The following is a 57,671-nucleotide window of genomic DNA, read 5'->3' as shown; positions in this document are numbered from 1 at the left end:
AGCTCCCGGAACAACAAGTCGAAGGGCTCGAATTCCGCCTTCATGCCTTGCGGCGTCACGCCGACGATGACGACGATGCCGCCGGCCCTTGCCAGCCGCATCGACTGCTCGACGGTCTCACGCACACCGGCGCATTCGAACACCACGTCGGCGCCACCGGGCGCCAGGCCGGCCGGACCGGCGATCGCATCGATCACATCGGCGGCTGTGGGATCGACCGTCGCCGTCGCGCCGAGTTCCCTGGCAAGCGCGCGTCGCGAGGCTTGCCTTGTCGACAGGATGATGGTGGTGGCCCCGGCAAGCCGCGCCAGTTGAACGGTGAGCAGGCCGATGACGCCGCCGCCGAGCACGACCACCGAACTGCCTGGCTTGATCCCGGCAAGGTCGACGCCGTGCAGGCAGCAGCCGAGCGGCTCGCAGAAAGCGCCATGCGTCGGTTTCAGATCCGCGGGAAGGACAAAAGCCTGTTTCTGCGGCATCACCAGATAGTCGGCAAAGCCGCCGTCGCGGTGGATGCCGATGGCGGTGAGATTGCTGCACAGATTGACGCGGCCGGCATGGCAATGGCCGCAGCGTCCGCAGGCGATGTTGGGATCGCCAGTGACCCGGTCGCCGACAGCAAAGCTGGAGACGGCATCGCCGACCGCCTCGACGATGCCGGAGAATTCGTGCCCGGGCGTCACCGGCGGCCTGCAGGGGAACTCGCCGTGGAAAAGATGCCGGTCAGTGCCGCAGACACCGCAGGCCTCGATCCGCACCAGGAGGTCGTCCGGGCCGGGAACAGGCTTGGCAACCTCGCGCAGCGCGATGTTGCCCACTTTCTCCAGCCGGACGGCTTTCATGGCGTCTTCCCCTCCGACCTCAGTTGAAATTCGGCGGCTGCGACAGGTCCGGCGCCGGTGCCGCCGGTTTGGCCGGCGGCGCATCGCCGAAATTCGGCGGTTGCGACAGGTCGGGCATGCCGGGCGCCGCCGGCGCGCCACCGCCATTGGCAGGCGCGCCGCCGCCTTCCGGCGTGCCAAGCGGCGACAGGCTGGGCATTTCCGGCACCTTGTAGTCGATCGTGCCGGAATCGACCGCCGCGCCCTTGTAGCGCATCACCATTTGCGGGAAGGCGATGGTCAGGGCGATCATGATCACCTGGATGCAGACGAACGGCACCGCGCCCCAATAGATCTGGCCCGTCGTCACCGGCGCTATCTGCTTGCCGGTCAGGCGGTCGAGGTAGGGCACGCGCGAGGCGACCGAGCGCAGGTAGAACAGCGCGAAACCGAACGGCGGATGCATGAAGCTGGTCTGCATGTTGACGCCCAGAAGCACGCCGAACCAGATCAGGTCGATGCCGAGCTTGTCGGCGGCCGGCGCCAGCAGCGGCACGATGATGAAGGCCAGTTCGAAGAAATCGAGGAAAAAGGCGAGGAAGAAGACGAGCAAGTTGACGCCGATCAGGAAGCCAACTTCGCCGCCCGGCAGCGAGGTCAAGAGATGCTCGACCCAGATCTGGCCGTTGACCCCGTAGAAGGTCAGCGAGAACACCCGCGCGCCGATCAGGATGAACAGCACGAAGGACGACAGCCGCGTCGTCGAGGCCAGCGCCTGCTTGATCACGTCCATCGACAGCCGGCCCTTCATCGCCGCCATCGCCAGCGCGCCAACCGCGCCCATGGCGCCGCCCTCGGTTGGGGTGGCGATGCCGAGGAAGATAGTGCCGAGCACCAGGAAGATCAGCGCCAACGGCGGGATCAGCACGATCACGACCTGCTGCGCCAGCCGAGACATCATGTTGATCTTCAGGCCGCGGTCGAGAATCGCGACGACGTAGATGAAGATAACGCCGACGGCCGCGCCGAGAATGTCGGCATTGTCCCCATGAGCGGGCACCAGGTAACGGTAGGCAGCGTAGGCTATCGCCACGGCCGCTATCAACGCGATCAGCAAGGACACCACGCCATGGCCGAGCGTCCGCGCTTCGAGCGGCAGGGCCGGCATCGACTTTGGCCGGACGATCGACATGATCACGATGTAGAGCGTGTATAGGCCGGTCAGCACCAGGCCGGGGATCAGGGCGCCGGCATACATGTCGCCCACCGAGCGGCCGAGCTGGTCGGCGAGAACGATCAGCACCAGCGACGGCGGGATGATCTGGGCAAGCGTGCCCGACGCCGCGATGACGCCCGATGCCACCCGGCGGTCATAACCATAGCGCAGCATGATCGGCAGCGAGATCAGCCCCATGGCGATGACGGATGCCGCCACCACGCCGGTGGTGGCCGCCAGCAGCGCGCCGACGAAGATCACGGCATAGGCGAGGCCGCCGCGGATCGGTCCGAACAACTGGCCGATCGTGTCGAGCAGGTCTTCGGCCATGCCCGATCGCTCGAGCACGATGCCCATGAAGGTGAAGAATGGGATCGCCAGCAGCGTGTCGTTCGACATAACCCGGCTGCCGTAGAAATTGTCCGGCAGCGCATAGAGCAGCGGCCAGGCGAGATTGATCGCGCCGCCCGAATAGGGCGTCAAGAGCACGCCGATGAAGAAGAACATCAGGCCGTTGGCGGCGAGCGAAAAGGCGACGGGATAGCCGATCAGCATGAACAGGATTAGCGAGGCGAACATGATCGGCGCCATGTTCTGGGCGATGAACTCCATCACGAACGCACCTCTTCAGCGAGCGCCTTGGCTTCTTCAGCGAGCGCCTTGGCTTCGAGTTCAGCCTGTTCGTGCACGGAAATGAATGGGTTGGGATCCTCAATGACGCCGTGCATAATGGCGATCTTCTTGATGATCTCGGAAATGCCTTGCAGCGCGAGCAGGAAAAAGCCGACCAGCAAGATGGCCTTGGCCGGCCACACGATCAGGCCGCCGGCGTTGGTCGACATTTCACCGCTGTGGAAGGACAGCGACACATAGGGCACGAAATAGAACACCATCAGCGTCACGAACGGCATCAGGAAGAAGACGTGGCCGAAGAGGTCGATCCGGTGCTGCACGCGGCGTGAAAACAGGCCGTAGACGATGTCGATGCGGATATGCTCGTTCTGCTTCAGCGTGTAGGCGGCGGCCAGCATGAAGGCGCCGCCGAACAGGTACCATTGCAGCTCCAGCCACGCGTTGGACGACGTGTCGAACACCTTTCGGATGACCGCGTTGGCCGCGCTCACCAGGATCGCCAGCAGGATCAGCCAGGATACCGATTTGCCGATGAATTCGTTGGCGCGATCAATGGCCCTGGATAGAGCGAGAAGCCCTGCCATGCATTCCTCCCTGATGCGGTGACGCGCGATCCCCCTTTTTCGTCGCGCGGCCTGGCCCAACCGTATGCAATGCGTGGTCCGGTTGGTCAACACGGGGAGGGAGAATGCAGGCCATCGGCCCTTGCGGCACGGTGGAAAACCGCAGCCTGACGAAAGGTCATGCAACCAAAGTCTGATGGGGGTTCAGACGACCTTGCCGGTGTCGCGGCCGGCGCCGATCAGGATCAGCATGGCCACCAGGAACAGATACATCCACGCATCGCGCCATTCGACCGGGAAATAGCCGGCCCACAGTGATTCGGCCATGCCGAAAGCGGCCGCGCCCAGAGCGGCTCGTGATGGCGAGAGATAGCCGCCGACAGCCGTCACGAACAGGATCTTCAGGCCGTAAACAAGGCCGGAACCGAAGCTGACATTGCCGTAATAGAGGCTGGCCATGACCCCAGCCAGCGCGGCGCAGGAGCCGCCGAACAGCACGGCACGCCGGAACACGCCACGCACATCGACGCCGCACAGGGCGGCGGCCCTGGGGTCGTCGGAAACGGCGCGCCAGCACCGGCCGAAGTTTGAGCGGGCAAACACCCACGTAGCGAGTGCGACCGCCGCCACGACCACTGCGCAGTCGAGCACCTGGATCAGCGTCAGCGTCGCCTTGAAGCCGGAGCCTTCGGCGAAGACGATGGGCTCGGCCAGCATTGGCGGCAGCCACAGATCATGCGTATCGGCCGCGATGCGGCTTGCTTCCGACAGGACGAGCAGGATGCCGAGCGTCGTCACCACGATGGCATTGGGCGAGCGGTCGGCCAGCGGCTCGAAGACGCTGCGCGACAGGACATGGCTGATGAGCGCGGCATAGAGGAACGCCGCGACGACGCCGAACAGCACCGAAGCCAACAGCGTCAGCCACAGCACCTGATAGCCGAAGGCGACGCTCAGGATCATTGCCTGGCCGCAGAAGGCAAACAGCGCGCCATAGGCGAGGTTGGTGCGGTGCAGGATGCCGTTGGTCAGCACGTAGCCGAAGGCGAGCAGGGCATAGAGCGCGCCCGAATGCAGTCCGTTCAGCACCTGCTGGAAGAAGTAAAGCATGCTCGACAACACCAGAAGCATCCCGCCCAAGAGCGGATCGGACAAGAGCGGATCGGACAGGAGCGGATCGGACAAAGGCGACCATATCGTGCGCATCCGAGGTTTGCATCGCCGAATCTAACTTGTCAAATGCGATTTATCGGTTAGATTTTCGGAAATGACAGTTGCCTGGACCCCACACCGCTTCACCGGCGGCCTGCTCGCGCTCGACACGGCCAACACCGTCGTGCTGCGCGGCGATCCGGAGCGCGCGTTCGACCGCTTCGACGATCCGGCCGAGATAGCCCGCTTCGCCGACGCGGCCAGCGGCTTTCGCGCCGCCGAGCTTGGCGACAGGCGGCTGGCGGTGTCCTCGCCGGCCGCAATCGCGCCCGTCGTGCTCTCGATCCGCGAGACGACCGACCGGCTGTTCCGGGGCGCTGTGTCGAAGGGCGCGCTCGCCACCGCGGAGTTGCCCGAATTCCTGCGGGCCTGCGCCGACGGCCTGGCCGCCGGCCGGACCGAGATCGGGGCGCCGGGACGGCCGTTCGGCGATCCGGACACGCCGATCGCCTTCGAGGCTGCGCTGGCGGTTTCAGCCCTCTCACTGCTGCGCGACGACACGGTCGCGAGGCTCAGGATCTGTCCCAACTGCACCTGGCTGTTTGTCGACAGAAGCCGCAATTCGAGCCGCCTTTGGTGCGACATGGCGGTGTGCGGCAACCGGCAGAAGGCAAGCCGTCACTATCGCCGCCGCAGGGCGGCCAATGAGGTCAGGAATGCCTAGAACTCTCTTCCGCTCGATCGTTGTTGGCGCGGCGCTGGTTGCGACGATCGCGCTTGGCGCCTGTCGCGATACCGGCGGCGAAGGCAAGCTGTTCGAGGTCTCCGGCAAGATATTCGTCTTCAACTACCGTCTGGCCCGGGCGACCTATGTCGTAACGCTGCGGCCCTTGCGGCCGATGGGCGAGGGGCAAGTGGCGGTTGCCAGCTTCCAGAACCCCGCCGGTGGTGATCCATTCGTGGTCGAGCAGAAGATCTGGCCGAAGCTCGACAAGGTGAGCCTGGAAAGCCCGGCGCTGACCTGCGTCGTCAAGAACAAGCCCTATGCCATCGCCATCAGCATCAAGGGCGCCGACGGCGCGATCCTGCAGACCATCGACACCACCCTGATGTCGACGGAAGATCAGTCCATCCTGCCCGACCGGCCGCTGGTCATCGACCAGCTCTACACGGCCAATCCCGACCTCGCCGGCCATCCCGACGGCAAGCTGCCGGGCGAGCCGAAGCCGGACTGCTCGAAAGCCGGCTGACGGCATCGATTTCGACTGGAATTTTCGTACGCCGTCGCCCTGTTGGCGCACGCTTTCATGCGCGGTCCAGCGTTCGACGGACTGTTTGTTGCGCGTTGGCTGGTCCTTTCGATTTTGTTTGACCTGTCTTGCAAGGGAAGAAAGGATGCGTCATCCGATCCCGACGTTGGCTGCTGCTCGGCGCGGCCTTCGCAGAGGAAATGCCTGATGACGCTGCATGATGTCGCGCTCGACGACAAGTTCGATCTTGGGAAGGAGCGCATCTTCCTGTCCGGCGCACAGGCGGTAATCCGCATGCTCCTGATGCAGCGCGAGCGCGACCGCCGCGCTGGCCTGAACACGGCGGGCTTCGTCTCCGGCTATCGCGGCTCGCCGCTCGGCGGCCTGGATATGCAGCTGTGGAAGGCGAAGAAGCAGCTCGCTGGGGCCGATATCGTCTTCCAGCCCGGCCTCAACGAGGAGCTTGCCGCCACCGCCTGCTGGGGCTCGCAGCAGACGGAACTGCTGGGCGAGGGCACCCATGACGGTGTTTTTTCGGTGTGGTACGGCAAGGGGCCCGGCGTCGATCGTTCAGGCGATGTGTTCCGCCACGCCAATCTCGCCGGCTCGTCCAGACATGGCGGCGTCCTTGCGCTCATGGGCGACGACCACATGGCCGAATCCTCGACCAACGCGCACGCCACCGAATTCCTCTTCGTCGACACCATGGTGCCGATCCTCAACCCGGCCGGCGTCCAGGAGATCATCGACTACGGCCTGTATGGCTTTGCCATGTCGCGCTTCGCCGGCACCTGGGCAGCGATCAAATGCGTCAAGGACAACATCGAATCGACAGCCTCCGTCGATGCCTCGCTCGAACGGCTGAACATCGTCGTGCCGGATTTCGACATGCCGCCGGGCGGCCTCAACATCCGCCACGAGATCGACATGCTCGGCCAGGAAGAGCGGCTGCATGAGCACAAGCGTGCCGCGGCCTCCGCCTTCATCCATGCCAATGGGCTGAACAGGATCGTCTATTCGGGCGGCCGCAACCCGAAGCTCGGCATCATCACCCTGGGCAAGAGCTATCTCGACGTCCGCCAGGCGCTGGAGGATATCGGCATCGACGAGGCGGGAGCCAGCCGGATCGGCGTGCGGCTGTTCAAGGTCGGCTGCCCCTGGCCGCTCGACCTGCAGCACATCGCCGAGTTCGCGCGTGGTCTCGACACCATCGTCGTCGTCGAAGAGAAACGATCGCTGATCGAGGTGCAACTGCGCGAGAGCCTTTATGGCACCGCTTCGCAGCCGGTCATCGTCGGCAAGAAGGATGAGCGCGGCGACTGGCTGTTCCCGGCCAAGGGCGCGCTGGACCCCAACGAGATCGCCATTGCTCTCGGCGAGAGGATCGTGAAGACCATCGGCCCTTCCGAAGAGATTTCGGCAAGGGTGGCGAAGCTGCGGCAGTTCCAGGCGATGCTGGCGGACGCCACCGACATCGGTTCGCGCACGCCCTTCTTCTGCTCGGGTTGTCCGCACAATTCCTCGACCAAGGTGCCGGACGGCTCGATCGCCGCCGCAGGCATCGGCTGCCACTTCATGGCGCTGTGGATGGACCGCAACACGCTCGGCTTCACCGCCATGGGCGGCGAGGGCGCGCAATGGGTCGGCCAGGCGCCGTTCTCCAGGCGCGACCACATCTTCCAGAATCTCGGCGACGGCACCTACAACCATTCCGGCACGCTGGCGATCCGCTTCGCCCTGTCGAGCGAAGCCAACATCACCTACAAGATCCTCTACAACGACGCCGTCGCCATGACCGGCGGCCAGCCGCATGAGGGCGGGCTGACCGTGGACATGATCGCCAGGCAGGTGCGGGCGGAGGGCGTCGACCGCATCGCGATCGTCACCGACGAGCCTGACAAGTATGCAGGGAAGGCCGAGTTTCCGGCCGGCGCCACCATTCATCACCGCGACGACCTCGATCTCGTCCAGCGCGAGCTGCGCGACGTCAAGGGCGTGTCGATTCTGCTCTACGACCAGACCTGCGCCGCCGAAAAGCGCCGCCGCCGCAAGCGCGGCACCTTTCCCGATCCCGACAAGCGCGTCTTCATCAACGAACTGGTCTGCGAAGGCTGCGGCGATTGCGGCGTGCAGTCGAACTGCGTCTCGATCCAGCCGGTCGAAACCGAATTCGGCCGCAAGCGCAAGATCGACCAGTCGAGCTGCAACAAGGATTTCTCCTGCGTCAACGGCTTCTGCCCGTCCTTCGTCACGGTGCACGGTGCCAAGATCCGCAAGGCCGAAGGCCTGGCCGGCAAGACCGACCCGCTCGAAGGCGTACCGACACCAGCCGAATTCCCGCTCGGCGTCGAGGGCTGGGCGGCGATCATCGACGGTGTCGGCGGCACCGGCGTCGTCACCGTCGGCGCCGTGCTCGGTATGGCGGCGCATCTGGAGGACAAGGGCTGCGGCATGATCGACATGGCCGGCCTCGCCCAGAAGGGCGGTTCTGTGTTCACCCATGTCCGCATCGCCCGCACGCCGGACGATATCCATGCCATCCGTGTCTCAGCGGGGAAAGCCGACCTCGTGCTCGGCTGCGACCTCGTCGTCTCAGGCGCCAAGAAGGTGCTGACCGCGGTGCGCGAGGGTCATACGATCTTCCTCGCCAACACCGCCGAGATCATGCCGGGCGAATTTGCCCGATCGGCCGATTTCTCGCTGCCGGTCGAGCGCCTGAAGAAGGCGATCCGGTCCGCCGCCGGCGACGACAAGGCGCATTTCTTCGACGCCACCCGCACCGCCACCGCGCTGTTCGGCAATTCGCTCGGCGCCAACATGTTCATGCTCGGCTTTGCCTTCCAGCACGGTGGTCTGCCGCTCTCGGCCGAGGCGGTTGAAAAGGCTATCGAATTGAACGGCGAAGCGGTGGCGATGAACATTGCCGCTTTCCGCTGGGGCCGTCGCGCCGCCCACCAGCCGGATTTCGTGCGCGGTCTCGTCGCCCAGCCGGGGCCAACCTTCGCCGGCAAGGCCGGGCAGGCCGCGCCGGTCGCCGAGACCCTCGACGAGATCATCGCCCGCCGTGTCGCCTTCCTCGCCGCCTATCAGAACGCTGCTTACGGCAGACGCTACGCCGACAGGATTTCGACGCTGCGAGCGGCGGAAACGAAGGCCATGCCGGGTTCGACCGACGTGACCGGGGCCGCCGCCAAAAGCCTGTTCAAGCTGATGGCGATCAAGGACGAATACGAGGTGGCGCGGCTCTACACCGACGGCTCCTTCGCCGCCGAGCTTGGCAAGCAGTTCCAGAGCTACGAGAAACTCGAATTCCATCTCGCGCCGCCGATCATGGGGCGCCGCGGCAATGACGGCAAGCCGAGGAAATCGAGCTTCGGTCCTTGGATGATGAAAGGCTTTCGGCTGCTGGCGGCGATGAAAGGCCTGCGCGGCACGGCTTTCGACCTGTTCGGCTACACCGCCGAGCGGCGCATGGAGCGGCAATTGCTGGCGCAGTACGAAGCCGATCTACTGCTCGTGGCCAGCTCGCTGGCGCCGGGCAAGATCGAGGCCGCGGTAGCCCTAGTCTCGGTCCCGGCGCTGATCCGCGGCTATGGCCATGTCCGGCAGGCAAGCGCCGAAAAGGCGGCGGGCGAGCGCTCCAGACTGCTCCAGCGGCTGACCCAAACGATGCCGATACCGGTTCTCAGTGCCGCTGAGTGATTCCCCCACCAAAGCCTTTTTCGGGCTGTAAGGCCCTCTCGCCTTGGCAGGCGGACCGAAGCCGTTGCTTAACCCACTGTTCTAAGCCTTTCTTAAGGCGGTTGTGGCATGACAAGGCCTAGCGTTGGGCCGACCATATGGGCAAAACAAAGACCGAAAGCATCCCCGCGGATGTTTATATCCAATTTGTGCGGTCGTTGTTCGACAACGCGCACATGTTGGTGATTGGTGGCGCGTGCTACTGGATCCTCGGGTTCATGATTTATCTGCGCACGCAAAATCCGTTGTTTCTGGCCTTTTCATTTATTCTACTGCCGATCAGCCTTCTCCGCTATTTCGGTATCCGCAGCTTCCTGAAGACGGGCGGCGTGATTGCCGATGTCGAACACGCACACCGATTGGAGCGCAGCTACATCTTCAAGGGCTGCTTACAGGGCCTCGGTTTGGGTGCGCTGTGCTTCGTGTCGATCTATGTGTATCCCGACCCATTCGCCGAACTGGCGGCGATGTCGCTGACGTTGGCAACCCTGGTCACGGTTGTCGCCCGCAACTACGGTTCTCCGCGCATGGTGCGGATTTTTTCGGTAACCTTCATCGGTCCGATGGCACTTGCGCTCCTGCTGCGTCAGGATGCGCCGTCCGTCGTCCTCGGTCTGATGATCTTCCCGATGACGTTCATTACCATCAATAGCGCCGACCATGTTCGCAATGTGCTGTTTTCCGCGGTCATCGGCCACCAGCAGGCGAAAAGCATAACGCGCAGGTTCGACCGCGCGCTCAACACCATGTCGCACGGCCTAGTCATGCTCGGCCCTGACGGGCGCGTCGCGGTCGCCAACGCCGAGGCCGCTCACCTGATGTCGCTGAAATCGGCCGACGCGCTGCTCGGGCGCTCCATCCACGGCCTTCTGATGCGCGGCGTCGCCGGCGGCATGCTGGCGTCGAAGGACTGCCGCTACGTCGAGGCGCAGCTGACGCGCGCCCTGCGCGAGGGCAGGGACCGCAAGGTGCTTGTCTCGCTCGCCAACGGTCAACATTACGAATTCTCCGCGCGCGAAGGCAGCCTGGAACTCGGCGTGATCACCTTCGAGGATGTCACGGCGCGCGTCGAAGCGGAGGAAAAGATCCGGTTCATGGCGCGCTACGACAATCTCACCGGCCTTCCCAACCGCGCCTATTTTCACGAACTGGTGGGCGAGCTGATGGTCTCCGGCGACCGCGATCGCCTGTGCGGCCTCGCGGTGATCGACCTCGACGATTTCAAGAGCGTCAACGACACGCTCGGTCATCCTGTCGGCGACGGCCTGATCTACGCCGTGGCCGAGCGGCTGGCGGCCATCGCCGGGCAAGGCCTTACCGTCAGCCGCTTCGGCGGCGACGAGTTCATGCTGTTCTTCGATCGCATCGATGACGACAGCCACCTGGCGAGCCTGCTCGACGGGATTTTCGCCGAGCTGCAGGGAGAGGTCGACGTCGCGGGCCATGGGTTGCGGATCCAGGCCAGCGCCGGCGCGGTGCTGTCCAAGGTCGGCGAAAGCGATGTCGACGGCATGATCGTCAAGGCGGACCTGGCACTCTACAAGGCCAAGGAGCTCGGCAAGAACGGTTGGCGGCTGTTCGAGGCGGCGATGGACGCCGCGTTCCGCAACCGCCAGCTGATGAAGGCGGATCTGCGCAGCGCCGTGGAAAGCAAGGGCCTGCGGGTCGTCTACCAGCCGATCGTGGCGATGAACACCATGCGCATCGCCAGCTGCGAGGCGCTTTGCCGCTGGGACCATCCCGATATTGGGCCGATCTCGCCCGGCATCTTCATTCCGCTGGCCGAGGAGATGGGAATCATCTCCGAGATCAGCACCTTCGTGCTCCATGCGGCTTGCACCGAATGCGCCAAATGGCCTGACCAGACCAGCGTCTCGGTCAACCTTTCGGCCAGGGATTTCCGCAACCGCGACGTCATCCAGAAGGTCCGCGATGCGTTGGCGAACTCCGGCCTCGCCGCCGACCGCCTCGAGATCGAAGTCACCGAAACCGCGTTGCTCGACGACAAATCCTTGACGCGCCAATATATCGAGGAGCTGAAGCAGCTTGGCGTTCGCATCGCCCTCGACGATTTCGGCACCGGCTATTCAAGCCTGAGCTATCTCCACAAGCTGCCTCTCGACAAGATCAAGATCGACCGGTCGTTCGTGATCGACGTCACCCAGAATCCGCGTTCGCTCGAGCTGTTGAAGGGCGTCGTCGACCTGACCCGCATCCTTGGACTCACCGTCACCATCGAAGGCGTGGAGACGTTCGAGCAGCTCAAGATCCTCATGCAGTCGGTGAAGCCGGATCTTGTCCAAGGCTTCCTGTTCGGCGCAGCGCTCAGCGCGTCGGGTATCGAGACGATGTCGAACGTCACCTGGCCATTTGCCGCGGATCTGCGTCTCGTCACCAAGCGCACAGCCGGCTAGCTTTCGCCGCAAATTCCCGCCCATCGGAGTCAATAATGTGCGTTGCTTGGATCGTGCGCCGGGCTCGTACGAACCAGCATATTTGAGCACATTTGGTAGCGACTTGGAACAAATCCAAGCAAAGCGCTCAGTAGCTTTCACGCGGACTTGGATATGGACGCCAAAACTGCTCCTTTAGCTAGCACCACTCTGCCGCCAGAATCTCCGGTTGTTAAGGTTAACAAGTGGTAAATCGGCAGGGTCGAATTTTCGGCTTGTGTCTCATTTCAACTCGAATAGCCTGTTCAGAGGCGGATACGAGGACTTGAGAATGGATGCTGCGAGAAACGATGCGCGGGCTGGCGCCGGCGCAAATGCTGGGTCGGCGCTGAACCATTCGATCATGCAATTGCTGGAGCATGTCGACTATCGTCTCATCACTGGAGGCGAGGATCTGGAGGCGATCTACCGCCTTCGCTATCAATCCTACCTGCAATCGGGCATGTGCGGCCCGATCGCCAGCGGGATGTTCGAGGATCGCTGGGACAATCTGCCGAATTCCTATCGGTTCGGCGTCTACTTCGATGGACACCTGGTCAGCACACTACGGCTCCACTACCTTTCCCGAGAGCACCCTCATTCGCCGTCCGTCGACGCCTATCCGGAAATATTGGCCGAGCGGCTTGCCCGCGGAGAGACGTTCATCGACGGGACTCGCTTCGCAACCGATGCCGACAGTGCGCCCGCGCCCGGAGTCCTGCCTTTTCTGACGCTCAGACTAGGCATGGTGGCCGCAAGTTACTTTAACCTCACGGCAGTGCTTACGCCGATCAAGATCGAGCATTCCGCTTACTATGCTCGCATCTTCCATGCCATTCAGAGGACAGAGGGCAAGGTGTTCCCGGGTGTTCTTGCGCCGATCGCTCTGTTCGAAATCCCCTGCGGCGAAAACTTGCGCCAGACACTCGAACGGTTCCCGTTCTTTAAGTCGACGGCGGTGGAGCAGCGGATGATGTTCGCCAATCCGGCCATCAACCGGCTGACGCCGCTGTCCATCGTACCGACGGCGAAATACTATCGCGACGCTGCCTGAATGGGTGCCTTCCTGGCATCATGAACCTTTCCCACGGATTCGCCGTTATGAGTAGCGGCATCGCCATCGAGTATCGCCGCAATTCTGCCCAACGGGCGTGTCGCCCCGGGCTCATGTCGCATTGTTCGTGGGAAGGAATACGGTCATGACCATCCACTCGCTCGCGCTCACGCCGCTGATCTCGCTGATCGCCGGCGTGCTGATTCTGATCATGCCGCGGCTGTTGAACTACATCGTCGCGCTCTATCTGATTGTCGTTGGACTGCTGGGCTTGTTCCCGCATCTGGCCAGCTGAGACAGCCGGGCAAGCGTGCCGCAGAATCGCGGAATGCCCGGATCGGCCGCCAGTTTCAATTTTCGCTTGAGGCAGTTGTCGGCTGCGATGCGGCAATAGCGCCATTGCTCTCCGCCCGGCTTTTCGCTATGTGCCTGAAAGATGTCTTCGAAGGGGTATTCCTATGGCTGAGCACACGCCGAGCGGTCCTGTAGAACTGGGCGCGAAGATGGACTATGCCGAGCATGACCGCACCTATGCGGGCTTCCTGGCGCTGGCCAAATACGGTTCGCTCTTCTGCGGCGCGCTCCTGCTGGCGATGGCTTTCGGCTTCTTCGCGGGCGGCTTCTTCTCTGCGCTGATCCTGTTCGTCCTGATCATGGCCGTCGGCGCCTTCATTCTGCGATAGACCTTCCAAAACCCTCTTGCGGTTGACGTAGCCGGATATCCCGGTCGACACCTTCGCGCAGACAGGTTCCAGCCGAAAGGATCATGCGGTGGGACAGACGGTTTTCATCCCTCGTGAGCTCGACGCGAACGAGCCGCGTGTCGCGGCATCGCCCGATACGGTGAAGCGGCTGGTGGGCTTGGGCCTCGACGTGATCGTCGAAGCCGGTGCCGGCACCCGCTCACGTATCCCCGACGAGGAATTTGCCAAGGCAGGCGCTGCCATCGGCAAGGCCTCGGATGCCGGCAAGGCCGATGTCGTGCTGAAGGTCCGCCGGCCAACGGATGCCGAGCTGAAGGGCTACAAAGCCGGCGCTGCGGTGATCGCCATCATGGACCCCTACGGCAACGATGCTGAAGTCGCTGCCCTTGCCAAAGCCGGCGTCACCGCGTTCTCGATGGAGTTCATGCCGCGCATCACGCGCGCGCAATCGATGGACGTGCTGTCCAGCCAGGCCAATCTTGCCGGCTACCAGGCCGTGATCGACGGAGCCGCCGAATATGACCGGGCGCTGCCGATGATGATGACGGCCGCGGGCACGGTGCCGGCGGCGAAGGTCTTCATCATGGGTGTCGGCGTCGCCGGCCTGCAGGCGATCGCCACCGCGCGCCGCCTCGGCGCGGTGGTCACCGCCACCGACGTTCGCCCCGCCGCCAAGGAACAGGTCGCCTCGCTTGGCGCGAAGTTCCTCGCCGTCGAGGACGAGGAGTTCAAGGCCGCCGAGACCGCCGGCGGCTACGCCAAGGAAATGTCCAGGGAATACCAGGCCAAGCAGGCCGCGCTCACCGCCGAGCACATCGCCAAGCAGGATATCGTCATCACCACGGCGCTGATTCCCGGCCGGCCGGCGCCGAAGCTTGTCTCGGCGGCCATGGTTGCCTCGATGAAGCCGGGCTCTGTGATCGTCGATCTGGCCGTCGAGCGTGGCGGCAATGTCGAGGGCGCCGAGGTCGGCAAGATCGTCACCACCGCCAACAATGTGAAGATCGTCGGCCATCTCAACGTGCCAGGCCGCATCGCGGCATCCGCCTCGCTGCTCTATGCCAGGAACCTGTTCGCCTTCCTCGAGACGCTGGTCGACAAGACCACCAAGTCGCTCGCCATCAACCGTGATGACGACCTGGTCAAGGCGACGATGCTGACCGATGGCGGCAAGGTCGTTCATCCGGCCTTCGCCAAGGCCGACCAGCAGCCTCATATCGAGCCGCCCGCGATCCCGGCCACGACCATGGTCGCCGATGCTTCGGCTGCGCCCAAGAAGTCCGCGCCCCGGAAAACCGCCGCATCCAAGTCACCCTCGCCGAAGCCGAAAGGGACCGCGTGATGGATCAGACCTTGCAGAAAGCCCTTGATCAGCTCGATCAGGCGAGTGCCGCCGTCAGGCTCGCGGTGCAGAACCTGGCCAATGCCCCGGGCGGCACTGAGGCCGCCGGTAACGCCGCGCACGCGCTGTCGGGCGGCGCCATCGACCCCTTCGTCTTCCGTTTCGCCATCTTCATCCTGGCGATCTTTGTCGGCTACTACGTCGTCTGGTCGGTGACTCCCGCACTGCACACGCCGCTGATGGCGGTCACCAACGCCATCTCGTCCGTCATCGTCGTCGGTGCGCTGCTCGCCGTCGGCATCGCGGCATCCGGCATTGCCGCCGGCTTCGGCTTCGTCGCGCTGATGCTGGTCTCGGTCAACATCTTCGGCGGCTTCCTCGTCACCCAGCGCATGCTGGCCATGTACAAGAAGAAGGACAAGTAGAGCGCCATGAACGCCAACTTCGCGTCCTTCCTCTATCTGGTGTCCGGCGTCCTGTTCATCATGGCGCTGCGCGGCTTGTCGCACCCGACAACCAGCCGCCAGGGCAATCTCTACGGCATGATCGGCATGGGCATCGCCATTGCCACCACGCTGGCGCTGGCAACCCCGTCCGCCGGCCGCTTCGGCCTGATCGTGCTTGGTCTCGCCATCGGCGGCGGCGTCGGCGCCGTTACCGCGCGGCGCATCGCCATGACCTCGATGCCGCAGCTGGTCGCAGCTTTCCACTCGCTGGTCGGCCTCGCCGCCGTCATGGTGGCGGCCGCAGCCATCTATGCGCCGGAGAGCTTCGGCATCGGCACGGCTGGCGACATCCACGCCCAGGCCCTGATCGAGATGAGCCTGGGCGTCGCCATCGGCGCCATCACCTTCACCGGCTCGGTCATCGCCTTCCTGAAGCTCGATGGCCGCATGTCGGGCAAGCCGATCATGATCGGCGGCCGCCATTTTATCAACGCGGCGCTGGGTATCGCCCTGATCGTGCTGATCGTGCTTTTGGTCACCACCGAGGCCAAGCTGGTGTTCTGGCTGATCGTCGCCGCCTCGCTGGTGCTCGGCGTGCTCTTGATCATCCCGATCGGCGGCGCCGACATGCCGGTCGTCGTCTCGATGCTGAATTCTTACTCGGGCTGGGCAGCGGCCGCACTCGGCTTCACGCTCGGCAACCTGGCGCTGATCATCACCGGCGCGCTGGTCGGCTCGTCGGGCGCGATCCTGTCCTACATCATGTGCAAGGGCATGAACCGAAGCTTCATCTCGGTCATCCTCGGCGGCTTCGGCGGCGAAACGGCGGCAGCAGCCGATGATGGCATCGAGCGCACCGTCAAGCAGGGCTCGGCCGACGATGCAGCCTACCTGATGATGAACGCGCAGAAAGTCATCATCGTGCCGGGTTACGGCATGGCGGTCGCCCAGGCCCAGCACGCGCTGCGTGAAATGGCCGACAAGCTCAAGGCCAATGGCGTCGACGTCAAATACGCCATACACCCGGTCGCCGGCCGCATGCCCGGCCATATGAACGTGCTGCTCGCCGAAGCCAACGTGCCTTACGACGAAGTGTTCGAGCTCGAGGACATCAACTCGGAATTCGCGCAGGCCGACGTCGCCTACGTCATCGGCGCCAACGATGTCACCAACCCCTCGGCCCGCGACGACAAATCCTCACCTATCTACGGCATGCCGATCCTCGACGTCGACAAGGCGCGCACCTGCCTGTTCGTCAAGCGCTCGCTCGGTTCCGGCTATGCCGGCATCGACAACACGCTGTTCTACAAGGACGGCACCATGATGCTGCTCGGCGACGCCAAGAAGATGACCGAGGAGATCGTCAAGGCGATGGACCACTGACCCGACCGTCTTGATCGTCGAATAAAAGAGCCCGGTCGATGCCGGGCTCTACGGTTCTGGCGTGATGCTGCCTTCAACCGTTGGTCGCCGTCGCGCGGCCTGCCCGGAAAACCGTTCCGCACTTTCCTGGAATTGCCTCGGCGCGCCAATTATGGTGGTCGGTCAAATATCCAGATTGGCGACCGATAGCGCGTTGTCCTGGATGAATTCGCGCCGAGGTTCCACCTCGTCCCCCATCAGCCGCGAGAACAAGCTGTCGGCATCGGTCGCGTCATTGACCTTGACCTGCAGCAGCGAACGCACATTCGGGTCGAGCGTGGTCTCCCAGAGCTGCTCGGCATTCATCTCGCCGAGACCCTTGTAGCGTTGCATGGTCAGTCCCTTGCGCCCGGTCGCGAAGACCGCGTTGAGCAGCGCCAGCGGCCCCGAGACGGTTTCGGACACATCCTTGCGGCGCAGCACCGGCGGCGTCCCGTAGACCTCGCTGAGGCGCTGTGCGTACCGGTCGAGCTGGCGTGCGTCGGCGGAATTGATCAGCGCCATGTCGAGATGGGCGTATTCCTTGACGCTGCGCACGGTGCGTTCGAAGACATAGCCGCCGATACCCTCGTTCGAGGTCGACATGCGGCCGGTCCAGCCGCGCTCGGTGTCCTCGGCGATGATGTCGAGGCGTTGCGCGATCCGCTCGGCCATCGCGTTGGCGCGGCCAAGATCGGCGAAGACATCGGGATTGAGCCCGCCGGCGATCGCCGCCTGCTCGACGACGTCGCGGTTGTAGCGCGTGTGCAAGCCGTTGATGAGCTGGCGCACGGCAAGCGCATCGGCAACGGCGCCGTGCAGATCCTGTCCGGTCCGCACCTCCCCTGAGCCAAGCGTAAGCGACGCTTCCTCCAACCCTGAATCGATCAGGAATTCCTCGAAGGCGCTCTCATTCTTGATGTATTGCGAGCTCTTGCCGCGTGTCACCTTATAGAGCGGCGGCTGGGCGATGTAGAGATGGCCGCGCTCGATCAGCTCCGGCATCTGCCGGAAGAAGAAGGTGAGCAGCAAGGTCCTGATATGGGCACCGTCGACGTCGGCGTCGGTCATCAGGATGATCTTGTGGTAACGCAGCTTGTCGGCGTTGAATTCGTCCTTGCCGATCGAGGTGCCGAGCGCGGTGATCAGTGTGCCGATCATGTCGGAACTGAGCATGCGGTCGAAGCGGGCCCGCTCGACATTGAGGATCTTGCCGCGCAGCGGAAGGATCGCCTGGTTCTGGCGCGAACGGCCGCCCTTGGCGGAGCCACCGGCCGAGTCGCCCTCGACGATGAAGATTTCGGACTTCGCCGGGTCGCGTTCCTGGCAGTCGGCCAGCTTGCCGGGCAGCGAGGTGACGCCGAGCGAGGTCTTGCGGGTGATGTCGCGTGCCTTGCGCGCGGCCTCGCGCGCCGCAGCGGCCTGGATCACCTTGTCGACGACCACCTTGCCCTCGGTCGGATGCTCTTCGAGCCACGTGCCGAGCGCTTCGTTGACCAGCCCTTCGACCACGGGACGGACTTCCGACGAGACCAGCTTGTCCTTGGTCTGCGACGAGAATTTCGGGTCGGGAACCTTGACCGACAGCACCGCTGTCAGGCCCTCGCGGCAATCGTCGCCGATCAGCGAGACCTTTTCCTTCTTGGTCAGGCCCGAGGATTCGCCGTAGCCGGTGATCTGGCGGGTCAGCGCGCCGCGAAAACCAGCCAGATGGGTGCCGCCATCGCGCTGCGGGATGTTGTTGGTGAAGGCCAGCACATTCTCGTGGTAGCTGTCGTTCCACCACATCGCCACTTCGACGGTGATGCCGTCGCGTTCGGCCCTAATGGCGATCGGCTTGTCGATCAGCGGTTTCTTGACGCGGTCGAGATATTTGACGAACTCTTCCAGGCCCCCGTCATAATGCAGTTCATGCCTCACGACGTCGGCATGACGGGCATCTGTCAGCACGATGCGCACGCCGGAGTTCAAGAAGGCGAGTTCGCGCAGCCGGTGCTCCAGCGTGCCGAAGTCGAACTCCACCATGGTAAAGGTTTCGGCGGATGGAAAGAAGGTGATCTCGCTGCCGCTGCGACCCTCATTGGTGCCCGGGCGCTTGTCCTGCTCGTAGCTGCCGGTCGCCTTCAGCGGCGCGTCGGCATCGCCGTGGGTAAAGCTCATTTCGAAGATCTGGCCGTTGCGGCGGATCTTGAGCTTCAACCAGGCCGACAGCGCGTTGACCACCGAGACGCCGACGCCATGCAGACCGCCAGACACCTTGTAGGAGTTCTGGTCGAACTTTCCGCCTGCGTGCAGCTGCGTCATGATCACTTCGGCCGCCGATATGCCCTCGCTGGGGTGAATGTCGGTCGGAATGCCACGGCCATTGTCGATAACCGTCACCGAGCCATCGGGATTGAGCGTCACCGAAACCAGGTCGGCATGGCCCGCCAGCGCCTCATCGATGGCGTTGTCGACCACCTCGTAGACCATGTGATGCAGGCCCGAGCCGTCATCGGTGTCGCCGATATACATGCCCGGCCGCTTGCGGACAGCATCCAACCCCTTCAAAACCTTGATGGAATCGGCGCCGTATTCGGCTTCAGCGCCGTTGGCATTCTCGGTCTGGTCGCTCATGAAAACCTGTTGTCTAGATGCCGCTATTATAGCGCGAAAAATCGGCCCCGAATCGCGCTTCTGATATCGATTAGATATAGGCGCTAAAGGCGGTTTTTCCAAGGTTTGCAGGCATTTCCCGGGAGATTGAGCCGGCTGTCCACATAGGGCTCTCGCCGCGCTCTATTCGCCTTGGGCCACGCGGTCCCTGAGAGACTTGATCACCAACTTTAGCCGCAGCGACAGCCCGTCCGCTCCGGTCAAGTTCCAGCGTCATGTCGAGCGCCTGGGAAAGCACCGCCGGCGCGAGCAAGCCGGGTTGGGAGCGGCTCTTTCAGGCTGCGCGCATCGGTTTCAACGCCTCACTCCAGCGTAACAGTTCGTCCAGCATGGTCTTGGTCCCGCCCCGCACCTGCTCGCTGGCATCGAAGGCGCCATTCTCATCGAGCAGTTTCTGGTACAATGGCAGCGCGACGCCTTCCGGGATCGGCATGATCCCGACCGAGGTCAGCAGCGGCTTCAGCGCCTGCGCCGCGCGCAGGCCGCCGGAGACACCGCCATAGCTGAAGATGGCGGCGGGCTTGTATTTCCATTCGCGGGCGAGATAGTCGATCGCGTTGACGATTGCCGGTGCCGCGAAATAATTATATTCCGGCGCCACGAAGACAAAGGCGTCTGCGGCGTCGACCGCCTTCGACCAGGCCTTGGTGTGGTCGTTCTGATAGTTGCCGAACCTTGGATGGTGCGGCTCGTCCAGCACCGGCAGGCTGAACGCGGCGATGTCGGTCAGCACCGGCTCGAATTTTCCATGCTCGCGCACGAACGTCTCCAGCCACTCGGCAAAAACCGGGCCGGCGCGGCCGGGCCGTGTGCTGCCGATGATGATGTTCAACTGGTGCTTCAAGACAGGCTCCTTTGTCGGGCGGTATCCGTTGGTGACTGTCACTACGGCAGAGCGTTCCAGCGGACAAGGTCGGAGCCCTGACGGAACGGTCACGATCGGATGAACGGACTGCATGCCCTGGCGTTCCTTCCGCCATGGTCCGCTCTGCCGTTCGGTCACATGGACGCCCGGTGTGCCAGCCACTACATTGGTGGGAATAGCGGAGCACCTCATGGATACTCAGCCCGCCCCCTTCGTTCCTCCTGCCCCGAAGCCGCGCACATCGCCGCCTTCGACGCTGGAGATGATCCGCATCGTCTATCGCAATCCGCTCGAACTCTGGGGCGAGCCGACCTACAACGAACCCTGGATTTCGGCCAAGGGGGCCGGCGGACCGCTGGTCATCGCCAATGATCCCGGCCTGATTCGCCATGTGCTGGTCGACAACGCCAAGAACTACAAGATGGCGACGGTGCGCCAGAAGATCCTGCGGCCGATCCTGCGTGATGGCCTGCTGACCGCCGAGGGCGAGGTGTGGAAGCGGTCGCGCAAGGCGATGGCGCCGGTGTTCACGCCGCGCCACATTTTCGGCTTCGCACAGCCAATGCTGAAGCGGACGCTGGAGTTCGTGACCCGTTACGAGGCGGGCGGCACGTCCGATATCGCCCATGACATGACGCTGCTCACCTACGACATCCTGGCCGAGACGCTGTTTTCCGGCGAGATCGCAGGCGAGCCGGGCAGTTTCGAAAACGAGATCGACCGCCTGTTCGAGACCATGGGCCGCGTCGATCCGCTCGACCTGTTGCGCGCGCCCGACTGGCTGCCGCGGCTGACCCGCATCCGCGGCCGCAAGACGATGGCCTATTTCCGCAAGATCGTGACCGACACGGTCAAGATGCGCGAAGAGAAGTTCAGGCGCCACCCCGACGCCGTGCCCCAGGATTTCCTGACGCTGCTGCTCGAGGCCGAAGGCCCCGACGGACTGACGCGCCCGGAAGTCGAGGACAACATCATCACCTTCATCGGCGCCGGCCACGAGACCACGGCGCGCGCGCTCGGCTGGACGCTTTATTGCCTGGCCGAATCGCCCTGGGAGCGCGACCGCGTCGAACAGGAGATCGACCAGGTGCTGGCGCGCGAGCCCGATCCGACGAAGTGGCTCGACGCCATGCCGCTGACACGCGCCGCCTTCGACGAGGCGCTTCGGCTCTACCCGCCGGCGCCGTCGATCAATCGCGAGCCGATCGTGCCGGAAATGTGGAAGGATCTCTATATCCCCAAACACGCGGCCGTGCTGGTGATGCCGTGGGTCGTCCACCGCCACAGGAAGCTGTGGGATCGGCCCGACGCCTTCCTGCCCGAACGCTTCCACCCGGGAAACCGTGAAAAGATCGACCGTTTCCAGTATCTGCCCTTCGGCGCGGGCCCGCGTGTGTGCATCGGCGCCAGCTTCGCCATGCAGGAGGCGATCATCGCGCTCGCCATCCTTTTGTCACGCTTCCGCTTCGATGCGACCGCTGAAACAAAACCCTGGCCGGTACAGAAATTGACCACGCAGCCGCAAGGCGGTCTGCCAATGCGGATCACGCCTCGCTAGGCATGCCGATATTCAGGTGATGCCGGCCTGCGAACGACGACTTCCTGTGCTTCCCCGTTCTACTGCGTCGCAGTAGAACGGTGCTGGCGTACTTTAAGTACGCTCCGCTCCGGTTCTCGGAAGCCACTGTTCTCGACTCGGCCTGACCTGAATCTCAGCACGCCTTGCGGCTGTTGCGCCCGCTCACACCGCGGGCTTGCGCTGCTGGAACTGGCCGGCGGCGCGGAAGCGCCAGAGGTAGCTGGGCAGGATCGTCGCGATCGATTGCGGCTGAATGCCGAGCCCCGCCAGTGTCCGGTTGGCCTTGGCGGCTTCGTCCGAAACGATGTTGTGCTCACGCAGCAGCATCACCTGGTCCTTGGTCAGCATCGGGTTGGGCAGCAGGCCGAGGATCGAGGCCTGGATGTTTGCCAACCACCACGGCACCGGCAGCAGCAGGCGCTTGCGCTCGATCACGGTGAGCATCTCCTGCATGCACTCCTTGAAGGTGAGCACGGCGGGGCCGCCAAGCTCGTAGACCTGGCCGCCATCGACCTTGCCGTCGACCGAACGCGCAACAGCTTCAGCGACGTCGCCGACATAGACCGGCTGGAACTTGGTCTGGCCGCCGCCGATCAGCGGCAGCACCGGCGAATAACGCGCCATGTTGGCGAAGCGGTTGAAGAACGCGTCCTCCGGCCCGAAATTGATCGATGGCCGGAAAATGACGGCGTCCGCGATCGTCTCCAGAACGGCCTTCTCGCCCAGCGCCTTGGTGCGCGCATAATCCGATTTGGAGTCCAGATCGGCGCCGAGCGCCGAAATATGGGTGAGGCCGGCACCGACGGCGCGCGCGGCCTCGGCGATGGCGCGAGCACCGAATTCGTGCACGGCGGAGAATTTCTGACGGCCGCTCTCATGCAGCACGGCGACGAGATTGACGACGTGGTCGGCGCCCTGCACGGCGCGGTCGACCGACCAGCGCACGCGCACATTGGCCTGCACCGGCTGGATCTGACCGACATTGCCGAGCGGCTGCAAATGGCCGGCAAGATCGGGCCGCCGGCAGGCGACCCGGATGCGATAGCCGCGCTTGGCCAGCGCCCGCACGACATGACGGCCGACAAAGCCTGACCCGCCAAAGACGACGACGAGCTTTGGGGTCTGCAGGATTTCGGTCATGGCGGGCTCCGGCGCGCGTTGCAGATGGCTTGGCTGAGCCGTTTCATAGTCCGTTTTGCGCCAAAGGCAAAGGGTGACGCGTCGTCGCCTCATCCTTGTTTTTTGAGCAATTCCAGGAAAAGTGTGAAGCGGTTTTTTCGCGAGAAGCGCATGGCGCTTTCATCATTGTTTGGCGTCATGAATGACAAACGCAGAAAACCCCGCCGAAGCGGGGTTTCCCGGGTGAAGCTCGTGTCGAAACCAGGGTCCGACGAGGCGGCCTGACCTGAGACGGTATCAGCGTGGCGTGAAGCAAGTACGCCCGCCCCAGCCCTGAACGCATCCGACAGAAGACACCGACCGGGCAAACCCGACCCGGACAGCCATTGGTCGTCGGGACGCGCGGGAAGGTTCACCGACGCGCGGAAAATTTCGTCAATCTTCCAGCCCTTCAGGCCGAATAGCGCTCGGCGAATTCGGAGATGCGCTGGATCACCGCCTTGGGCGCGGTGATGCCGCGCGCCTGCGCCTTCTCGACCGCTTCGGCCCGGGCGCGGCCGGGCACATGCACGCCATAGCGCCGGCGCAGCCGGTCGAGCTGGTCTTTCATGCGCTGCTCGAAATCCGGATCGAGCAGCTTGGGCTCGACCGCGAGCACGAACAGGCCGGTTCCCGGACTGTCCGGGCCGCCACTGAACCACGGCGCGTCGAGCGACCAGTTGGCGCCCGACAGGCCGGCCGCCAGCACTTCGACCATCAGCGCGATGTTGGCGCCGCGCTGGCCGCCAAAGGCAAGCATGGCGCCCTTCATGGCCGCCGCCGGATCGGTGGTCGAATTGCCGCTCGCGTCCAGCGCCCAGCCTTCGGGGATTTTCTTGCCGTCTTCCGCCGCCTTGCGGATGTTGACGAAGGCGGTCGCGCTCGACGACTGGTCGATGATCAGCGGCGCGCCGTCGGCGGCGGGCGCGGCGAACGACATCGGATTGGTGCAATAGACCGGCTTGACTGAGCCCGAACCGGCCAGGACGGCCGGACCGTTGGTGGCGGCGAAGGACACCAGCCCCTGCGCGGCCAGCCGGCCGGTGAAGTAGCCGAGCGCCCCGCACGTATAGGCGTTCTTCTGCGAGAAGATGGCGACGCCGAACAGTCTCGCCGCCTTGGCTAGGTCGTCGATGGTGCGGTCGAAGCCGGTATGCGCCAGCCCACGGCGCGCGTCCGAGAGATAGATGGCCAGCGCCGGCCGCGTAATCACCGGATCGGCATTGCCGTCGATGCGCCCGGCCTCGAGCGCTTCGAGGTAATCGATGAAATGCGACAGCCCGACGGCGGCAAGTCCTTCTGCCTCGGCCGCGATGATCGAGGCGGTGAGCGATTGCGCTGCTTCCTCATTGGCGCCGGCGCCAAGTGCCGCCATCCGGCACAGTCCTGTTGCCTGGTCGAGAGTGAGTTGCATTGTGCATGCCTTCAGTGTGTGGTCGTTAGTGAGCAGTGAGTAGCGAGTAGTGAAAGGGCTGGCCAGCCGGTCACCACTCGCTACTCACTACTCACTGAACTTACCCGATCTTGACCGGGATCCGCGCCTCGATCCGGCTGAAGGCGAAGACCAGAATGCCGGTGATCGCCATATAGATCAACGCCAGGAGCAGCAAGGGCTCGTAGGTGAGGTAGGTGTCCTGCCGCACCTTGGACGAGACGGCGAAGATGTCGATGACGCTGATGGTCGCCACCAGCGGCGTCGATTTCAGCTGCAGTACGGTTTCGCCGGTCAGTGTCGGCAGCGCCCGGTAGAAGGCCTGCGGCAGCCAGATGCGGCGGAAGATCTTCCAGCGGCTCATGCCGAAGGCGCGGGCGGCTTCCAACTGCCCCTTGGGCACGCCGGCGAAGGCGCCGCGCATCACTTCGCCCTCGTAACCGGCGAAGGACAAGGTCAGCGCCAGTACGCCGTATGGCCACGCCTGCCTGAGATAGGGCCACATCCACGATTCGCGAATCCACGGATATTGCGGGAACAGCGAACCCAGCCCGTAATAGAGCAGCCATAGCTGCAGCAGCAGCGGCGTACCGCGGATGATGGTGCAGAAGACTTTCGCCGGCGCCGCGACCCAGATCGAGCCGGCCGCCTGCGCCAGCCCGACCGGCACGGCGATCGTGAAGCCGAGCGCGCAGGTGACGGCCAGGATCCACAGGGCACGCCAGATGCCCATCAGGCCCATTTCCCAATATTGCGGCAGCCAGTCCCAGCGCATGAAGTAGGCGGCCGACGCCACCAGCCCCAGCGCGATTAGGATCAGCACGATGCGATGCGGCTGCAGCCAGAGCGAAGCGCGCGCCGCCGTGTCGATGACGGCTGTTTCGCTGGTCATCAGCGTACCTCCTTGATGGAAGGCATGCCGCGCCGCGCCCATTTCTCGGCTCGGCCAAGCAGGAAGTTCGAAACCAGCGTCACGCAGAGATAGAGCACGCCGGCGGCGAGGAAGAAAACCAGATAGGCCTTGGTGACGCCTGCCGCCTGTCGTGTCGCCAGCGTCAGTTCGAAGAAGCCGACGACGGCCAGCAGCGCGGTGTCCTTGGTGGCGATCAGCCACAGATTGGCGAGACCCGGAATGGCGAAAGGCAGCATCGCCGGCAGAGTGATACGCCGCAACAGAAGGCCGGGAGACATGCCGAAGGCGCGGGCGGCTTCGATCTGGCCCTGCGGAATGGCGAGGATCGCGCCGCGGATGACTTCCGTCGAATAGGCGCCCTGGACGAAGCCGAGCACGGCAATGCCTGCCACCAGGCCGCTTATGTCGACACGCTGGTAACCCATCGCGGCCAGCACCTGGTTTATCAGGTCGGTGCCGGCATAGTAGAGCAGCAGGATCAGCACCAGTTCCGGCACGGCGCGCACCACCGTGGTGTAGACCGCGAAGAGGTCGCGTACCACGGGCCCGCCGTAAAGCTTGCCATAGGCACCCCAGGTTCCAATCAGCAAACCGACTATGGTGGCGCCGACGGCGATCTCGAGCGAATGCAAGAGCCCGAGCAAAAGCGTCCCGCCCCAGCCGACGGGCGCCGGCGAGAGAAGTTCGACGATGCCGGCCGCGGAGGCCGGGAGAAAGGATTCGATCAGCGTCGCCCCCGGATTGCGGGCTCGATCCGCCGGCACAAGCGGCCGGCGGCAAGCGTGCGTGGACAGGCTGGCTGGAGGACGGGGGCGTCAGCGCCCCGTCCTCCAGCCCATGCGAGGGTCGTCAGTTCGACTGCGGGGCGCCGCCGTAAATGTCGAAATCGAAGTATTTCTTCGAGATTTCGTCATATTTGCCGTTGGCGCGGATCGCCTTGATGCCGGCGTTGATCTTCTCTTTCAGATCGGTGTCTTCCTTGCGCACGCCGGCGCCGACGCCCGGTCCGAGCACTTCGTCGTCAGGGGCCACCATGCCCTTGAGATCGCAGCAGGCCTTGCCCTGGTCGGTCTTGAGGAACTCCTTGAGCGCGATGGAATCGGCCTGCACCGCGTCGAGACGGCCGGCGGCGAGGTCGTTGTTGGCTTCGTCCTGCGTCTGGTATTCCTTGATTTCGGAAGCTGTGCTGCCAAAATGCTTCTTGGCGTAGACGGCATGCACGGTCGATACCTGGACGCCGAGCACCTTGCCCTTGAGATCGTCAGGCGTGGCGCCGAACTTCTGGTCCTTCGGGCCGATGATCGCGGTCGGCGTGTTGTAGTACTTGTCGGAGAAGTCGATGGTCTTCTTGCGTTCGTTGGTGATCGACATCGACGAGACGATAAGGTCGATCTTCTTGGTCGTCAGCGCCGGGATGATGCCGTCCCAGGCGACAGGGGTGATGACGCAGTCGAGCTTTTCCTCGGCGCACACGGCGTCGATGAAGTCGATCTCCCAGCCGACCCATTTGCCCGAAGCATCTGGCGAGGTGAACGGCGCGTAGGGTTCGGCGGCGACACCGATCTTGACCGGATCGGCCTTGGCCACGCCCATGGCGGCGACGCCGAGCAGCAGCGCCGCGGCGAATGTCTTCAGAACAGTCTTCATTTTCAGAACTCCCAGTTTGTTGTTGGTTCCCGTTTTTCTTCCGTCCCGGCCGTTCCCTAGCCGATGTTGCGGATGAACTGCTTGAGCCTTTCGGATTTGGGCGCGCCGAAGATCTCCTCCGGCGGGCCTTCCTCCTCGACCAGCCCGTTGTAGAGGTAGACGACGTGGGTCGCGACCTCGCGGGCGAATTTCATTTCGTGGGTGACCAGCACCATGGTGCGGCCTTCGCGTGCCAGATCGCCGATCACCTTCAGCACTTCGCCGACCAGTTCGGGATCGAGGGCCGAGGTCGGTTCGTCGAACAGCATGACGCGTGGATTGATGGCCAAGGCGCGAGCGATCGCGGCGCGCTGCTGCTGGCCACCGGAGAGATAGGCCGGATAGACATCGCGTTTCTCGGCAAGCCCGACGCGCGCCAGCAGCTTTTCGGCCTGGGCGATAGCCTGGTCGCGCTTGACGCCCAGCACATGCACGGGAACCTCGATGACGTTTTCGATCAGCGTCATGTGGCTCCACAGATTGAAGTTCTGGAACACCATGCCGAGCTTGGAGCGGATGCGTTCGATCTGCCTGCGGTCGGCCGGGATGGTGTGGCCATGGCTGTCCGCCTTGAGCTTGATCTCCTCGCCATTGACCCGGATGATGCCGCTGGTCGGGTTTTCCAGACAGTTGATGCAGCGCAGCAGCGTCGATTTGCCCGAGCCTGAGCCGCCGATGATGGCGATGACCTCGCCGTCGCGCGCCGACAGCGACACGCCCTTCAACACATGCAGTTGACCGAATTTCTTGTGCAGGTTCTCGACATGGATGGCTTCTGCGGCGCCGTCCCGCGCCTCGCCGGATGGGACCTTGGCAGCTGCCACAGCGCTCACCAAATGACCCCCATATGGCCGTCGGCAGGTCGTCGAACGTCTATCCGGCTAATCAACATACGCTGTACCGCCCCGCTCCAGACTTCAAGCATGGACCCAACAGAGCGAGCCCGTCAATCCCGCTCATTACGGCACTTGCGGGCTTGTTGTGCAAGTGTATAAATAACCTCTCATGAAATTTTCTGGATTTTTTTCAGCTTAAAAAGGGCATCGATGAGCGCTTTCGGATCACAGTCCATGGCGGCGCCGCTGCGGCGCGTGCTGATGCGGTCGGCGGCCAACGCCATGCGTGACGCCGACCGGGCCGCCTGGCACTATGGCTCGGGATTCAACCCGGCGAAAGCAGCCTCGCAGCACGCGGTCCTTGCTGAACTGGTTGCCGCTTCCGGCGCCGAGATCGAATGGATCGAGGACAAGGCCGACGGACTTTCGGATTCGGTGTTCACGCACGACCCCTCGCTGATGACCGACCGCGGCGCGCTGATCCTGTCCATGGGTAAGCCGTTGCGCGCCAGCGAGCCTTCGCTGCATGAGGAAACCTACAGAAGACTGGGCATTCCGATCCTTGGCCGCGTCGAGGCTCCCGGCCAGGTCGAAGGTGGTGACTGTGTATGGGTGGATGCCCGCACGCTGGCGATCGGGCGCGGTGTCCGCTCCAACCAGGACGGCATCCAGCAGGTCTCCAATCTGCTGACGCCGCTGGGCATCTCCGTCTACGGCTTTGATCTGCCGCTGTGGCAGGGCGAAGAGGCGTGCCTGCATCTGATGTCTGTGATCAGCCCGCTGGCCGACGACCTGGCGCTGGTCTATTCGCCGCTTTTACCGGCGCCGTTCTATCAGACACTGAAGGCACGCGGCATCCGGCTGGTCGAAGGCGACGCCGAAGAATTCGCCGCTTCCAACGGCCTCAGCCTGAACGTGTTGCCGACCAGCCCGCTCAACGTCATTGCCGTCGCGGGCTTTCCCAGGACCAAGGCGGCGATGGAAGCCGCCGGCTGCACGGTCGAAATCTTCGAGGCGGATGCGCTCTGCATCGCCTGCGAAGGCGGGCCGACATGTCTGACGCGACCGATCCTGCGCCAATGAATGCGCGCCGTAAGTTCCGTCGCGAGGGCGAGGAGCGGCGGCGGCAGGATCTGATCGAAGCGACTCTGGACAGCGTGGCGGAACATGGCCTGCAAGGCGCTAGCCTGCGCACCATAGCATTGCGTGCCGGCGTCACCGCCGGGCTGATCCGGCACTATTTCCCGGGCAAGGAAGAATTGCTGCAGGAAGCCTATACGGCGCTAGTCGGCCGCATGACCGAGCAGGCGAAGGCGGCATTGGTCATGGATGATGCCTCGCCGCGCCAACGCCTCGCGGCCTTCGTCACCGCCAATCTCAACGCGCCGATCATCGACGCGCGGGTTTTTTCGCTCTGGGCAACCTTCATCGGCCGCGCCAGTGCGGATCCTGCCCTGGCCCGTGCCCACCGCGAAGGCTACCTTGGCTTTCGAAACGAGGTGGAAGCGGTTGTGGCCGAAGTGCTCGCCGCCGAGCAGCACAAGCCGGACGCAAACGAGCTGCGCCACCATGCCATCGCGATCAATGCGATCATCGACGGGCTCTGGATCGAAGGCTGCCTGGCCGGCGAGATGTTCTCGCCCGGCGAACTGGCGGCGATTGGCATCAAGGCTGTCGAGGCCGAGCTCGGCCTCGCGCCGCTGGAGCAATTCCAGGAAAAATGAGAAGCGGTTTTCCCGGGAATAGCGCGTTGCGCTTTCCCTTGGGAATTGCGTAAGCAACAAAGAGACAGAGGGGAGAAAACCAATGACCACCATCGGCGAAGCGTTGATTTCGCTACTCGAGGCCCATGGCGTCGACACCGTCTTCGGCATCCCCGGCGTCCACACGGTCGAGCTCTATCGCGGCCTGGCGAGGTCGAAGATCCGCCATGTCACGCCGCGCCACGAACAGGGCGCCGGCTTCATGGCCGATGGCTATGCCCGCGCCAGCGGCAGGCCGGGCGTCGCCTTCGTCATCACCGGGCCGGGGCTGACCAACACCATCACCGCCATGGGCCAGGCACGCGCCGATTCAGTGCCGATGCTGGTGATCTCCGGCGTCAATGCCACCGACACGCTCGGCAAGGGGCTCGGCTTCCTGCATGAATTGCCCGATCAGCGCGGCATGATGGAGAAGGTGGCGCTGTTGTCGGAGCGCATCACCGAGGCTGCAGAACTGCCGGGCGCGCTCGCCCGAGCCTTCGCGTTGTTTTCGTCCGCGCGTCCAGGACCGGTGCACATCGAAATTCCGACCGACGTCATGGTGAAGCCCGCCGACGGTCTTGCGGCTGCGCTGAGCAATGCCGCCCCGCCTGCTCCGGAAGCCAGGGCAATTGCCGAGGCGGCAAAGCTAATCAAGGTAGCGCGCCGTCCGTTGATCCTTGCCGGCGGCGGCGCCAGGAAGGCGGAAGCCCCGCTGCGGCGCCTCGCCGAAAGGTTGGGCGCTCCGGTCGTCGAGACGACCAATGCGCGCGGTTTGCTGCACCGCCATCCGCTCTGCGTGCCGGCAAGCCCGAGCCTGAAGGCGGTTCGCGCGCTGATGGCCGAGGCCAATCTGGTGATCGCCGCCGGCACCGAATTCGGCCCGACCGACTATGACGGCTATGGCGACGGCGGCTTCGTGCTGCCGTCGAACCTGATCCGTATCGACATCGGCGCCGACCAGCTTGCGCGGCGTCCGGTGACGGTCGCCATCCAGGCCGATTGCGCCGAGGCGATCGAGGCCCTGCTTGCGGCGATCGATCCTGCCCACAGCGCCGGAGAAGACGGCCATGGCCGCGCCGCGGCGGGGCGAAAGGCCGCCTTTGCCGAGTTGAGCCCGGCCTATGCGGCGCAGGTGCATGCCGTGGAAATGATCCGCGATGCCTTGCCCGGGGCCATCATCGTCGGCGACTCGACCCAGCCGATTTACGCCGCCAACCTCTATTACGACCACGACCGGCCTGGCGGCTGGTTCAATGCCGCGACCGGCTTCGGCGCCCTGGGCTATGGCCCTCCGGCGGCGATCGGCGCGGCGCTCGCCATGCCCGACGCACCGGTTGTCTGCCTGACCGGCGACGGCGGTTTCCAGTTCACCTTGCCGGAGATGGCCGTAGCGCTGGATTCCGAAGCGCCCGTCATCTTCGTCGTCTGGAACAACAGGGGCTATCGCGAGATCGAGACCTCGATGCTCGATGTCGGCGTGGAACCTGTCGGTGTGTCGCCGGCGCCGCCGGATTTCTGCAAGCTGGCCGAAGCCTATGGCATTGGCGCCGAAAGGCTGGCCGACATCGGCGCCCTGCCACAGGCGCTGAAGCACGCCCGGGCAACAGGGCTGCCGCGTGTCATCGAAATCACGGTCGTTTGAACCATCCAGGTCAGCCTTGGTCCTTCGTCCGGAAGCGGACCATTCGCCGGCTTGGTTTTTGCAAGACATGAGCCGCTTCCGGGCGGCTTCGCTATTCGACGGCGTCCTGACGCATGCAAAGACGTGACGGCTGCCATGTCGAGATATCGGTTGAGTGATCGACTGAAAGGCGCGACGCTTCGCGTCGGCGCGGCAAATCAACGACAAAAGTCATAAAAATGACAGGAGCGGTCCAGGATGACGGAAACACTTGAAGGCAGGCATATCGTGGTGACCGGTGGAACCGGCGCGCTCGGTGGGGCGGTGGTCGGCAGACTGCTGGAGCAGGGCGCGATCTGCCATGTGCCGAACGCGCACGCCGCCGCACCTTCACACTTTCCCTTCACCACGCACGATAATGTCAAACTGGCGCACAATGTCGACCTGTCGGACTCCGCCAAGGTCGAAGCCTTCTATTCTCTGGTTCCTGCCTTGTGGGGATCGATCCATCTGGCGGGCGGCTTTGCCATGGCGCCGGTGGAAAAGATCGAATCGGCGTCCTTTGCCGAGATGATGGATACCAACGCCCGCACCGCCTTCCTGTGCAGCCGCGCGGCTATCCGCTCGATGCTGGCGTCGGGCTCTGCCGGCCGCATCGTCAATGTCACCGCGCGCGCCGGGCTCGACCCCAGGCGCGGCGCCGGGATGGTCGCCTACACCGCCAGCAAGGCGGCGGTGGCGGCCATGACGGTGGCAATGGCGGAAGAGCTCAAGGCCAACGGCATCCTGGTCAATGCCGTGGCCCCCTCGACGCTCGACACGCCGGCCAACCGCGCCGATATGCCGGATGCCGATTTCACCAAGTGGGTCAGCCTCGAAGCGGCGGCCGAGGCCATCGCCTATCTCGCCTCGCCCACCAACCGGGCAATGAGCGGAACGCTGGTGCCGCTCTACGGCAGGGCCTGAGCTTCAAGAGCATTCGCCAAAGAAAAACCCCGCCGGAGCGATCCGGCGGGGTTTGTTTTTGAGCTATATAAGGGGCTTAGCTGCCCTGCTTCTTCAGCGCGGCACCCAGGATATCGCCCAGCGAAGCGCCGGAGTCGGTCGAGCCGTACTGGGCCACCGCTTCCTTCTCTTCGGCGATTTCCAGCGCCTTGATCGAGACCTGCAGCTTGCGGGTCTTCTTGTCGAAGGCGATGACGCGGGCGTCGACCTTCTGGCCGACGGTGAAGCGCTCGGGGCGCTGCTCGTCGCGATCGCGGCTGAGGTCGGAGCGCTTGATGAAGGTCTCGATGCCGCTGTCGACCAGCCGCACTTCCAGACCGCCATCCTTGACGCCGATGACTTCGCAGGTGACGACCGCGTTCTTGCGCAGTTCGCCTGACGTCGCGGCTTCGCCGACCGTATCCTTGGCCAGCTGCTTGATGCCGAGCGAGATGCGCTCCTTGTCGATGTCGACGTCGAGCACCTGCGCCTTGACCATGTCGCCGCGATTGTACTCTTCGATGACCTGCTCGCCCGGACGGGTCCAGTCGAGGTCGGAGAGGTGCACCATGCCGTCCACGTCGCCTTCGAGGCCGATGAACAGGCCGAACTCGGTCTTGTTCTTGACCTCGCCCTCGACCTGGCTGCCGACCGGATGGCTCATGGCGAAAGCCTGCCACGGATTTTCCAGCGTCTGCTTGAGGCCGAGCGAGATGCGGCGCTTGGCCGGATCGACCTCGAGCACCACCACGTCGACTTCCTGCGTCGTCGACAGGATCTTGCCGGGATGCACGTTCTTCTTCGTCCACGACATTTCCGAAACGTGGATGAGACCCTCGATGCCCGGCTCCAGCTCGACGAACGCGCCGTAGTCGGTGATGTTGGTGACGGTGCCCTTGATCTTCTTGCCGATCGGGAACTTGGTGCCGATCTCGGACCACGGATCGCTCTCGAGCTGCTTCATGCCGAGCGAGATGCGGTGGGTTTCCTGGTTGATGCGGATGATCTGCACCTTGACCGTCTGACCGATGTTGAGGATTTCGGTCGGATGGTTGACGCGGCGCCATGCCATGTCGGTGACATGCAGCAGGCCATCGATGCCGCCGAGGTCGACGAACGCACCGTAGTCGGTGATGTTCTTGACGACGCCTTCGACAACCTGGCCTTCTTCGAGGTTCTGCACAATTTCCGAACGCTGTTCGGCGCGGCTCTCCTCGAGCACGGTGCGGCGCGACACCACGATGTTGCCGCGGCGGCGATCCATCTTGAGGATCTCGAAGGGCTGCGGGTTGTGCATCAGCGGGGAAACGTCGCGGATCGGGCGGATATCGACCTGGCTGCGCGGCAGGAAGGCCACGGCGCCGTCGAGGTCGACGGTGAAGCCGCCCTTGACCTGGTTGAAGATGACGCCTTCGACGCGCTCACCCTTGGTGAACTTCTCTTCGAGACGGACCCAGCTCTCTTCGCGGCGGGCCTTCTCACGCGAAAGCATCGCTTCGCCAAGCGCGTTCTCGATGCGCTCGACATAGACTTCGACGGTGTCACCGACCTTGAGGGTGGTGTCCTTGCCCTTGACGCCGAATTCCTTCAGCGGCACGCGGCCTTCGACCTTGAGACCGACGTCGATGATGGCCATGTCCTTTTCGATCGCGGTGATCGTGCCCTTGACGACCTGACCTTCGCCGGAGTGGCCGGTGGTGAATGATTCTTCGAGCAGGCTCGCGAAATCATCGCGAGTGGGATTTGCAGCTGACATTGTTTCTCCTGGAGTGCCCCGCGTTTCGAGCGGGACGGGCGCCGTGGGTTAGCGTTGCGTTGGCCTGCCGGCGTTCCGGGCTAAAAAGCCCTGGGCCGCCTTTAAGCGGCAATTCCGGCGCATGAAGAATGCTGGCAGGCTGGTTCGTGCCCGATATGGGTATTTTCGTCGCCTCCGGCAATCGGAAGCAGCATGAAAACCCGGATCAGGCCTTGTTTCTCTTGGCCAGCACGTCGTCGATGACAGACATGGCCGCGAGAAACGCGGCTTCTATAGCCATTTCGCTGGTATCAAGCAAGTGCGCGTCGGCGGCCGGCTTCAACGGCGAATCCGCCCGGCCCATGTCGCGCTCGTCGCGGCGTTGGATGTCGGCAAGGATTTCGGCGAAATCGGCGGTGCCGCCGATGCTTTCGATTTCGGCCAGCCGGCGTTGTGCCCGCACCTCGGGGCTGGCCGTCACATAGAATTTGATGTCGGCGTCGGGGCACACGACGGTGCCGATGTCGCGGCCGTCAAGCACCGCGCCCGGCGGCGTCCTGGCGAAGTCGCGCTGCTTTTCGACCAGGATGCGCCGCACGGTCGGGAAAACCGCGACCTTCGAAGCCGCTTCGCCGACCGCATGCGCCGACAGCACGGTACGGTCGAGCTTTGCCAGGTCGACTTGGCGCGCCGCGGTCTCGGCCGCCGAGACGTTGTCGAGCGGCAAGCCAAGCCGCAACAATGCGTGGGCGACGGCGCGATAGGTGAGGCCGGTGTCGAGCAGGTTCAGCCGGTAATGGTCGGCAAGGCGCCGGGCCAGCGTCCCCTTGCCGGCACCGGCGGGTCCGTCGATGGCGATGGTGAAGAACTGGGTCATGAACGACAACAAGCCGAGAACCGTCGTCAATGCAATATGCCACCAGCGGTTCGAACGAGTCAGCGCTAGTGCTGAGCAGGCTGCGAATTTGTTCTAAAAACAGAAAATACCAAGCCCAGTATATGCCCGAAAAAATACACGCTGAGGATCACGTAGCCACCCATCACCAGCAATAAGGCGCTTGAGTCAAGATAGGCTCGGACTGGCTCAAGTATCCAGCCGAAATGCAGGCCATATGAACAACCAATGGCTCCGCACGAAGAAGCCATGCTTGGTATGGTCAGTCCGATCCATAGGGCAGAGGTCAAACCAAGGCGCACCCATGAATAATTTCGATCTTTCATAGCCTTGGCAACGGACATCGCCTTCGCAATCGTCAAGACCGCACCGGCTATTATCATCGAGACCAGAATAGTCATGGCTATCTCCAATACTCGTTTGAGCTTGAAGGGCCAACCCTTAAAGAACGATTGAGTTGATAGCCAAATTTGACGGCACTGTGAGTTTAGGAAATCTCCGCGCCGAGCCCCTTCATCAATCCCATGAACTCCGGAAAGCTCGTCGCGATCATCGCCTGGTCGTCGATCGTCACCGGCTTTTCCGTCGCCAGTCCCATCACCAGAAAACTCATGGCGATGCGGTGGTCGAGATGCGTCTGCACGGTCGTATCCAGGCCGTTGGGATGGCCTCCCAGGCCCTTGCCGCCGGGTTTGCCGCGCACGGCGAGCGAAGCTTCGCCCTCGGTGCAGTCGACGCCGTTGAGCTTCAGCCCGTTGGCCACCGCCGACAGCCGGTCGGATTCCTTCACCCGCAGCTCTTCCAGCCCTTGCATCAGCGTCTCGCCCTCGGCGAAGCTCGCGGCAACGGCCAGCACCGGATACTCGTCGATCATCGACGGCGCCCGCTCCGGCGGCACGGTGACGCCTTTCAGCTCGGAGTAACGCACGCGTAGGTCGGCGACATCCTCGCCGCCGGCATTGCGCGGATTCAAGACGTCGATCTGGCCGCCCATCTCCTGCAGCGTGAGAAGCAGGCCGGTGCGGGTCGGGTTCATCAGCACGTTCTCGATCGTGATGTCCGAGCCCGGCACGATCAGCGCCGCCACCAGCGGAAAACCGGCCGAGGAAGGGTCACCCGGCACCGCGATGGTCTGGCCGGTGAGCTTGCCCTGGCCTTCGATGAAGATGTGGCGCACGCCGCGTTCGTCGGTTTCGACCGACAGATTGGCGCCAAAGCCTTTCAGCATCTTTTCGGTATGGTCGCGCGTCATGACAGGCTCGATCACCGTGGTGATGCCCGGCGTGTTGAGGCCGGCCAGCAGTACCGCCGACTTCACCTGCGCCGAGGCCATCGGCACGCGGTAGGTGATCGGGGCGGCGTGCTTCGGGCCATGCAGCGTGATCGGCATGCGGTCGCCGGGCGTGGCCTTCAGCACCTGCACGCCCATCTGGCGCAAGGGTTCCAGCACGCGGCCCATCGGCCGGCCGGACAGCGAAGCATCGCCGATGAAGGTCGTTTCCATGTCGTAAGTGCCGACGAGGCCCATGGTCAGCCGCGAGCCGGTGCCGGCATTGCCGAAGTCGAGCGGGCCTTCCGGCTGCAGCAGCGCGCCGTTGCCGGTGCCGCGGATCACCCATTCGGCGCCGTGCTTCTCTATATGCGCGCCCATCGCCTTCATGGCCGCGCCCGTGCGCATCACGTCCTCGCCCTCGAGCAGGCCGGTGATGCGGGTTTCGCCGGAGGCGAGCCCCCCGAACATGAAGGAGCGGTGCGAGATCGACTTGTCGCCCGGCACGCGGGCGGTGCCGGAAAGGGCTGGTGACTTGCGGGCGGTGGCCGGCTTGGCAGCGGCGGCGTGAGACATGGAATTTCCCTGGACGGAATGCCGGCTGACCGGCGCTTTTCATTTGTTGCGGCGGTCTCGTATCACGGCGAGGCGAAATGGTCATCCCCATGCTCGTCACTTGGCGCGAGGCCTTTCAGTGCTTGGTTTTGTGACGCCGGCTTTTCGCTTTGACAGCGCTGCAAACTGTGGTTAAGGGGACCACTCTTTTATCGACGAGGCTTGCCGTGGCAAAAACCGAACTTGGCACAAAACGCATCGACCCGGAAACGGGCCGGAAATTCTACGACCTGAACAAAGACCCGATCGTCTCGCCCTATACGGGCAAGACCTATCCGCGCTCCTATTTCGAGGAAGGCAAGATCGCCGCCGTCGAGGAGGAGGAGGAAGTGGCCGAGAAGGAAGTGGACGCCGAGGACGAAGAGGGCGTCGAGGTCGTCTCGCTCGAAGAGGCGGAAGACGATACCAAGAGCGACGATCTTCCCGATCTCGGTGATGACGAGGATGATGTCGATCTCGGCGACGACGAGGACGATACGTTCCTTGCCGACGAAGAGGAAGAAGAAGACGACGTTTCCGACATGATCGGCGTCGGCGACGACGACGACGAGGTCTGACAAGGTCTCGAACGCAAGCGTTTGCCGGCTTTCACGGCCTGTGAAGAAAAAGCCGGCGATGAAGGCTTGATATCTGGGAAAGGCGGGGTTAGAAGCCGCCTGCACTAACGGCGCGGTCTTCCAACCCGCGCCGATCTCTCGCCGGAAACGGCGCCGGCTGACTGCCGGGAGTGGGGCCATAGCTCAGTTGGGAGAGCGCTTGAATGGCATTCAAGAGGTCGTCGGTTCGATTCCGATTGGCTCCACCAAACAGTCTCCGGGAGTTTTACGGAACCCCTTTGATTTCAAGGCTTTACTCTACAAATGTACCTCATCTGGCGTGACGTCTCCGGCTCGCGGTGACGTCGATTGCTTCGGTTGCGCATCTGGGATGCAATCCTCAATCAACAATTGGGGGGACGACCGCGTTGCTACGGTCACGGAACGTCAGCATCGAATTCGATGGCAAATCCCGCATCGATCGCGCTTCGCGCTATGTGGTCGCCAAGTTCCCAATCCGTGAGCTCGCAAAGCGGAAATATCTTTCTCACGGCGCCGATAACCTCGGACAGCGAAACGCTGGGGCTGTCGACATTGTCGATCAGGTAGCGGACAATCGCCTGGCGAACGTCCGCGGGAGCAGTCCTATGCGCAAGCGCGGGCATCTCCGGCCTATGAATGGAGCCGCGATGGTGAGCCATCCGGCCTGGCCGCGTCGAAAGCGACGGGCACCATGTGAGCGATGCAGGCCGCCGCCAGCATTTCCTCCAACTCGTGGTCGGTAGCGTTGCATGCCGGCATAAGTGTCCGGATGGCGCGGATTGCTTGTGCAATCGAGAGAAAGCGGGCCTTTCCCCTGGAAAGGACGTAGGCTTCGGCCGCTCCTTCCACCGTGATGGTGTGAAACGTGTTGGTCATCAAGAATGCCTCCCTGAAATCCAAGCCGATACTACTTTCGACCAACATGTGGAGGCCTTCAAGGCTATGTCCGATTCCGGACATTCAGCCGGAGGCGATGCCGAAGTGACGCTGTTCCTCCTCGCCATAGGCACCGTCCGTGAGTTTTATCATTCCGGTGCGGTCGACGATGGTGATCTCGCCGCGCCTGGCGTGGACCAGCCCTCGATATTCGAGCATCTGGAGAGCCGTGGTAACGCCGGGCCGTCGGGAACCAAGCATGGTCGCCAGAAATTCATGCGTCAGATAGATGATATCTCCATCAGCGCGATCGTTGACCATGAGCAACCAGCGGGCCAGCCGTTCCTCGATTTTCGAATGGCCATTGACCAGCGCCGTTCGCGACGACTGGATCAGGAATTCGTGGGCGTAGCGAAGCAGTGACGGGCGAAGGGTCTGGCTCCCGGCAATCGCGATGCGAAGAGGTTCAACCGGCAGGGACCAGCCGTCGCTGGCGACCTGGATATAGGTTTCATTGGGAGACCTGTCCTGGCCGAGGACGACCGTAATGCCCGTCATGCCGTCATAGCCGATCAGGCCGACTTCGCTTTGCCGCCCTCCGGTCATGGCGGCGACCACCGATGCGATACCCGTCTCGGGAAAATATACGTGCTCGATCGGCTGATACGCGATCTCCAGCTGGGCTTTGATGGCCAGTTCGACGTGATGCATCGACGGCCGTAAACGCGCGAAATCCTCAGGTGTGAGGGTTTTCAAAACATGGTTGCGAAAGGTGGATTGAGGCATCGCTCTTCTCCCCATCGGGCAAGAGCACGTACCTCTCACTGTCGGCTGCATCCGGATTAAAGGGCGGCCGATGCTTGAGTCTACGCTCCATGGGCGGGCTTGGCAAACGATTGCGCCCGCGTCGGGCGACGCCACAGGTGGCGAAGGTAGCTGACAAGACCGTCGAGCATCAGGGCACCGGCGGCCGGGACGCGCGCGCTGTCGATCCGACCATCGGTTATCCCCGGTGAAAGCTTACCCACAATTTACGACCATCGGTTACATCACTTCCTGTCTGATTCGCCCGGGACAGGAACACCATGAGCAAAGCCCTCACATCCTTCGCATTGGTCGCGGTGCTGACCGCCTTGCTCATGGCGCTGAGCCTGGCGGTGGCAAGGCACGGTTATCCCTATGGCGCGATCGGTGTGAGGCGGCTTGACGGTATCGCCGATGCCGGCACGTTCATTCCACTTGCCGCGGTCTATTTCTTCAGCGCCTTGCTGATGATGATCCTGCCGATCAGGGCAGCCAGCATTGTCTTGACGCACATCGCGGACGCACTTTTCTGGACCGCGATCGTGCTGATGGCGGCCATCATAGGCTTCCTCATCGCCAGATGGGCCTTTGGTCAGTGGGAGGTCTTGCGGGCAGTGCTGAACTGGCGCTTCCTGTTTGCGGCCGCGATCATCGGCTGCCATTTCGTCATGAACGAGCTGCGCCGCAATGTGCTCTTGCGCAGCCTGTTCTTCGTGATCTTTGCCGCCGCGACGCTGGCCTGCCTGTTTTGGTCATTTACGCTCTGAGCATGGTCACGGCCGGCGACTTCGATGATCAGGCAGCGATGTTGCCGGCAGCCATTTCCAACCACGTCCAGAAATAGGCAGCAAGACCGCGATCGACATGGATGCGCAGCTTGCTTTCACGGGTGGCTACCGGCTGCGGGGAAGGGATTTCTCGACATAACGCGAGAAATCCTCGATATCCTGGGGCGAGGGCTCCCGGCCGGTGAAGCTGCGCAGATAGGCGGCAACATGCGTCAGGCGGCTGCTCATCGGCTCGTTGAGTTCGAGCGAATAGTAACCGATCTGCATGAAATAGAGCACCCGGGCGCGCACGAACGCGTCTTCCTCCTCATAGCCATGACGCATGAACATGCCGCGTATGGCATCGACTCGCTCCTCGTCGGCCTCGTCGAGCGCACGCCGGATGCTCGGGGCGCGGCGAGCCCATGCCCGGATCGCAAAATCCAGCCGGGGGTCGAACAGCTTTTCGTCCACCCAGCATTCGAAAATGCTCATCACCCCGCGTATGACCGTCGCGGAAGGGCGTTGGGCGCGCTCGACGATGAATCGGGTATTGGTCTGCCGCCAGTGGTCCAGCAACTGGTCGAGCAGGTCCTGGCGGCTCTTGAAATACCAGTAGAAGCTCGAGCGCGAGACGTCGAGCTGCTGGCCTAGCGTCAGCACGCGGACGCGTTCGACGCCGTCCGAGATCAGGGTTTCAAGCGCAAGCTTCAGCCAGTCTTCGCGCGTGGCCTTGATGTTGCCGGTGGCGCCGGCGCGCTGGATCGTCGTCTCGAGTGCTGCCATCTAGACGACGCATGACACGCCGCACCAGCCAAAGCAAGATTGTGGACATATCTGTACAGGGCAATTCGACCTTGACCCGGAGAGCTATCCACCGATGTTAGCTGGATTGGTCGTCGACGCGGCACAGTCGCCGCTGCAGCGAAAGCATGAGCGCAGGCCCGGGGACTTTTGTCGCGGCCTTCGAGCCCAGTGCGTGCTTTCCCGCAAGGCAATTGTCTGGCAAATACCACTTCAGACAGATGCCGCCGCGCGGCCAGCAGCCAGGGAAGGCAAGGACATGACAGCGTTTCGAAAGAACCTCATCGATGGCGAGTGGGTTGGCGATGCCGGCTCCCGCAACGTCAACCCCTCGGATACCGGCGATGTCGTCGGCGAATATGCCTCGGCGGGTGTCGAACAGGCGGGCCAGGCGATCGCGGCTGCCAAGGCGGCGTTTCCGGCATGGTCCCGCTCAGGCCCGCTGGCGCGCCACGCGGTGCTGAAAAAGGCGGCCGACGAGATCATGGCACGCAAGGACGAACTTGGCCGCAACCTGGCGCGGGAGGAAGGCAAGACGCTGGCCGAGGGCATTGGCGAGACCATCCGTGCCGCCCAGATATTCGATTTCTTTGCCGGCGAAACATTGCGCCTGTCGGGGGAAGTGGTGCCAAGCGTGCGGCCGGGCGTCGGCGTCGAGATCACGCGCGAAGCGGTCGGCGTGGTCGGCATCATCACGCCATGGAATTTCCCGATCGCCATTCCAGCTTGGAAGATCGCTCCGGCGCTTGCCCACGGCAACACCATCGTCTTCAAGCCGGCCGAACTCGTTCCCGAAAGCGCCTGGTCCATCGTCGACATCCTGCATCGCGCCGGCCTGCCCAAGGGCGTGCTGAACCTCGTCATGGGCAAGGGCTCGGTGGTCGGTCAGGCAATGCTCGACAGCCCCGACGTCAACGCCATCTCCTTCACCGGCTCGGTGGGAACCGGCAAGCGCGTCGCCGCGGCAAGTGTCGAGCACATGCGCAAGTTCCAGCTCGAAATGGGCGGCAAGAACCCGCTGGTCGTGCTCGACGATGCCGATCTCGCGGTCGCCGTCGATTGCGCGCTGAACGGTGCTTTCTTCTCGACGGGCCAGCGCTGCACGGCCTCGTCGCGTTTGATCGTCACCAACGGCATCCACGACCGTTTCGTCGACGCGCTCAAGGAGCGCATGGAAAAGCTGGTGATCGGCGATGCGCTCGATGCGCAGACCCAGATCGGCCCGGTGGTCGACGCGACCCAGCTCAAGCAGGACGAGGACTATATCGCCATCGGCGTCCGGGAAGGCGCCACGCTCGCCTTCGGCGGCGAACGGCTGGACCGCAAGACGCCGGGTTTCTATCTCAAGCCGGCGCTGCTGATCGGGGCCACCAACGCCATGCGCAGTTCGCGCGAGGAGATTTTCGGGCCAGTCGCCAGCGTCATCCGCGTCCAGGACTATGACGAAGCGCTGGCCGTCGCCAACGACACGCCCTTCGGCCTGACCTCGGGCATCTGCACCACCAGCCTCAAGCACGCCACGCATTTCAAGCGCAACTCCGAAGCCGGCATGGTCATGGTCAACCTGCCGACAGCGGGTGTGGACTTCCATGTTCCCTTTGGCGGGCGCAAGGGCTCGAGCTTCGGTCCGCGCGAGCAGGGCCGCTACGCCATGGAGTTCTACACCACGGTAAAGACCGCTTATACGTTCGCGGGATGAACTGGCGCGCCGGCTGACCGGCCGGCGAGCCGTCACCAGCAGCCGGACCGGTGCAAGGGATGACATTGCAGGACCTGACCTGGCTCAACCCGCCGCCGCACCACGCCACCGAAGGTGATGCCGTGCGCGTGCGCACCGGCAAGGAGACCGATTTCTGGCGCGAGACCTTCTATGGTTTTTGGCGCGACAACGGCCACTTCCTGTCTCGGCAGGTCGAGGGCGACTTCACCGCGGAGGTCACCGTCAAGGGCGACTACAAGGTGCTTTACGACCAGGCCGGGCTGATGGTCCGGCTGAGCGAAACACACTGGATCAAGGCCGGCATCGAATACACCGACGGCCTTGCCTATGTCTCCGTCGTCGTCACCAACGACACCTCGGACTGGTCGCTGGTGGCGATTGCCGCTGGCCCGGACGGCGTCAGGATCCGCCTGACCCGCCACGGCGAAGCGATCCGTGTCCAGTATCTCGACGCTTCCGACGGTCATTGGAAGCCGGTGCGGCTCGCCTATTTCCCGATCTCGAAGATGGTCGATGTCGGCATGATGTGCTGTTCGCCGCAGCGTGAGGGTTTCGAGGTCACGTTCTCCGGATTCTCGGTCAGTCCGCCGATTGCGCGGGACCTGCACGACTGAGGCCACGAGCCCGCCTTGGCCTGTGTAAACAGGCCGGCAGGACGTTGCGGCCATAACGGCGTCTGGGCTAAGCGTTGCCCATGGGCATGTCGCGTTGGCGGGCAAAACTCAAGAAAGCCGTCCGTTCCGGGGCGCTGAGGTTTTTCAGCATTCCTTCCGTGCTTTGGTCGCAAGGGATCGGGCACTTCTGCGACTTCGCCGGACCCGATTGGTATCGCTGGGCGCCGACCGAATCGACGCAAAGCGAGGCTTTTTTCCGCGACCATTATAGCGGCGCGCATGGCATCGTCTGGGTGCGGTTGAGCACCCTGGCCAGGCTTGCGCGAAATTGCGATCTCGACACTTTCGCCAGGATAGCCCTGCCCACCATCAAGGCTCCCTTCATCCTGCTGACGACCGACGGTGATTGCTCGGTGCCTTCGGATCTGACCAAGGACACCGTCGAGCGGCTTCTCGCCAACCCCTATCTGGTCTCCTGGTACAGCCAGAACTGCGACGGCGGTCATCCCAGGATCAAGCCGTTCCCGATCGGGCTGGATCTCCACACCCCACGTTCCCTGGCGACGCCTGCCGGACTGGTGAGACAACTGAAAACCCTGCGCGGGAAGGGGAGTGCGGATCGTCGTCCGGCCAGGATATTTTGCGATTTCAGCATCAGCAAAGAGTCTGGCGAGCGTCGGGAATTGCTTGATGCTCTGGACGGATGTCCGCATGTCGATTTTCTAGGGCAACACGTATCGCAGCGCTCGATCTGGCAGCTCTATTCGCAATATCCGCTCGTGCTGTCGACCGCCGGAAACGGCCTGGACTGTCACCGGACATGGGAACTGCTTTATCTCGGCTGCATCGTGGTGACCAAGACTTCACCGCTCGATCCGCTTTACGAAGGCCTGCCTGTCATCATCGTCGATGATTGGCGCGAGGTGCGACACCCCGATGCCCCGGGGCGCTGGATCAGGCAGGCCGCGCATTTGACGGACCGGAACTATGTATGGGGACGTCTGCGCCAGCAAAGCTATCTGCAGCCTCTGCGTGAAGAGCTTCGGGCCGTAGTCTCACCACGGGACGTGTAGGATTTCCAGCTTGGGCAGGCCGACCGGCCGGATGCCGAGGTCGTTGGCAAGGAGGCCAAAAGCTTCGGTCTCGATCAGATCGCGGTATGGAATTTCGGGGAAACGAAGGCCGCCGCGATGCAAGGCGGCATCGACCAGCAGCATGGTTCCGCCGACCGCATCGAGGCCGATGATGTCGAGATGCCTGACATCGCTGAGATGATACCGGCTTGGCGTTTGCACGGGAGGCTGGTGAAGGCCGCCGCGTATCTCGCGGTAATAGCGATAGTCCTTGATTTGCCGTCTGATGACAAAGCTGTTGAGGTCGAAACTGGCGCCACCGGCGATCTTCACGCAGTTGGGCACCGCGATGCGGTGCCCCGCGGCGATCAGGCGGTTCAGCACATCGCCGGGAAAGCGCCAGACGTCGATGTCGATCCACAGCGCCCAGTCGTCGTCCTCGCTGAGTCCGTGATCGATCAGGTAATTTCGCACCTTGGCGATCGCGCCGCGCCTGACGCGCTGCATCCTGTGCTTTGCCCGCTTTGCCCTATCGAGGCTGGTGCCGACCTGTCTTCGCAGCAGGACGATGTCACGATATTTGCCGACCAATCCAGCGGTCGAGGCCTGCAGCCGCTCCCAGCTTCCGTCGAGGCTGTCGCCTTCGCAGAAAACCAGCTTGATTCGGTCCTTGGGGTAGTCGAGCCCGTCCAGCGCATCGAGAAAGGGCTGGATAAGGTCGGCGGCATCGCGAAGCGGCACCAGGAGAGCGATGTTTTGTCCCGACGGCGGCGGCGCCGACAGCACCGCCCTGTCGACGCCGGCTTTTGCCTGCGCTTCATCCAGATAGGCTCCGCGCGTCAGGTGATACCAGAACCTGTGGGCCCGGCTGCGCAGCTTGGTCGTCCATTTTGGTGCCGGCTCCGGCGTCCACCATGTGCCGGCCCAGTGATGGATCGAAAGCGCCGTATCGTCGCCGGCCTCGCGCTCCATGCTCCCGGCCGACGTCACCGGCGCGAACAGGCCGGAAGGATGAATGGCGAAGGCCGCCTGGTCGCTGTATCCGCGCTGCGCGGAGGTGAGCAGGCAAGGACCGGTCGCGTCGAGCACATCCTTGGCAGCGGCGAGCCTGGACATCATCGACAGGAGATGCATCCAGAACGGATGACCGGGCGGGCTCGCTATCGTTCCGTTGAACAGGAGGTAGGGCAGGCCCCGGAAATCCGCCTGGACGGCCGCATGCGAAGCCGGCTCCTTGCACAGCACGACCCGGGTCTCGTTCATGATCGCATCGAAGGGGGCGACGCATTCGCAGTCGATGTCGGCATAGACCCCGCCAAAGTGATGCAGAAGCATGTAGCGGGCCGCGTCCGACCGCTGCACGCCGTTGGCATAACCGCAGAACATCGGCAGATAATCCGGGTAGTGCTCGGCCACGAATTCGAGCAGCATCCGGTCGCTCCAGAACATGACCGTCCAGTGTGGGTTATGCCGCTTCCAGCTGTCGGCATAAGCCTGGAAGCGCGCGGGAACGATGTCGGTCTTCCACGTCTGGTGCAGGATCGGCGGGATCATCGGCGGCTCATGGGATGATGGGAAATGGCGGGTCGTCGTTGCCGTTGTCCAGTGCAAGCCCGGCGCGGACAGCATCGCGGATCGCTTGCGGGCCAAACTTGGCCCATACGGCCTGATGCGCCCGAAAGCGCTGCCGTGCCCGGCGCTCGGCGTCGAGAGAAAGGTCGACGGCCATGGCGGCCAGTCCTTCGTCGCTGGCCAACAGAAGTACCTGGTCATTCTCGACCAGGCCCAGGCCCTCGGCCGCGAGCGGTGTCGCGATCACCGGCACCCCCCAGGCCATCGCCTCCAGAATCTTGATGCGCGTGCCCCCGCCCGCCCCGAGCGGGATGATGCTGAGATGCGCGCCGGACAGGAGCGGCGCCACGCTTTCGGGATTTTCGACGAGCTCGACGCCAGGCAATCCGGCCAGCGCCCGCACGGTTGTCTTCGGGCTGCGCCCGGCGAGAACGAGTTTGGCGTCGGGCAAAGTCTGCCGGATACGAGGCAATATGGCATGAGCCAATCGCTCGGCGGCATCGACGTTTGGCGGATAGCCGAGATGCCCGATGAACAGGATCACCGGATAGCCGCTGTCGGCCGGTGCTTCCGCCGGTAGCACATCGGGAACGGCCTCGACGTTGGGAATCCCATTGGGAACGACATCGACGGGCATTGTGGGTCCAGTGAGGGCCATCAGCCTCTCGCGATCCTCGTTCGAGCAGACCCAGACCCTGTCGACGATGGATTGTGCTTTTCTCTCCAGCCGCCGGATGCCAAGAACCGCCGGAGATCGCGCTGGACGGATATGGCGCAGCTGTGCCGCCAGATCGGATTCGACATTGTGCATGTCGAGGATGAGCTGTTTCGTCAGGGGACGCAAAGGTCGCAACAGCTTGAAAAGGCCGATACCCTCGACGACGATCGTGTCGGGTTTGAAGGTTTGCACCAAGCTCCGCAGCCGCACCAGTGCCGTGCGGGGAATACGGTTCTCCTCCGCGATCCTCCACCAGCCGAGAGAGGCCGAACGCGGTTCTCCATCGATCGTCAGGCCAACCGCATTGATGCGCGCATCGGACGGCTGTGACGGGTTGCCTGGGGGCCTGACCGAGACAAGCCGGACCGGGCCATACTCGGCCGCAAGGCTGGCATTGTTGAAATTTCTCAGGTCCGCTCCGGAAACCGGCGGAAACGCCGGGTCGAAGGACACGATCAGCGTGCGTCTTTCCGCGCCAGCGCGCGACGGGTAGTCAGGCCTTTCCATCATGGCTCCGAAGCGAATTCGAATACGATATTGCGTTGCCTTCCAGCTCCGCCCCAGACTCTTGTGGGCGCGAACGGCACGCATCATGCTCATCGCATAGCTGTATCGGTTGTGCTTGATAAGCTGCCTTGAAATCCGCAGAGCTATCCAGGCCTTCCGCCACTGCAGAACTTCCTTGGCAATGCCTGAATCGGCAAGCTTGTCCAACTCGACAGCTATCGCGAGAAAAGTGGCGCGCGGAGCCAGAACGAACCGCCGCGCCATCCTTTCTTCGTCATGGTGATAGAGAAGCACCGGAGCGGGAATTGTTGCCACCTGGGTGCGGGCGAGCAGGGCCGCCCAGTAGCACGTGTCCTCATCCAGGCTGGTGGTCTCCGGAAAGCGGACGGTGGCCGTTGCCGAGGTTGCGACCAATGCGCTGCCCATGGCGATCGGCCATGCCTCGTTGAGGAGATACCGGCGGGCGTTCGACGCCCGGTCGCTCGTGTACCCATGTGGAGTCTTGAGCTTGTCCGGCCGGCCCCTGGCACGTCGAATGCTGGCCCCTACCGACAGGCCGGCCTCCGGATGGCGCAGGAGCGCATCATGCAACAGCCCCAACCCTCCCGCCATCACCTCGTCGTCGGCATCGAGGAAGAATATGAACTTGCCCTTGGCCCGCGCAATTCCGGCGTTCCGGGCAGCACCCGCGCTGCCCAGCCGCACGGCCAGGATCTCCAGCGGCAATCCGTATCTCCGGGCGCTTTGCATCGAGATCGCCGCGGTCTGATCGCTGGAGCCATCTTCGACCAGAAGAACCTCACCGATCAGGCTCCTTTCGGGCAGAAGGCTTCGCAACGTGGCGTCGATCGTCACCGCGGCGTTTCTTGCCGGGATGATGATGCTGATGTCGGCTTGCGCTCGCCCCGGGATGCTCATTGTGGCAAGAAAAAGCCGCGCTTCAAAACGCGGTCATAGCAATGTTTGAATGGCGAGACCGCGCGAAGTGAAAGACTGGCCAGGCTTTCGACTGGCTGCGGGTCGACGTCGAACGGCGACTGGTCCTTCAACCAGCTGTAGCAGGAGCCGTCCTTGAGGACGGAAGGACTTCCAACGATGTAACCACCAAGCGCCTTGACGTGGCCGACCCGCCGCACGCCGCTATAGAGGCTGGACGAAACCGCCGGTTCGCGGGTCCTGAGATAGACGTGGAATCCATTCGGCGATCTTGCGACCGGCGTACAACTCGAAAGGCGTGCGTACTTACAGGACCAGGCCAGATAGCCCGCTGAATCATCGAAATCCAAGATGAGAAGGTTGCAGTGTCCCGCTACGATCCCGACATTTCCGGCAAATTCACGAAACCAGCGCCGGGTTTCCTCACGTGTCGGTGGCTTCTGCGAAAGCTGAAAGGCAATCGAGCGGAACGCCAGTTCTTTGAGGTCTTTTCGACGGCGCTGCAAATGTAGCGGGTGATATTCCATCGCCTGAAGATCGAGATGCTTGCCACCTTCGCGCAGCGGCACACAGATGTACCCCTTAGCCAAGAGCTCGATTGCGTATTCCGTTTCGACTAGAGGCTGCATCCACGAATGTTCCGCGGCCGAAGACGTCGTCCCAATCTCATTAGCCTAGCAGGGTTCCGTCAAGCGCCGCCGCGCACTTGGCCGTGTATTTGTGAGCATTTCGGCATATATACTGGGTCTTGGGCTGGTTATCGCCTTGACCAGGCCAGCCAGCGCGCCGCCAGGCGCCTGCGCAAGGAGGTGAGCCGTGTCCGCCTGTAGGCGTCGCCCGCCATCTTGATGCCTTGCGCCTGTGTCGGGAAGGGATGGATGACGTCGGCCAACGCATGCAATCCTATGCCCGATCGAATGGCGAGGGTCACCGTGTTGATCATCTCGCCGGCATGGCTGGCGACGACCGTCGCCCCCAGGATGCGGTCGGACCCCTCCCTGACATGGATCTTGACGAACCCTTCCTCCTCGCCGTCCATTACGGCGCGGGCGACATCGTGCATCAGCACGGTGTAGGTCTTGACCGGAATGCCGTTGCTGCGCGCCTCCAGGGGATAGAGGCCGACATGGGCGATCTCCGGATCGGTATAGGTGCACCAGGGAACGACGAGTTCACTGAGCCTTTCGCGGCCGCGAAACAAGGCATTGCGCACGACAATGCGCGCCGTTGCCTCGGCGGTGTGGGTGAACTTGTATTCGAGGCAGACGTCGCCCGCCGCGTAGATGTGCGGGTTGCTGGTTCGTAGATAATCATCCACCTTGATGCCGCTGGCGTCACACGCCACGCCAGCCTCTTCGAGGTCGAGACCGGCGACATTGGGTGAACGGCCGACGCCGGTGATGATCTCGTCCACCGAAATCGTCGTCGTGTCGCCATCCCGCATCAGGTCGGCGAGCTTGTTTGCGCCTTCCCTGCGCACCGCCACCACTTCGGTGTTCAGGCGCACCTCCACCCCTTCGCGCGCCAGCGCATCCGAAAGGATCTGCGCGGCGTCGCGCTCCTCGCCGGGCAGGAACATCGGATCGCTCTGCGCCAGGATGACCTTCGCGCCGAGCAGGCAGAAGGCCTGCGCCGTCTCGCAGCCAAGCGGCCCGCCGCCGATGACGAGGAGGCGTGGCGGGCATTGCGTAAGATCGAACATCGTCTCGTTGCTGAGATAACCGGCTTCGACCAGCCCCGGAATGGCAGGGAAGGCCGGATGTGCGCCTGTTGCAACCAGCGCCTTCTTGAAATGCAGCGTCTTGTCCACGACCGTGATCGTATCGTGTCCGGCAAATCGCGCCTCGCCGAAATAGAGATCGATCCCTTCCGAAACCAGGCTCGCGGCGGAATCGGCACGGCTGATCCGCTGCCGGATCTGCCGCATTCGTGTCATTGCGCGTTGAAAATCGACACGAAGATGGTCTGGCGGGTCGCCGCCGAAGCTCTCGGCGTCGCGCATGTCGGCATAGAGCCTGGCTGTGCGGATGATCGACTTCGACGGAACGCAGCCGACATTGATACACGCACCGCCAATCAGCCCACGCTCGATCAGCGCGACTTTCGCACCAAGGCTCGCCGCGTCACGCGCGGCGGCCAACCCGGCCGGCCCGGCGCCGATGACGACGAGATTGTAGGGGCCGTTCGGGGTCGGATTCTTCCAGTGCGGGGGATGCGCGCCCCTGATCAGTTCGACGTCGTTGCGGTCGACAGGGAAGGCGGCGGTTCTCGTCGGTTCACGTGACATCGCGTCCCCCGGATGCCGGCGTTGCCGGCCGCGACAACCATCCGCCGGTGAAGCCGGCCTTGCCCAGGCCGCGACGGATATGGGGATTGGAACGCATGAGCTCCCAGATCAGGCCGGAACGGTGGTTTTCGATCATCATCACCGCGATGCCCTGGTCCAGTCCGAAATGGCCTTCCGACACCCAGCCATTGCGGCCGAATTTTCGCCGATTGGCCAATGTCGGGTTGAAACCGCTAGGCAGCCGGAAATTGTCGAGCACTTCCGGGTAACGATCGACGAGGTGACGCAGCGCCGCCAGGCAGATGTCCGGCGCGAACGGCAGCGACGCCGAATAGGACCAGGGCGCGATCGTGCCGTCATCCGGACCAAAAGGCGCGCCACGCGCCGCATAACCGGAAAACCGGTGGCGCCGTCGCTCCACGCTGGCGCGGAAGCTGCCTGGCCCGTCGCCGGCCGAAAGACCCCACAGATTCTCGCCATAGCCGTCAAAGCCGTAAGGGTTGTGCCGGGCGTAGTCGCGGTGAAGATATGTCGAGCGGCGGCTGTTTTCGAAATAGTCCGAATTCTTCTCGCGCATGAAAGCGTCGCGGATGCCGGCGAAATCGATCCAGGCATGCGAGAACTGGTGCATGAACAGCGGCCCGCCATAGAGCACGTCGCGGCCGTAGATGTTTTCCCATTGATAGGTCGCCGTCCAGGCCTCGTAGCTGTCGTCGGAGCTCGGTCGGCCCGGCGAGGCCATGGACAGCACATAGAGGATCGTCGCCTCGTTGTAGCCTTCCCAGCCATAGTGCAGAAAGCCGGTCCTGGCCTTCCAGCCCTGGCGGAGCGTCGGGCTGCTGCCTTGCGCCCATCGCCAGTCGACTCGCCTGTAGAGCGCCTCGGCCAGTTGGCGGATTTCGGCCTCATCGTCATTGTCACCGGAAAAATAGGCGCCCGCCACCAGCATGCCGGCGATCAGTAAGGCGGTATCCACCATCGACAGCTCGCAGCGCCAAACGCGCAAACCGGTCCGAATGTCGAGGAAGTGATAGTAAAAACCCTTGTGGCCGGTAACGTCCGGGCCGCTGCCTTGCGTGCTGGTCTGGAAAAAGCGTAGCGCCGCAAGGGTCAGCCTGGCAGCCGCGTCGCGCGCCACCCAGCCACGTTCGACGCCGATCGGATAGCAGGACAGGGCGAAACCGACGACAGCGATGCTGCACGGTGAATTCGGCCGCGACGTGTCGGCGACCAGCCCGTTGCCGGGGTTCACATTCTCCAGGAAATAGCCGAAGGCGGCGCTTTGATAGCGGTCCAGAAGCTCGTCGTCGGCCAGCGCGGCGGGATCTGCTCTAAGCAAACGACGCAAACTCCAACATGATGTTCGCGGCGCCCGTCGATCGCACGCCACCGGCACGGTGGCTGGAGGGCATCGCAGCTGTCGGGCTCTCTCGTCGTGTCATGGCATACCCCTGTTATGGCATTCAGACGTCAGCTACCATAAGCCTTTCCAGCACCAATCGTTGCTTCGTCACGCGGAATTGTAGTTGGCTCGGGCAAACTCGGATCTGCCTCGATCCGGCTCAATAAGTGGCGCGGCCGCCCGAAACGTCGAACACGGCGGCCGTGGTGAACGAGCATTCCTCCGAGGCGATCCATGAGATCAACGCCGCCACCTCCTCGACTTCGCCGAAGCGCGCCATCGGTATCTTGGACAGCATGAAGTCGATGTGCTCCTGGCTCATCTGCTTGAAGATCGCGGTGCGCACGGCGGCCGGCGTTACGCAATTGACCGTCACCTTGGTCTTGGCGAGCTCCTTGCCGAGCGACTTGGTCAGGCCGATCACCGCCGCCTTCGAGGTGCTGTAGGCGGAAGCGTTGGGATTGCCTTCCTTGCCGGCGATCGAGGCAATGTTGACGATGCGACCATAGTTGCGCTCGAGCATGTGCGGCACCAGCGCCTTGTTGCAGTAGAAGACGCCGTTGATGTTGATGTCGATGACCCTTTGCCACTCCTCGGCCGAATAGGACCAGGTCGTCATGTTCGGGCCGGTGATGGCCGCGCTGGTGACCAGTATGTCGACGCCGCCAAGGGCTTCGATCGTCGATTGTGCGGCGGCCTCCACACTTGCCGCATCCGCAACGTCCACCATCACCCCATACAGGCCGGGAACAATGGCTTTCGCCTGTTCGATCTGCGCGGCATCGCGGTCCCAGACGCTGACGCGCCCGCCTTCGTTGACGATCCTCTGCGCGACGGCCAAGCCGATGCCCGAGGCGCCGCCGGTAATCACCGCCGACCGGCCGGCGAATCGTCCCGCGAAGTTCATCGGCATGTCATTCCCCCTGTCCATCCTGGCTGAAGTCGGCCTATGTAATGGCCGTGTTCGGGGACTGTGAGGTTACCGCAGGCCGAGTTCAAGCCCGCATGCGGCCGGATCGTCTGGGCCAAACCGGCTGGACTACGGCGTGCGATCTCTCGGCGATAGCCGCGCTGTAAGACAAGGTGACCGGATTTGCCATTGAGCATGGGGTGCGATAGGTTATATTGCACTGCACAATGGAGATTCCGTTTCTTGTACGCCCCTGTTTGCGGATATGCCGGCCGGTTTGCGGCCTGCCGGTCTGGGGTCGTGTCGACGGGACCCTGAGATGAAGATTCCCAAGTCCCTGCTCGTCGATCCCGAAAGGAATTCGGTCTATGGCAGCTTTGCCGTTGCCGTCTCGATCTGGGCGTTCTCCTATTCCGTCATTTTCGGCCAGGTGCTGATCCTGGCCTACTACGCCGTCTGGCTTCCACTTATTCTGGTCGACTACCGGCGGTTCCTGCGGCAACTATCCAGTGCCTGGCTGCCGCTGCTGTTCGCGGCCTATGTCTGCTTCTCCGTGTTCTGGTCGCAGGCTCCCGGCATCACCGCCAGAACGGGGGTTCAATACCTTTCCCATATCGCCTGCGCCTATGTCGCGGCACGCACCGTCAGTGTGCGCACCCTGACGATAGGCGCCCTGGTCGGCATATTCTTCGTCCTGCTGTATTCGATGAAAGTCGACGGCTATTCCGAGGACGTCCTCGACGGCACCTATAATTTCGTCGGCGCCTTCGCCTCCAAGAACCAGATCGGCTTCGTCGGCTCGCTCGGCATCTATTTCTCCGTCGTGTTTCTTGCTTTCCTTCGGCGTGGCCGGCTGAGCTTCATGCTGACCGTGCCGGTCGTGCTGTTGTCGGTCTATGTACTGATCGTATCGCATTCCGCCACCTCGATAGCCTCGATACCGGCGGTTCTGGCGCTGGTGGCGCTTCTTGCGATGAGCAAGCTTTTGTCGCGGCGCTATCGTCGGGTGATCTTCGTGATCGGCGCCGGCATGATCGTCGTGGTGGCCATTGTCGCCCTCAATCTCGGGCTCATGGACTTCGTGCTTGGCCTATTCGGCAAGGATTCGACGCTTACCGGGCGCACCTATCTTTGGGAGCAGGGTTGGGACGCCGCGATGCGGTCGCCGATCCTCGGCGTCGGCTACGCCGCCTATTGGGTGCAAGGCTTTGCCGAAGCGGAGCGGCTGTGGAACGAATTCTACATCACCACCCGCACCGGCTTCCATTTCCACAACACCTATGTCGAAGCCCTTGTCGAACTCGGCTTCACCGGGGCGGTGCTGCTATCGCTGATCATGCTGCGCACGCTCTTAGGCCATATCGCCGCGGTGGTCTTCAAGACATGGCAGGCCGAATCGGTGGTCCTTATCGGCGTGATGGTGCTGCTGCTCATCCGCTCCTTCGTCGAGGTCGAGATTCTCAACCCCTACATCATGGGCTCCTTCCTGATGTATTTCAGCTTCTTCAAGCTGGCGCGGTTGCCGGTCACCCGCAAGCGATGGTCGCCGGCCTTCGAGCCTGCGGATGCGAAGGGTGGAGAGGCAGCCTGGCCCCATCGTCCAGCGGCGGCCGAGTAATGACGAGGGCCCGCTGGAGCCCTTCCAGGAAAAGTGCTTGGCGGTTTTTCGTCAGGTGCTGCGCAAGTTGGAGCGGGCCGAAGCCATTCCAGGAAAAGAATGTGGGACGGTTCTCCGTCCGGTGTCGCGTCGACAGCCGCTTTCGTTTCCCGGTGCTGGAAATCCTGATGCATGTCGCCCGGAAGTGTCCTCGGTTCCGGGATAACGACATGCATAAAATCAGAAGCTTGCAGCAGGTCGGGCGAATCCTATTCGCCGCGACATGCTGTATCGGCAAAAACCTCCGCCGGGCAGGCCAGGCGGAGGTTCAAAGTCTTTGCGCCATGGGTCTCGAAGCGGCAGGCCGCGCGAACTTCCGCGTCCTACTGGCTGGCCAGCGGCGCCAGCTTGACCCTGATCACATCGCCAGGCAGCACCAGCGTGTCTTCCTTGGCGGTGATTTCGCTGGTCTTGCCGTCGACATCGCGCACCAGCGAATAGAGCAAGGTGGGTTGCTGGTCGTTGGTGATGGCGGCCGTCGTCGCCGGATCGGAGGCCTGGGCGATCAGGCCCCTCTGCATATTCGCCTTCAGCGCGGCCTCGTTCAGGTCGGCTTCGGTCTGCTGTCGGTCGCCGGCGAGCCTCGAGCTCAAGGTGTTCTGGGCGTCGATGGCGTCCTGCGTCGCCTTGCTGATCGCCTGCTTGGCGGTGAGGATGGCCGTCTCGTAGTCCAGGATCTTGCCCTGCAGGTCGGTCACGGACTGCTGCGAATCCAGAAGTCTGGCATTGGCGACCAGGCCCTTCTGCGCCAGCGGACCGATGCTGGCCAGCTGTTGCTGCGCCAGGTCGACCTGCTTCTGCTGGTTGACGATCTTCTTCTGCAGCGATTCGATTTCCGCCTGCAGCACGCCCTTGAGATCGTCGAGCGCCTCGAGCTTCAGCTTCAGCGCCTTCTGGTCGGCGGTCAGGATCGTCATCTCGTCGTTGACGATGGTCGGCAGCCGCGGATCGCCCTCGACCTCCTTCGGCGCTTCGAAGCTCGTCTTGCCGGCCATATCGGCGTCGATACGGGCGCGCTTGACGATCAGCCGCACGCGCAGGTCGTCGGAAATATCGAAATTGCCCTTGGCGGTGACCAGGTCCTTGCCGATCTGCGGGCCGTAGTCGGTGTTGCGCCTGATGCCGCCGGCGACGCTGATCGCCTTCAGCACGGTAAGTTCGGGCACATAGGGAAACTGGCCGGGATTCTGCACTTCGCCCGAAATGTAGAACGGCCGGAATTGCGCCATTTCGACCGAGGCTTCAGGCTTGTCCGACAAAGCGAGCTTGTGCTGCAGCGCCTCGCCGATCGCCGCGGCGACCTCCGCCGTGGTCTTGCCCGCCGCCGGCAATTCGCCGACGAAAGGCACCGACAGCGTGCCGGCCGGACCGACCGTGTATTGGCCATTGACCGACGACCAGTCGCGGAACGCGCTTTCGACGGTCTGCCATTCGGCGATGCGGATGGTGAGCTTATCCTGGGAGCCCAGACGGTAATCGTCGGCGGCGGCCAGCTGGGGAAAAGCGAGCGACATCGCAAGGCACGTCGCCAAGAGCCGCGAGCGGCCGGAAAACGGGCCGCTGCCAAAGACTTCGAACATGTCTGTTTTCAACTGAGCGTTCCGATCCGTTATAGCCCCCATCGCCCGATGAGCTTGCCGCCGGATGCCTGGGTCAGGCGGGCCTATCAGTAAGACCCGCGTGACATCCAGACGGCCGGCACGGTCCTGATGATGATGCGAACGTCCTCGAACAGAGACCAGTTCTCGACATAGTGTCGATCGAACGCGACGCGGCTGTCATAAGAAACGTCGTTGCGACCGCTGACCTGCCACAGGCCGGTCAGGCCGGGCCGGGACTTCAGATAATAGACGGCTGCGCTGCCGTAGATTTCCAGTTCGTCGCGTACCACCGGGCGAGGCCCGACGAGGCTCATATCGCCCTGGAGGATGTTGATGATCTGCGGCAACTCATCGAGGCTGAGCTTGCGCAGGACCGCTCCGACGCGGGTGACGCGTGGATCGTTCTTCAGCTTGCGGGTCGCCATCCATTCCGCATTGGCGTCTGGATTGGTCGCAAGATAGGCGGCCAGCACCTTGTCCCCGTTCGGAACCATGGTGCGGAACTTGAGGCAGGAGAAGAGCCGTCCGCCGCGTCCGATTCGCCGATGACCGTAGAAAATCGATCCGCCATCGGAGAATTTGACGAGCAACGCTATCATGATGAACAGCGGGCCGAGCGCGATCAGCCCGGCCAGCGAACCGGCGATGTCGAAGCTCCGCTTGATGAGGCCGCCGATCGGCGGCGGGAAGTCGGTGTCAGCCTGCGAAAAGCCCGCCGTGGCTGACTTGGCAATGTCCCTCATGCGGAAAACTCCATGCGTTGAACGAATGGTTTACCGCACGATATCAAAAAAATGTTGCAGCGCAACACACAATTTTCCATATCCTTGAAATAGTCGCGTCATGAATTGACTAAATAATAAGCTCGTTTTGCACAAATTTCAGGATGTTTAGCACATTTGTGACAATAAATGGGCAAGGACAAAAAAATCTGGACATTTTTGGGGCGGTTCCTGGGCGGCGCGTTCCTCGCGCAGGGGTCCGGAGCATGTTAGTGCTTTAGGAAGACGCCACATTGGAAACTATTCACCTAAAATACTACTTAATATTATAAGTATACTTGAATTTTTTGGCGGCTGCAGGTAGAGTGAAATGCGGGCGTGTGCATTGCAGCATGGCAGAGTCGAACGCGTAAGCTCAATCAAAAATTTGTGCGGTTGCCCTTGCCGCCTTCCGCCCGCCTTAATAGAATTGCAAATTATACCTGTCATGGTCGCGACAGGTTGAAAGGCCGGAAGCAACCGGTCGAGAGCGGGCGACTTAACAAGCCCGCATCACAAGGGACGGCGCTCGGGTGGGGCTATCGTTGGATATAACCCGAGCCGGTTTATGGGCTGTTGGGTATGTCGCTTCCAAAATTCATCGTTGGGATGCTTTTCGCGCTCGCGATCGTCGTCGCCTGGTCCTGGCTGGGTGGAGCTTCGTTCGGCACGACGCTGCTGCGCGTCATCATCTGCGCCATGGTCATCCAGGCTGGTTATTTCGCGGTTGTCTACGCCATGATCGTCAGGAGCGCGCCGACGCCAGCCGACAGGCTGCGCGAAGCCGAGAGAAAGCAGAACTCCACGGAAGTGCCCGAGGGCGAGAAACTCGGCAGCGCCCGGCGGGGCCTGCATTAGGTCCCACGAGGACATCACCGTCCTCAGGCCACATCGGCGGGTTCGGTCTCAGACTGTTCTCCCGATAGCATCCTGGACAGCCGGCTCCCCGGCTTCGCCTTCAGGCGCTGATATTGCCCGACTTCCACGACACGGCCGTCTTCCATCGCCACCACCCAGTCGGCGAAGGCGATCATCGACGGCCGGTGCGCGATGGTCAGGATCGTCATTGTGCCGCGCAGGCCGTCGATCGACCTGGCGATAAGCGACTGGTTCTGCCAGTCGAGCGCGCTTGTTGCCTCGTCCAGGATGAGCAGTGAGGGCTTGCGCAGCAGCGCGCGTGCCAGCGCGATGCGCTGACGCTCGCCGCCCGAAAGGCGCACGCCACGGTCGCCGACCACCGTCTCCAGTCCCAGGTCGAGCCGTTCTACGAATTCGCCGGCATGCGCGGCGCGCAGTGCCGTCCACAATTCGTCGTTGCTGGCCCGTGGGGCGGCAAGCCG

Annotated in this window: 50 protein-coding genes and 1 tRNA gene (2 of these 51 running past the window's edge); 23 read left to right on the top strand and 28 right to left on the bottom strand. The window is 63.2% G+C overall.

The window, feature by feature from the left end:
- From LB536_RS07790 to LB536_RS07775, 4 genes are all read right to left on the bottom strand, one after another.
- Positions 1-842, bottom strand: partial view of a zinc-dependent alcohol dehydrogenase family protein gene (locus LB536_RS07790; protein ID WP_224590787.1) — the 5' portion only. It extends 181 nt beyond the left edge of the window; only the first 842 of its 1,023 coding nucleotides appear in the window; the start codon lies at positions 840-842; the stop codon falls past the left edge of the window.
- A 19-nt stretch (positions 843-861) separates the two neighbouring features.
- Entirely contained in the window at positions 862-2,649 is a 1,788-nt protein-coding gene (locus tag LB536_RS07785; RefSeq protein WP_224591258.1) for a TRAP transporter large permease subunit, read from the bottom strand.
- On the bottom strand, positions 2,649-3,254 hold the full coding sequence (locus tag LB536_RS07780) for a TRAP transporter small permease subunit (protein WP_224590786.1): 606 nt from the start codon (positions 3,252-3,254) through the stop codon (positions 2,649-2,651). The genes LB536_RS07785 and LB536_RS07780 overlap by 1 nt, the downstream gene beginning before the upstream one ends.
- A 183-nt stretch (positions 3,255-3,437) precedes the next feature.
- Positions 3,438-4,343, bottom strand: coding sequence for a branched-chain amino acid ABC transporter permease (locus LB536_RS07775; RefSeq protein WP_224591257.1), 906 nt, complete (start codon positions 4,341-4,343; stop codon positions 3,438-3,440).
- 157 nt (positions 4,344-4,500) lie between these two features.
- Here LB536_RS07775 and LB536_RS07770 point away from each other — a divergent pair, with 157 nt between their 5' ends.
- The 10 genes from LB536_RS07770 to LB536_RS07725 all read left to right on the top strand — a co-directional run bounded on the left by LB536_RS07770 (position 4,501) and on the right by LB536_RS07725 (position 16,737).
- Positions 4,501-5,109 (top strand): CGNR zinc finger domain-containing protein, encoded by a 609-nt coding sequence (locus LB536_RS07770; RefSeq protein WP_224590784.1) that lies wholly within the window; start codon positions 4,501-4,503, stop codon positions 5,107-5,109.
- A complete protein-coding gene (locus LB536_RS07765) occupies positions 5,102-5,635 on the top strand; it encodes a hypothetical protein (protein WP_411966535.1) in 534 nt (177 codons plus the stop codon). Before LB536_RS07770 ends, LB536_RS07765 begins: the two co-directional genes overlap by 8 nt.
- 207 nt (positions 5,636-5,842) lie before the next feature.
- On the top strand, positions 5,843-9,337 hold the full coding sequence (locus tag LB536_RS07760; RefSeq protein ID WP_224590780.1) for an indolepyruvate ferredoxin oxidoreductase family protein: 3,495 nt from the start codon (positions 5,843-5,845) through the stop codon (positions 9,335-9,337).
- A gap of 137 nt (positions 9,338-9,474) precedes the next feature.
- Positions 9,475-11,790, top strand: coding sequence for a putative bifunctional diguanylate cyclase/phosphodiesterase (locus tag LB536_RS07755; RefSeq protein ID WP_224590778.1), 2,316 nt, complete (start codon positions 9,475-9,477; stop codon positions 11,788-11,790).
- 382 nt (positions 11,791-12,172) lie between these two features.
- Positions 12,173-12,862, top strand: a complete 690-nt coding sequence (locus LB536_RS07750; RefSeq protein ID WP_224590776.1) for an N-acyl amino acid synthase FeeM domain-containing protein — start codon at positions 12,173-12,175, stop codon at positions 12,860-12,862.
- 145 nt (positions 12,863-13,007) lie between these two features.
- Positions 13,008-13,157 carry a DUF3096 domain-containing protein gene (locus LB536_RS07745; protein WP_140757087.1) on the top strand — a complete coding sequence of 50 codons (150 nt, stop codon included), beginning with the start codon at positions 13,008-13,010 and terminating at the stop codon, positions 13,155-13,157.
- 163 nt (positions 13,158-13,320) lie between these two features.
- Entirely contained in the window at positions 13,321-13,545 is a 225-nt protein-coding gene (locus LB536_RS07740; protein WP_140812025.1) for an aa3-type cytochrome c oxidase subunit IV, read from the top strand.
- Between the two features lie 88 nt (positions 13,546-13,633).
- Positions 13,634-14,908 carry a Re/Si-specific NAD(P)(+) transhydrogenase subunit alpha gene (locus LB536_RS07735; protein ID WP_224590775.1) on the top strand — a complete coding sequence of 425 codons (1,275 nt, stop codon included), beginning with the start codon at positions 13,634-13,636 and terminating at the stop codon, positions 14,906-14,908.
- On the top strand, positions 14,908-15,333 hold the full coding sequence (locus LB536_RS07730; RefSeq protein WP_263488923.1) for an NAD(P) transhydrogenase subunit alpha: 426 nt from the start codon (positions 14,908-14,910) through the stop codon (positions 15,331-15,333). Before LB536_RS07735 ends, LB536_RS07730 begins: the two co-directional genes overlap by 1 nt.
- A gap of 6 nt (positions 15,334-15,339) precedes the next feature.
- On the top strand, positions 15,340-16,737 hold the full coding sequence (locus LB536_RS07725) for an NAD(P)(+) transhydrogenase (Re/Si-specific) subunit beta (RefSeq protein ID WP_224590771.1): 1,398 nt from the start codon (positions 15,340-15,342) through the stop codon (positions 16,735-16,737).
- Positions 16,738-16,899: 162 nt separating this feature from the next.
- Here the strand turns inward: LB536_RS07725 and gyrB are convergent, their stop codons facing one another.
- Entirely contained in the window at positions 16,900-19,371 is a 2,472-nt protein-coding gene (gene gyrB, locus LB536_RS07720; RefSeq protein WP_140762806.1) for a DNA topoisomerase (ATP-hydrolyzing) subunit B, read from the bottom strand.
- A gap of 313 nt (positions 19,372-19,684) precedes the next feature.
- Entirely contained in the window at positions 19,685-20,254 is a 570-nt protein-coding gene (locus tag LB536_RS07715) for an NADPH-dependent FMN reductase (protein ID WP_224590769.1), read from the bottom strand.
- 211 nt (positions 20,255-20,465) lie between these two features.
- Here LB536_RS07715 and LB536_RS07710 point away from each other — a divergent pair, with 211 nt between their 5' ends.
- The gene (locus tag LB536_RS07710) at positions 20,466-21,833 is read left to right on the top strand and encodes a cytochrome P450 (protein WP_140812031.1); all 1,368 of its coding nucleotides are present in this window, start codon (positions 20,466-20,468) and stop codon (positions 21,831-21,833) included.
- 183 nt (positions 21,834-22,016) lie between these two features.
- Here LB536_RS07710 and LB536_RS07705 read toward each other — a convergent pair whose 3' ends face one another.
- The 6 genes from LB536_RS07705 to LB536_RS07680 form a co-directional block, all read right to left on the bottom strand.
- On the bottom strand, positions 22,017-22,994 hold the full coding sequence (locus LB536_RS07705) for a complex I NDUFA9 subunit family protein (protein ID WP_224590767.1): 978 nt from the start codon (positions 22,992-22,994) through the stop codon (positions 22,017-22,019).
- 430 nt (positions 22,995-23,424) lie between these two features.
- A complete protein-coding gene (locus tag LB536_RS07700) occupies positions 23,425-24,426 on the bottom strand; it encodes an Ldh family oxidoreductase (protein ID WP_224590765.1) in 1,002 nt (333 codons plus the stop codon).
- A gap of 100 nt (positions 24,427-24,526) precedes the next feature.
- Positions 24,527-25,336, bottom strand: coding sequence for an ABC transporter permease (locus LB536_RS07695; RefSeq protein WP_140812033.1), 810 nt, complete (start codon positions 25,334-25,336; stop codon positions 24,527-24,529).
- On the bottom strand, positions 25,336-26,001 hold the full coding sequence (locus LB536_RS07690) for an ABC transporter permease (RefSeq protein WP_224591255.1): 666 nt from the start codon (positions 25,999-26,001) through the stop codon (positions 25,336-25,338). The genes LB536_RS07695 and LB536_RS07690 overlap by 1 nt, the downstream gene beginning before the upstream one ends.
- 205 nt (positions 26,002-26,206) lie before the next feature.
- The gene (locus LB536_RS07685) at positions 26,207-27,004 is read right to left on the bottom strand and encodes a transporter substrate-binding domain-containing protein (protein WP_224590763.1); all 798 of its coding nucleotides are present in this window, start codon (positions 27,002-27,004) and stop codon (positions 26,207-26,209) included.
- Between the two features lie 56 nt (positions 27,005-27,060).
- Entirely contained in the window at positions 27,061-27,876 is an 816-nt protein-coding gene (locus tag LB536_RS07680; RefSeq protein ID WP_318013413.1) for an ABC transporter ATP-binding protein, read from the bottom strand.
- A gap of 213 nt (positions 27,877-28,089) precedes the next feature.
- Between LB536_RS07680 and LB536_RS07675 the strand changes: the two genes are divergently transcribed.
- From LB536_RS07675 to LB536_RS07660, 4 genes are all read left to right on the top strand, one after another.
- A complete protein-coding gene (locus tag LB536_RS07675) occupies positions 28,090-28,962 on the top strand; it encodes a dimethylarginine dimethylaminohydrolase family protein (RefSeq protein WP_224590761.1) in 873 nt (290 codons plus the stop codon).
- A complete protein-coding gene (locus tag LB536_RS07670) occupies positions 28,932-29,603 on the top strand; it encodes a TetR family transcriptional regulator C-terminal domain-containing protein (protein ID WP_224590759.1) in 672 nt (223 codons plus the stop codon). The genes LB536_RS07675 and LB536_RS07670 overlap by 31 nt, the downstream gene beginning before the upstream one ends.
- A gap of 82 nt (positions 29,604-29,685) precedes the next feature.
- The gene (locus tag LB536_RS07665) at positions 29,686-31,266 is read left to right on the top strand and encodes a 5-guanidino-2-oxopentanoate decarboxylase (protein ID WP_224590756.1); all 1,581 of its coding nucleotides are present in this window, start codon (positions 29,686-29,688) and stop codon (positions 31,264-31,266) included.
- 237 nt (positions 31,267-31,503) lie between these two features.
- Positions 31,504-32,211 (top strand): SDR family NAD(P)-dependent oxidoreductase, encoded by a 708-nt coding sequence (locus LB536_RS07660; protein ID WP_140762773.1) that lies wholly within the window; start codon positions 31,504-31,506, stop codon positions 32,209-32,211.
- A gap of 76 nt (positions 32,212-32,287) precedes the next feature.
- Here LB536_RS07660 and rpsA read toward each other — a convergent pair whose 3' ends face one another.
- The 4 genes from rpsA to aroA form a co-directional block, all read right to left on the bottom strand.
- Positions 32,288-33,985: a 30S ribosomal protein S1 gene (gene rpsA / locus LB536_RS07655; protein WP_140762771.1), complete on the bottom strand. Its 1,698-nt coding sequence runs from the start codon at positions 33,983-33,985 to the stop codon at positions 32,288-32,290.
- Between the two features lie 205 nt (positions 33,986-34,190).
- Positions 34,191-34,841, bottom strand: a complete 651-nt coding sequence (cmk, locus tag LB536_RS07650) for a (d)CMP kinase (protein ID WP_224591253.1) — start codon at positions 34,839-34,841, stop codon at positions 34,191-34,193.
- Between the two features lie 65 nt (positions 34,842-34,906).
- Complete coding sequence (locus LB536_RS07645; RefSeq protein WP_224590755.1) at positions 34,907-35,260, bottom strand: hypothetical protein; 354 nt, start codon at positions 35,258-35,260, stop codon at positions 34,907-34,909.
- An 86-nt stretch (positions 35,261-35,346) separates the two neighbouring features.
- The gene (gene aroA, locus LB536_RS07640; RefSeq protein ID WP_140812040.1) at positions 35,347-36,705 is read right to left on the bottom strand and encodes a 3-phosphoshikimate 1-carboxyvinyltransferase; all 1,359 of its coding nucleotides are present in this window, start codon (positions 36,703-36,705) and stop codon (positions 35,347-35,349) included.
- 206 nt (positions 36,706-36,911) lie between these two features.
- On the opposite strand from aroA, the gene LB536_RS07635 reads away from it, so the two are divergent.
- Positions 36,912-37,301 carry a TIGR02300 family protein gene (locus tag LB536_RS07635; RefSeq protein ID WP_140762759.1) on the top strand — a complete coding sequence of 130 codons (390 nt, stop codon included), beginning with the start codon at positions 36,912-36,914 and terminating at the stop codon, positions 37,299-37,301.
- A 172-nt stretch (positions 37,302-37,473) separates the two neighbouring features.
- Positions 37,474-37,549: transfer RNA gene (locus tag LB536_RS07630), tRNA-Ala, on the top strand.
- Between the two features lie 403 nt (positions 37,550-37,952).
- Here the strand turns inward: LB536_RS07630 and LB536_RS07625 are convergent.
- Both LB536_RS07625 and LB536_RS07620 read right to left on the bottom strand, forming a co-directional pair.
- Complete coding sequence (locus LB536_RS07625; protein WP_140812106.1) at positions 37,953-38,198, bottom strand: hypothetical protein; 246 nt, start codon at positions 38,196-38,198, stop codon at positions 37,953-37,955.
- 84 nt (positions 38,199-38,282) lie between these two features.
- The gene (locus tag LB536_RS07620) at positions 38,283-38,984 is read right to left on the bottom strand and encodes a Crp/Fnr family transcriptional regulator (RefSeq protein ID WP_224590753.1); all 702 of its coding nucleotides are present in this window, start codon (positions 38,982-38,984) and stop codon (positions 38,283-38,285) included.
- A 299-nt stretch (positions 38,985-39,283) separates the two neighbouring features.
- On the opposite strand from LB536_RS07620, the gene LB536_RS07615 reads away from it, so the two are divergent.
- On the top strand, positions 39,284-39,769 hold the full coding sequence (locus LB536_RS07615) for a hypothetical protein (protein WP_224590751.1): 486 nt from the start codon (positions 39,284-39,286) through the stop codon (positions 39,767-39,769).
- A gap of 126 nt (positions 39,770-39,895) precedes the next feature.
- On the opposite strand, the gene LB536_RS07610 is transcribed toward LB536_RS07615, so the two are convergent.
- Entirely contained in the window at positions 39,896-40,555 is a 660-nt protein-coding gene (locus LB536_RS07610; RefSeq protein WP_224590749.1) for a TetR/AcrR family transcriptional regulator, read from the bottom strand.
- Positions 40,556-40,832: 277 nt separating this feature from the next.
- Between LB536_RS07610 and LB536_RS07605 the strand changes: the two genes are divergently transcribed.
- The 3 genes from LB536_RS07605 to LB536_RS07595 all read left to right on the top strand — a co-directional run bounded on the left by LB536_RS07605 (position 40,833) and on the right by LB536_RS07595 (position 43,980).
- A complete protein-coding gene (locus LB536_RS07605; RefSeq protein WP_224590747.1) occupies positions 40,833-42,272 on the top strand; it encodes an aldehyde dehydrogenase family protein in 1,440 nt (479 codons plus the stop codon).
- Between the two features lie 59 nt (positions 42,273-42,331).
- Entirely contained in the window at positions 42,332-42,907 is a 576-nt protein-coding gene (locus LB536_RS07600) for a DUF1349 domain-containing protein (protein ID WP_224590745.1), read from the top strand.
- Between the two features lie 80 nt (positions 42,908-42,987).
- Positions 42,988-43,980, top strand: a complete 993-nt coding sequence (locus tag LB536_RS07595; RefSeq protein ID WP_224591252.1) for a hypothetical protein — start codon at positions 42,988-42,990, stop codon at positions 43,978-43,980.
- Here LB536_RS07595 and LB536_RS07590 read toward each other — a convergent pair.
- The 6 genes from LB536_RS07590 to LB536_RS07565 all read right to left on the bottom strand — a co-directional run bounded on the left by LB536_RS07590 (position 43,963) and on the right by LB536_RS07565 (position 52,315).
- Positions 43,963-45,534, bottom strand: coding sequence for a glycosyltransferase (locus LB536_RS07590; protein ID WP_224590742.1), 1,572 nt, complete (start codon positions 45,532-45,534; stop codon positions 43,963-43,965). The genes LB536_RS07595 and LB536_RS07590 overlap by 18 nt on opposite strands.
- A 7-nt stretch (positions 45,535-45,541) precedes the next feature.
- Positions 45,542-47,695: a glycosyltransferase gene (locus LB536_RS07585; RefSeq protein ID WP_224590740.1), complete on the bottom strand. Its 2,154-nt coding sequence runs from the start codon at positions 47,693-47,695 to the stop codon at positions 45,542-45,544.
- Positions 47,692-48,342, bottom strand: a complete 651-nt coding sequence (locus tag LB536_RS07580) for a bifunctional DNA primase/polymerase (protein ID WP_224590736.1) — start codon at positions 48,340-48,342, stop codon at positions 47,692-47,694. Before LB536_RS07580 ends, LB536_RS07585 begins: the two co-directional genes overlap by 4 nt.
- 128 nt (positions 48,343-48,470) lie before the next feature.
- Positions 48,471-50,000, bottom strand: coding sequence for a mercuric reductase (locus LB536_RS07575; RefSeq protein WP_224590733.1), 1,530 nt, complete (start codon positions 49,998-50,000; stop codon positions 48,471-48,473).
- Positions 49,990-51,339, bottom strand: coding sequence for a glucoamylase family protein (locus LB536_RS07570; protein WP_224590731.1), 1,350 nt, complete (start codon positions 51,337-51,339; stop codon positions 49,990-49,992). Before LB536_RS07570 ends, LB536_RS07575 begins: the two co-directional genes overlap by 11 nt.
- A 223-nt stretch (positions 51,340-51,562) precedes the next feature.
- Positions 51,563-52,315, bottom strand: a complete 753-nt coding sequence (locus LB536_RS07565) for an SDR family NAD(P)-dependent oxidoreductase (RefSeq protein ID WP_224590729.1) — start codon at positions 52,313-52,315, stop codon at positions 51,563-51,565.
- 316 nt (positions 52,316-52,631) lie between these two features.
- Between LB536_RS07565 and LB536_RS07560 the strand changes: the two genes are divergently transcribed.
- Complete coding sequence (locus LB536_RS07560; protein ID WP_224590727.1) at positions 52,632-53,930, top strand: O-antigen ligase family protein; 1,299 nt, start codon at positions 52,632-52,634, stop codon at positions 53,928-53,930.
- 362 nt (positions 53,931-54,292) lie between these two features.
- On the opposite strand, the gene LB536_RS07555 is transcribed toward LB536_RS07560, so the two are convergent.
- Positions 54,293-55,549 carry a polysaccharide biosynthesis/export family protein gene (locus LB536_RS07555; RefSeq protein WP_224590724.1) on the bottom strand — a complete coding sequence of 419 codons (1,257 nt, stop codon included), beginning with the start codon at positions 55,547-55,549 and terminating at the stop codon, positions 54,293-54,295.
- A gap of 86 nt (positions 55,550-55,635) precedes the next feature.
- Entirely contained in the window at positions 55,636-56,313 is a 678-nt protein-coding gene (locus tag LB536_RS07550) for a sugar transferase (protein ID WP_140762719.1), read from the bottom strand.
- A 600-nt stretch (positions 56,314-56,913) separates the two neighbouring features.
- On the opposite strand from LB536_RS07550, the gene LB536_RS07545 reads away from it, so the two are divergent.
- The gene (locus LB536_RS07545) at positions 56,914-57,189 is read left to right on the top strand and encodes an exopolysaccharide production repressor exox (protein ID WP_140762716.1); all 276 of its coding nucleotides are present in this window, start codon (positions 56,914-56,916) and stop codon (positions 57,187-57,189) included.
- A 23-nt stretch (positions 57,190-57,212) separates the two neighbouring features.
- Here LB536_RS07545 and LB536_RS07540 read toward each other — a convergent pair whose 3' ends face one another.
- On the bottom strand, positions 57,213-57,671 hold the 3' end of the coding sequence (locus LB536_RS07540) for an ABC transporter ATP-binding protein (protein WP_224590722.1). The gene runs 1,386 nt beyond the window's last position; only the last 459 of its 1,845 coding nucleotides appear in the window; its start codon lies off the right edge, out of view; the stop codon is at positions 57,213-57,215.

Origin of the sequence: Mesorhizobium sp. ES1-3 (assembly GCF_020164795.1) — a bacterium.
Taxonomy (GTDB): Bacteria; Pseudomonadota; Alphaproteobacteria; order Rhizobiales; family Rhizobiaceae; genus Mesorhizobium.
The sequence above is the reverse complement of the archived record's forward strand: the minus strand, read 5'-3'. Positions and strand labels throughout refer to the sequence as shown.

Excerpts from the sequence above, each read along its gene's own strand:
- LB536_RS07685 (WP_224590763.1), bottom strand. The coding sequence starts at position 27,004 with ATGAAGACTGTTCTGAAGACATTCGCCGCGGCGCTGCTGCTCGGCGTC.
- LB536_RS07565 (WP_224590729.1), bottom strand. The coding sequence starts at position 52,315 with ATGCCGATGAACTTCGCGGGACGATTCGCCGGCCGGTCGGCGGTGATT.
- LB536_RS07615 (WP_224590751.1), top strand. The coding sequence starts at position 39,284 with ATGAGCAAAGCCCTCACATCCTTCGCATTGGTCGCGGTGCTGACCGCC.
- LB536_RS07595 (WP_224591252.1), top strand. The coding sequence starts at position 42,988 with ATGGGCATGTCGCGTTGGCGGGCAAAACTCAAGAAAGCCGTCCGTTCC.
- LB536_RS07700 (WP_224590765.1), bottom strand. The coding sequence starts at position 24,426 with ATGCAACTCACTCTCGACCAGGCAACAGGACTGTGCCGGATGGCGGCA.
- LB536_RS07780 (WP_224590786.1), bottom strand. The coding sequence starts at position 3,254 with ATGGCAGGGCTTCTCGCTCTATCCAGGGCCATTGATCGCGCCAACGAA.
- LB536_RS07670 (WP_224590759.1), top strand. The coding sequence starts at position 28,932 with ATGTCTGACGCGACCGATCCTGCGCCAATGAATGCGCGCCGTAAGTTC.
- LB536_RS07770 (WP_224590784.1), top strand. The coding sequence starts at position 4,501 with ATGACAGTTGCCTGGACCCCACACCGCTTCACCGGCGGCCTGCTCGCG.
- LB536_RS07575 (WP_224590733.1), bottom strand. The coding sequence starts at position 50,000 with ATGTCACGTGAACCGACGAGAACCGCCGCCTTCCCTGTCGACCGCAAC.
- LB536_RS07785 (WP_224591258.1), bottom strand. The coding sequence starts at position 2,649 with ATGGAGTTCATCGCCCAGAACATGGCGCCGATCATGTTCGCCTCGCTA.
- LB536_RS07580 (WP_224590736.1), bottom strand. The coding sequence starts at position 48,342 with ATGCAGCCTCTAGTCGAAACGGAATACGCAATCGAGCTCTTGGCTAAG.
- LB536_RS07605 (WP_224590747.1), top strand. The coding sequence starts at position 40,833 with ATGACAGCGTTTCGAAAGAACCTCATCGATGGCGAGTGGGTTGGCGAT.
- rpsA (WP_140762771.1), bottom strand. The coding sequence starts at position 33,985 with ATGTCAGCTGCAAATCCCACTCGCGATGATTTCGCGAGCCTGCTCGAA.
- LB536_RS07745 (WP_140757087.1), top strand. The coding sequence starts at position 13,008 with ATGACCATCCACTCGCTCGCGCTCACGCCGCTGATCTCGCTGATCGCC.
- LB536_RS07730 (WP_263488923.1), top strand. The coding sequence starts at position 14,908 with ATGGATCAGACCTTGCAGAAAGCCCTTGATCAGCTCGATCAGGCGAGT.
- LB536_RS07775 (WP_224591257.1), bottom strand. The coding sequence starts at position 4,343 with ATGCTTTACTTCTTCCAGCAGGTGCTGAACGGACTGCATTCGGGCGCG.
- LB536_RS07665 (WP_224590756.1), top strand. The coding sequence starts at position 29,686 with ATGACCACCATCGGCGAAGCGTTGATTTCGCTACTCGAGGCCCATGGC.
- LB536_RS07750 (WP_224590776.1), top strand. The coding sequence starts at position 12,173 with ATGCAATTGCTGGAGCATGTCGACTATCGTCTCATCACTGGAGGCGAG.
- LB536_RS07560 (WP_224590727.1), top strand. The coding sequence starts at position 52,632 with ATGAAGATTCCCAAGTCCCTGCTCGTCGATCCCGAAAGGAATTCGGTC.
- LB536_RS07725 (WP_224590771.1), top strand. The coding sequence starts at position 15,340 with ATGAACGCCAACTTCGCGTCCTTCCTCTATCTGGTGTCCGGCGTCCTG.
- LB536_RS07705 (WP_224590767.1), bottom strand. The coding sequence starts at position 22,994 with ATGACCGAAATCCTGCAGACCCCAAAGCTCGTCGTCGTCTTTGGCGGG.
- LB536_RS07760 (WP_224590780.1), top strand. The coding sequence starts at position 5,843 with ATGACGCTGCATGATGTCGCGCTCGACGACAAGTTCGATCTTGGGAAG.
- LB536_RS07555 (WP_224590724.1), bottom strand. The coding sequence starts at position 55,549 with ATGTTCGAAGTCTTTGGCAGCGGCCCGTTTTCCGGCCGCTCGCGGCTC.
- LB536_RS07645 (WP_224590755.1), bottom strand. The coding sequence starts at position 35,260 with ATGACTATTCTGGTCTCGATGATAATAGCCGGTGCGGTCTTGACGATT.
- LB536_RS07600 (WP_224590745.1), top strand. The coding sequence starts at position 42,332 with ATGACATTGCAGGACCTGACCTGGCTCAACCCGCCGCCGCACCACGCC.
- LB536_RS07710 (WP_140812031.1), top strand. The coding sequence starts at position 20,466 with ATGGATACTCAGCCCGCCCCCTTCGTTCCTCCTGCCCCGAAGCCGCGC.
- LB536_RS07695 (WP_140812033.1), bottom strand. The coding sequence starts at position 25,336 with ATGACCAGCGAAACAGCCGTCATCGACACGGCGGCGCGCGCTTCGCTC.
- LB536_RS07675 (WP_224590761.1), top strand. The coding sequence starts at position 28,090 with ATGAGCGCTTTCGGATCACAGTCCATGGCGGCGCCGCTGCGGCGCGTG.
- gyrB (WP_140762806.1), bottom strand. The coding sequence starts at position 19,371 with ATGAGCGACCAGACCGAGAATGCCAACGGCGCTGAAGCCGAATACGGC.
- LB536_RS07610 (WP_224590749.1), bottom strand. The coding sequence starts at position 40,555 with ATGGCAGCACTCGAGACGACGATCCAGCGCGCCGGCGCCACCGGCAAC.
- LB536_RS07550 (WP_140762719.1), bottom strand. The coding sequence starts at position 56,313 with ATGAGGGACATTGCCAAGTCAGCCACGGCGGGCTTTTCGCAGGCTGAC.
- LB536_RS07620 (WP_224590753.1), bottom strand. The coding sequence starts at position 38,984 with ATGCCTCAATCCACCTTTCGCAACCATGTTTTGAAAACCCTCACACCT.
- LB536_RS07755 (WP_224590778.1), top strand. The coding sequence starts at position 9,475 with ATGGGCAAAACAAAGACCGAAAGCATCCCCGCGGATGTTTATATCCAA.
- cmk (WP_224591253.1), bottom strand. The coding sequence starts at position 34,841 with ATGACCCAGTTCTTCACCATCGCCATCGACGGACCCGCCGGTGCCGGC.
- LB536_RS07660 (WP_140762773.1), top strand. The coding sequence starts at position 31,504 with ATGACGGAAACACTTGAAGGCAGGCATATCGTGGTGACCGGTGGAACC.
- LB536_RS07590 (WP_224590742.1), bottom strand. The coding sequence starts at position 45,534 with ATGATCCCGCCGATCCTGCACCAGACGTGGAAGACCGACATCGTTCCC.
- aroA (WP_140812040.1), bottom strand. The coding sequence starts at position 36,705 with ATGTCTCACGCCGCCGCTGCCAAGCCGGCCACCGCCCGCAAGTCACCA.
- LB536_RS07545 (WP_140762716.1), top strand. The coding sequence starts at position 56,914 with ATGTCGCTTCCAAAATTCATCGTTGGGATGCTTTTCGCGCTCGCGATC.
- LB536_RS07765 (WP_411966535.1), top strand. The coding sequence starts at position 5,102 with ATGCCTAGAACTCTCTTCCGCTCGATCGTTGTTGGCGCGGCGCTGGTT.
- LB536_RS07585 (WP_224590740.1), bottom strand. The coding sequence starts at position 47,695 with ATGAGCATCCCGGGGCGAGCGCAAGCCGACATCAGCATCATCATCCCG.
- LB536_RS07625 (WP_140812106.1), bottom strand. The coding sequence starts at position 38,198 with ATGACCAACACGTTTCACACCATCACGGTGGAAGGAGCGGCCGAAGCC.
- LB536_RS07740 (WP_140812025.1), top strand. The coding sequence starts at position 13,321 with ATGGCTGAGCACACGCCGAGCGGTCCTGTAGAACTGGGCGCGAAGATG.